Origin of the sequence: Pseudoalteromonas sp. 20-MNA-CIBAN-0454, assembly GCF_040308685.1 — a bacterium.
GTDB classification, from domain to species: domain Bacteria; phylum Pseudomonadota; class Gammaproteobacteria; order Enterobacterales; family Alteromonadaceae; genus Pseudoalteromonas; species Pseudoalteromonas nigrifaciens.
In genome coordinates this window covers 1-57,671 of the sequence record NZ_JBEOOB010000022.1, presented here as the reverse complement: position 1 = coordinate 57,671, position 57,671 = coordinate 1, and the positions used below count along the sequence as shown (strand labels likewise).

General features: G+C 40.0%; 54 protein-coding genes and 1 tRNA gene (1 of these 55 running past the window's edge). 43 read left to right on the top strand and 12 right to left on the bottom strand.

The window, feature by feature from the left end:
- The 9 genes from AAEZ22_RS11910 to pdxJ all read left to right on the top strand — a co-directional run.
- On the top strand, nt 1-561 hold the 3' portion of the coding sequence (locus AAEZ22_RS11910) for a sigma-E factor negative regulatory protein (protein WP_011327423.1). It extends 57 nt beyond the left edge of the window; 561 of the gene's 618 nt are visible here — the last part of the coding sequence; its start codon lies off the left edge, out of view; the stop codon is at nt 559-561.
- A gap of 4 nt (nt 562-565) precedes the next feature.
- Nucleotides 566-1,519, top strand: coding sequence for a MucB/RseB C-terminal domain-containing protein (locus AAEZ22_RS11905; protein ID WP_197182188.1), 954 nt, complete (start codon nt 566-568; stop codon nt 1,517-1,519).
- 20 nt (nt 1,520-1,539) lie between these two features.
- On the top strand, nt 1,540-1,989 hold the full coding sequence (locus AAEZ22_RS11900) for a SoxR reducing system RseC family protein (RefSeq protein WP_011327425.1): 450 nt from the start codon (nt 1,540-1,542) through the stop codon (nt 1,987-1,989).
- Between the two features lie 122 nt (nt 1,990-2,111).
- On the top strand, nt 2,112-3,902 hold the full coding sequence (gene lepA / locus AAEZ22_RS11895) for a translation elongation factor 4 (protein ID WP_011327426.1): 1,791 nt from the start codon (nt 2,112-2,114) through the stop codon (nt 3,900-3,902).
- Nucleotides 3,903-3,918: 16 nt separating this feature from the next.
- The gene (lepB, locus tag AAEZ22_RS11890) at nt 3,919-4,854 is read left to right on the top strand and encodes a signal peptidase I (RefSeq protein ID WP_352297333.1); all 936 of its coding nucleotides are present in this window, start codon (nt 3,919-3,921) and stop codon (nt 4,852-4,854) included.
- A gap of 2 nt (nt 4,855-4,856) precedes the next feature.
- The gene (gene rnc / locus AAEZ22_RS11885; protein ID WP_041454353.1) at nt 4,857-5,534 is read left to right on the top strand and encodes a ribonuclease III; all 678 of its coding nucleotides are present in this window, start codon (nt 4,857-4,859) and stop codon (nt 5,532-5,534) included.
- Nucleotides 5,524-6,456 (top strand): GTPase Era, encoded by a 933-nt coding sequence (gene era / locus AAEZ22_RS11880; protein WP_011327429.1) that lies wholly within the window; start codon nt 5,524-5,526, stop codon nt 6,454-6,456. Before rnc ends, era begins: the two co-directional genes overlap by 11 nt.
- A gap of 22 nt (nt 6,457-6,478) precedes the next feature.
- On the top strand, nt 6,479-7,171 hold the full coding sequence (gene recO / locus AAEZ22_RS11875) for a DNA repair protein RecO (protein ID WP_011327430.1): 693 nt from the start codon (nt 6,479-6,481) through the stop codon (nt 7,169-7,171).
- Between the two features lie 22 nt (nt 7,172-7,193).
- Nucleotides 7,194-7,925, top strand: a complete 732-nt coding sequence (gene pdxJ / locus AAEZ22_RS11870) for a pyridoxine 5'-phosphate synthase (protein WP_011327431.1) — start codon at nt 7,194-7,196, stop codon at nt 7,923-7,925.
- 135 nt (nt 7,926-8,060) lie between these two features.
- Here pdxJ and AAEZ22_RS11865 read toward each other — a convergent pair whose 3' ends face one another.
- Nucleotides 8,061-8,429, bottom strand: a complete 369-nt coding sequence (locus AAEZ22_RS11865; RefSeq protein ID WP_086995046.1) for a VOC family protein — start codon at nt 8,427-8,429, stop codon at nt 8,061-8,063.
- A gap of 62 nt (nt 8,430-8,491) precedes the next feature.
- Nucleotides 8,492-11,248, bottom strand: coding sequence for a two-component sensor histidine kinase BarA (gene barA, locus AAEZ22_RS11860; protein ID WP_352297330.1), 2,757 nt, complete (start codon nt 11,246-11,248; stop codon nt 8,492-8,494).
- Nucleotides 11,249-11,350: 102 nt separating this feature from the next.
- Here barA and rlmD point away from each other — a divergent pair, with 102 nt between their 5' ends.
- The 5 genes from rlmD (at nt 11,351) to eno (ending at nt 18,844) form a co-directional block, all read left to right on the top strand.
- Nucleotides 11,351-12,676, top strand: a complete 1,326-nt coding sequence (rlmD, locus tag AAEZ22_RS11855) for a 23S rRNA (uracil(1939)-C(5))-methyltransferase RlmD (RefSeq protein ID WP_352297326.1) — start codon at nt 11,351-11,353, stop codon at nt 12,674-12,676.
- A gap of 8 nt (nt 12,677-12,684) precedes the next feature.
- A complete protein-coding gene (gene relA, locus AAEZ22_RS11850) occupies nt 12,685-14,841 on the top strand; it encodes a GTP diphosphokinase (RefSeq protein ID WP_179807079.1) in 2,157 nt (718 codons plus the stop codon).
- 2 nt (nt 14,842-14,843) lie between these two features.
- Nucleotides 14,844-15,641, top strand: a complete 798-nt coding sequence (gene mazG, locus AAEZ22_RS11845; RefSeq protein ID WP_352297323.1) for a nucleoside triphosphate pyrophosphohydrolase — start codon at nt 14,844-14,846, stop codon at nt 15,639-15,641.
- A gap of 160 nt (nt 15,642-15,801) precedes the next feature.
- On the top strand, nt 15,802-17,436 hold the full coding sequence (pyrG, locus tag AAEZ22_RS11840) for a CTP synthase (RefSeq protein WP_179807081.1): 1,635 nt from the start codon (nt 15,802-15,804) through the stop codon (nt 17,434-17,436).
- A 109-nt stretch (nt 17,437-17,545) separates the two neighbouring features.
- Complete coding sequence (eno, locus tag AAEZ22_RS11835) at nt 17,546-18,844, top strand: phosphopyruvate hydratase (RefSeq protein WP_011327438.1); 1,299 nt, start codon at nt 17,546-17,548, stop codon at nt 18,842-18,844.
- A 284-nt stretch (nt 18,845-19,128) separates the two neighbouring features.
- On the opposite strand, the gene mutH is transcribed toward eno, so the two are convergent.
- Nucleotides 19,129-19,800, bottom strand: coding sequence for a DNA mismatch repair endonuclease MutH (gene mutH / locus AAEZ22_RS11830; RefSeq protein WP_011327439.1), 672 nt, complete (start codon nt 19,798-19,800; stop codon nt 19,129-19,131).
- A 426-nt stretch (nt 19,801-20,226) separates the two neighbouring features.
- Between mutH and rppH the strand changes: the two genes are divergently transcribed.
- The 13 genes from rppH (at nt 20,227) to AAEZ22_RS11765 (ending at nt 31,218) form a co-directional block, all read left to right on the top strand.
- Nucleotides 20,227-20,745 (top strand): RNA pyrophosphohydrolase, encoded by a 519-nt coding sequence (gene rppH, locus AAEZ22_RS11825; RefSeq protein WP_008111786.1) that lies wholly within the window; start codon nt 20,227-20,229, stop codon nt 20,743-20,745.
- 28 nt (nt 20,746-20,773) lie between these two features.
- On the top strand, nt 20,774-23,038 hold the full coding sequence (gene ptsP / locus AAEZ22_RS11820; protein WP_352297318.1) for a phosphoenolpyruvate--protein phosphotransferase: 2,265 nt from the start codon (nt 20,774-20,776) through the stop codon (nt 23,036-23,038).
- 67 nt (nt 23,039-23,105) lie between these two features.
- A complete protein-coding gene (locus AAEZ22_RS11815; protein WP_089367853.1) occupies nt 23,106-23,915 on the top strand; it encodes a sulfite exporter TauE/SafE family protein in 810 nt (269 codons plus the stop codon).
- Nucleotides 23,916-23,927: 12 nt separating this feature from the next.
- Complete coding sequence (gene lgt / locus AAEZ22_RS11810; protein WP_089367854.1) at nt 23,928-24,731, top strand: prolipoprotein diacylglyceryl transferase; 804 nt, start codon at nt 23,928-23,930, stop codon at nt 24,729-24,731.
- Between the two features lie 10 nt (nt 24,732-24,741).
- Nucleotides 24,742-25,593, top strand: a complete 852-nt coding sequence (locus AAEZ22_RS11805; RefSeq protein ID WP_011327444.1) for a thymidylate synthase — start codon at nt 24,742-24,744, stop codon at nt 25,591-25,593.
- Nucleotides 25,594-25,616: 23 nt separating this feature from the next.
- Nucleotides 25,617-26,495, top strand: coding sequence for a UTP--glucose-1-phosphate uridylyltransferase GalU (gene galU, locus AAEZ22_RS11800; RefSeq protein WP_350627821.1), 879 nt, complete (start codon nt 25,617-25,619; stop codon nt 26,493-26,495).
- Nucleotides 26,496-26,814: 319 nt separating this feature from the next.
- A complete protein-coding gene (locus AAEZ22_RS11795; protein WP_089367856.1) occupies nt 26,815-27,492 on the top strand; it encodes an SPOR domain-containing protein in 678 nt (225 codons plus the stop codon).
- A 126-nt stretch (nt 27,493-27,618) separates the two neighbouring features.
- Nucleotides 27,619-28,230, top strand: coding sequence for an SPOR domain-containing protein (locus tag AAEZ22_RS11790; RefSeq protein ID WP_339684300.1), 612 nt, complete (start codon nt 27,619-27,621; stop codon nt 28,228-28,230).
- Between the two features lie 179 nt (nt 28,231-28,409).
- A complete protein-coding gene (locus AAEZ22_RS11785; RefSeq protein ID WP_182684476.1) occupies nt 28,410-29,063 on the top strand; it encodes an SPOR domain-containing protein in 654 nt (217 codons plus the stop codon).
- Nucleotides 29,064-29,114: 51 nt separating this feature from the next.
- Nucleotides 29,115-29,708 (top strand): FlgO family outer membrane protein, encoded by a 594-nt coding sequence (locus AAEZ22_RS11780; RefSeq protein ID WP_089367860.1) that lies wholly within the window; start codon nt 29,115-29,117, stop codon nt 29,706-29,708.
- Between the two features lie 13 nt (nt 29,709-29,721).
- Nucleotides 29,722-30,414 (top strand): FlgO family outer membrane protein, encoded by a 693-nt coding sequence (locus tag AAEZ22_RS11775; protein ID WP_011327450.1) that lies wholly within the window; start codon nt 29,722-29,724, stop codon nt 30,412-30,414.
- Between the two features lie 11 nt (nt 30,415-30,425).
- Nucleotides 30,426-31,085, top strand: a complete 660-nt coding sequence (locus AAEZ22_RS11770; RefSeq protein ID WP_193038488.1) for a FlgO family outer membrane protein — start codon at nt 30,426-30,428, stop codon at nt 31,083-31,085.
- A 58-nt stretch (nt 31,086-31,143) separates the two neighbouring features.
- Nucleotides 31,144-31,218, top strand: a tRNA-Arg gene (locus AAEZ22_RS11765).
- Nucleotides 31,219-31,296: 78 nt separating this feature from the next.
- Here AAEZ22_RS11765 and ptuB read toward each other — a convergent pair.
- The 5 genes from ptuB to AAEZ22_RS11740 all read right to left on the bottom strand — a co-directional run bounded on the left by ptuB (nt 31,297) and on the right by AAEZ22_RS11740 (nt 37,698).
- A complete protein-coding gene (ptuB, locus tag AAEZ22_RS11760) occupies nt 31,297-31,944 on the bottom strand; it encodes a retron Ec78 anti-phage system effector HNH endonuclease PtuB (protein WP_350627823.1) in 648 nt (215 codons plus the stop codon).
- 3 nt (nt 31,945-31,947) lie between these two features.
- Nucleotides 31,948-33,624, bottom strand: a complete 1,677-nt coding sequence (gene ptuA / locus AAEZ22_RS11755; protein ID WP_350627825.1) for a retron Ec78 anti-phage system effector ATPase PtuA — start codon at nt 33,622-33,624, stop codon at nt 31,948-31,950.
- Nucleotides 33,621-34,559 (bottom strand): retron St85 family RNA-directed DNA polymerase, encoded by a 939-nt coding sequence (locus AAEZ22_RS11750; protein WP_350627827.1) that lies wholly within the window; start codon nt 34,557-34,559, stop codon nt 33,621-33,623. Before AAEZ22_RS11750 ends, ptuA begins: the two co-directional genes overlap by 4 nt.
- 891 nt (nt 34,560-35,450) lie before the next feature.
- Entirely contained in the window at nt 35,451-36,899 is a 1,449-nt protein-coding gene (locus tag AAEZ22_RS11745) for a dihydrolipoyl dehydrogenase (protein WP_350627829.1), read from the bottom strand.
- Between the two features lie 70 nt (nt 36,900-36,969).
- Nucleotides 36,970-37,698, bottom strand: coding sequence for a glutathione peroxidase (locus AAEZ22_RS11740; protein WP_011327453.1), 729 nt, complete (start codon nt 37,696-37,698; stop codon nt 36,970-36,972).
- A 113-nt stretch (nt 37,699-37,811) separates the two neighbouring features.
- On the opposite strand from AAEZ22_RS11740, the gene AAEZ22_RS11735 reads away from it, so the two are divergent.
- Complete coding sequence (locus tag AAEZ22_RS11735; RefSeq protein ID WP_041454354.1) at nt 37,812-38,714, top strand: LysR substrate-binding domain-containing protein; 903 nt, start codon at nt 37,812-37,814, stop codon at nt 38,712-38,714.
- Here AAEZ22_RS11735 and AAEZ22_RS11730 read toward each other — a convergent pair.
- Nucleotides 38,711-39,904, bottom strand: a complete 1,194-nt coding sequence (locus AAEZ22_RS11730) for a flagellar assembly protein FlgT (RefSeq protein ID WP_011327455.1) — start codon at nt 39,902-39,904, stop codon at nt 38,711-38,713. The two genes, AAEZ22_RS11735 and AAEZ22_RS11730, sit on opposite strands and share 4 nt — an antisense overlap.
- 155 nt (nt 39,905-40,059) lie before the next feature.
- Here AAEZ22_RS11730 and AAEZ22_RS11725 point away from each other — a divergent pair, with 155 nt between their 5' ends.
- The gene (locus tag AAEZ22_RS11725; RefSeq protein WP_011327456.1) at nt 40,060-40,518 is read left to right on the top strand and encodes an LPP20 family lipoprotein; all 459 of its coding nucleotides are present in this window, start codon (nt 40,060-40,062) and stop codon (nt 40,516-40,518) included.
- Between the two features lie 104 nt (nt 40,519-40,622).
- Here AAEZ22_RS11725 and flgN read toward each other — a convergent pair whose 3' ends face one another.
- From flgN to flgA, 3 genes are all read right to left on the bottom strand, one after another.
- Nucleotides 40,623-41,054: a flagellar export chaperone FlgN gene (gene flgN, locus AAEZ22_RS11720; RefSeq protein ID WP_011327457.1), complete on the bottom strand. Its 432-nt coding sequence runs from the start codon at nt 41,052-41,054 to the stop codon at nt 40,623-40,625.
- A complete protein-coding gene (gene flgM, locus AAEZ22_RS11715; protein ID WP_352297310.1) occupies nt 41,047-41,367 on the bottom strand; it encodes a flagellar biosynthesis anti-sigma factor FlgM in 321 nt (106 codons plus the stop codon). The genes flgN and flgM overlap by 8 nt, the downstream gene beginning before the upstream one ends.
- Nucleotides 41,368-41,443: 76 nt before the next feature.
- The gene (gene flgA, locus AAEZ22_RS11710) at nt 41,444-42,151 is read right to left on the bottom strand and encodes a flagellar basal body P-ring formation chaperone FlgA (RefSeq protein ID WP_011327459.1); all 708 of its coding nucleotides are present in this window, start codon (nt 42,149-42,151) and stop codon (nt 41,444-41,446) included.
- 138 nt (nt 42,152-42,289) lie between these two features.
- Between flgA and AAEZ22_RS11705 the strand changes: the two genes are divergently transcribed.
- From AAEZ22_RS11705 to AAEZ22_RS11640, 14 genes are all read left to right on the top strand, one after another.
- Nucleotides 42,290-43,225: a chemotaxis protein CheV gene (locus AAEZ22_RS11705; protein WP_011327460.1), complete on the top strand. Its 936-nt coding sequence runs from the start codon at nt 42,290-42,292 to the stop codon at nt 43,223-43,225.
- A 20-nt stretch (nt 43,226-43,245) separates the two neighbouring features.
- Nucleotides 43,246-44,076 (top strand): CheR family methyltransferase, encoded by an 831-nt coding sequence (locus AAEZ22_RS11700; protein ID WP_011327461.1) that lies wholly within the window; start codon nt 43,246-43,248, stop codon nt 44,074-44,076.
- Between the two features lie 629 nt (nt 44,077-44,705).
- Nucleotides 44,706-45,113, top strand: a complete 408-nt coding sequence (gene flgB, locus AAEZ22_RS11695) for a flagellar basal body rod protein FlgB (protein WP_041454356.1) — start codon at nt 44,706-44,708, stop codon at nt 45,111-45,113.
- A gap of 5 nt (nt 45,114-45,118) precedes the next feature.
- Entirely contained in the window at nt 45,119-45,550 is a 432-nt protein-coding gene (gene flgC, locus AAEZ22_RS11690) for a flagellar basal body rod protein FlgC (protein WP_011327464.1), read from the top strand.
- A gap of 13 nt (nt 45,551-45,563) precedes the next feature.
- The gene (locus AAEZ22_RS11685) at nt 45,564-46,241 is read left to right on the top strand and encodes a flagellar hook assembly protein FlgD (protein WP_011327465.1); all 678 of its coding nucleotides are present in this window, start codon (nt 45,564-45,566) and stop codon (nt 46,239-46,241) included.
- A 49-nt stretch (nt 46,242-46,290) separates the two neighbouring features.
- A complete protein-coding gene (gene flgE, locus AAEZ22_RS11680) occupies nt 46,291-47,655 on the top strand; it encodes a flagellar hook protein FlgE (protein WP_338411062.1) in 1,365 nt (454 codons plus the stop codon).
- Between the two features lie 333 nt (nt 47,656-47,988).
- On the top strand, nt 47,989-48,732 hold the full coding sequence (locus AAEZ22_RS11675) for a flagellar basal body rod protein FlgF (RefSeq protein WP_011327467.1): 744 nt from the start codon (nt 47,989-47,991) through the stop codon (nt 48,730-48,732).
- A 21-nt stretch (nt 48,733-48,753) separates the two neighbouring features.
- The gene (flgG, locus tag AAEZ22_RS11670; protein WP_011327468.1) at nt 48,754-49,542 is read left to right on the top strand and encodes a flagellar basal-body rod protein FlgG; all 789 of its coding nucleotides are present in this window, start codon (nt 48,754-48,756) and stop codon (nt 49,540-49,542) included.
- Between the two features lie 16 nt (nt 49,543-49,558).
- A complete protein-coding gene (gene flgH / locus AAEZ22_RS11665; RefSeq protein WP_011327469.1) occupies nt 49,559-50,242 on the top strand; it encodes a flagellar basal body L-ring protein FlgH in 684 nt (227 codons plus the stop codon).
- Between the two features lie 12 nt (nt 50,243-50,254).
- On the top strand, nt 50,255-51,349 hold the full coding sequence (locus AAEZ22_RS11660) for a flagellar basal body P-ring protein FlgI (protein WP_309216912.1): 1,095 nt from the start codon (nt 50,255-50,257) through the stop codon (nt 51,347-51,349).
- Between the two features lie 127 nt (nt 51,350-51,476).
- The gene (flgJ, locus tag AAEZ22_RS11655) at nt 51,477-52,472 is read left to right on the top strand and encodes a flagellar assembly peptidoglycan hydrolase FlgJ (protein WP_179807094.1); all 996 of its coding nucleotides are present in this window, start codon (nt 51,477-51,479) and stop codon (nt 52,470-52,472) included.
- 1 nt (nt 52,473) lies between these two features.
- A complete protein-coding gene (gene flgK, locus AAEZ22_RS11650) occupies nt 52,474-54,486 on the top strand; it encodes a flagellar hook-associated protein FlgK (protein WP_352297306.1) in 2,013 nt (670 codons plus the stop codon).
- Nucleotides 54,487-54,488: 2 nt separating this feature from the next.
- Nucleotides 54,489-55,748 carry a flagellar hook-associated protein FlgL gene (flgL, locus tag AAEZ22_RS11645; protein WP_352297303.1) on the top strand — a complete coding sequence of 420 codons (1,260 nt, stop codon included), beginning with the start codon at nt 54,489-54,491 and terminating at the stop codon, nt 55,746-55,748.
- A 1,056-nt stretch (nt 55,749-56,804) separates the two neighbouring features.
- Nucleotides 56,805-57,671 (top strand): flagellin N-terminal helical domain-containing protein (locus AAEZ22_RS11640; RefSeq protein ID WP_502935264.1); only part of this gene is annotated, 867 nt, incomplete at its 3' end.

Sequence of the window (57,671 nt, the reverse complement as noted above, 5' to 3'; positions counted from 1 at the left end):
GGCGAGCAACAACTAGCAGATGCAAAAATTGCAGAGCAAGACGTTGCTACCTTTGGCCGTTATGCGTTAATTGGTGATGCAATGCGAGCTCAAAAAGATCACAGCGATATTCATATTGATATTAGCAAGCGTGTTGCGTTAGCACTCGAAAGCGAACCAGTATATGCAGATTTCAGTCAGTCTAAAGCGCAATCTGCGCCGCAAAGTGATACTATAAACGACAATAAAGTTGTGGCATTTAATTGGCGCAAGCCAGTGGCACAACTTGCGATTGCAGCAAGTGTTGCTATGTTTGCTATTGTAGGCGTAAATATGTTGCCACAGGGCGATGGCGCGCAACAAAGCGAAATTCCATTGCTGCAAACAACACCTTTTACAGGTACTGCATCACCAGTGAGTTATTCATCGGAGCCCGCGCTTAAAAACGCAGAAAATGGTTTGCGTGAATTGCAGCAGCAACGTATTGGCGCACTTGTTTTAGAGCATCAACGCCAAGCTCGTGTTGCACATTCATTAGAGGCTGCGCAAACGGATGCAAAAAAACCAGAGGAAAACAACTAATTAAATGAAAGTAATTACTTTTATTCTGTCGCTGGCAATCAGCTTTAATACCTTTGCCAGCGACACCAATCCTGCCAAAGATTTACTGCTTAAAATGGCTAATGCCGTTCATACCCGTAACTTTGACGCCTCGTTTGTGGTTGTTAAAGGTAAAACCATGGAACCCTACCGTTGGTTACATGCAAAACAAGATGACATTGAGATAGAACACTTAAGTTTACTCAATGGCGCGGGCCTAGAAATGGTACGCGTTGACAACCAAGTTACTTATTTTGAGCCGCAATCAGAGCCTTATTCACTTACAACTGATTCAATTGCAGGGCCAATTCCTGAAGTACTGTTTAAAAACGTTGAGCGTTTAAGTGGCCATTATGACTTTGTACTTGGTGGAAAAGGGCGTATATCAGGACGAGCAGCTCAGTTAGTACGTATAGAATCTAAAGATGAAGACAAATATAACTACTGGATTTGGCTTGATATGGAATCCTCTTTATTACTAAAAGCAGCCTATGTTAATCATCAAGGCGAAGCTTTAGAGCAACTGCAACTTACCCACATAAGTGTTACAGAGCAGCCTGCTAGTATGTTGCTGGAAATACTTAATCGCAACTTTCCAACCCCGTTACCAAATAACTCACTCGAAACATTGGGCAGTAATACGGCAAAAACGTGGAAAATAGACTGGTTGCCAGCAGGCTTTGAATTATTAAAATCAGACCGCCATAAATTAGATTTAAATAATGAATTAACCGACTACTATTTATTTTCAGATGGCTTTGTAGAAGTGTCGGTATTTATACAAAGACCTTTGCCGGGTAAGCGCTTAAGTGGCTCACTCACCTCTGGGGCAACCACAGTTTATGTGCACAACGGCGGTAATTTTGATGTTTCGGTGGTGGGTAATATTCCTAGTTTAACGGCCAAAAAAATTGCAGAGTCGGTGACCCGCGCATTATAAACGATTTATAAAGAGTTGTTATGATAGAACAAACCTTAAAAGTTGTGGCCCTTAGTGGCCACATTGCACATTTAGAGGCACAACAAAAACAAGCATGCGAAGGCTGTAATGGTCGTTGTGGATCGCAGGTGTTTAGTAAGTTATTTGGCAGTGCTAAAAAAACCTTTCCCTATAAATTTGACACGCCCGTAGTGGTGGGACAAAAAATCACCTTGTCGCTCGATGACAGCCACGTTGTAAAACACGCATTTACTGTATATATGTTGCCGCTATTTTTAAGCCTAGGCTTTGCGCTAGTTGCCGCTGAATTACTGTTAGTTACCGAAGGATGGCAAATTTTAGCTGCTGCTTTGGGTGGCGGTATTGGCTTTTTAATGGCTAAAATGTGGGTTAAATCATTCAGGCATGATATCAAAGTGATAAAAATTCATCCAATTAGCCTTCCTTTAACTCAAATAGATGGTGATTGATGCCAATTAAATGTAAAATTGCCCGCTTACGCCACAGCAACTTGAAAATATAAAAACAAATATTTTCAAGTTGTTTAGGTATATCTACTTAGTCCATTAAAATAGAGTTTAGAATCCATTTTATGAAGCATATCCGTAATTTTTCGATCATCGCCCACATTGACCATGGTAAATCGACCCTTTCAGATCGTTTGATCCAAGTTTGTGGTGGTTTAACCGACCGTGAAATGCAAAAACAGGTTTTGGATTCAATGGATATTGAGCGCGAACGTGGTATTACCATTAAAGCGCAAAGTGTAACCTTGAATTATAAAGCCAATGACGGCGAGATCTACCAGCTTAACTTTATCGACACCCCAGGGCATGTTGATTTTACTTATGAAGTATCACGCTCATTAGCAGCATGTGAAGGTGCGTTACTCGTTGTAGATGCTGGTCAAGGTGTTGAAGCACAAACACTGGCAAATTGTTACACTGCCATTGAAATGAACTTAGAAGTTATTCCTGTACTTAATAAAATAGATTTACCACAAGCCGATCCGCTTCGTGTGGCTGAAGAAATCGAAGATATTATTGGTATTGATGCCCTAGATGCAGTGCAATGTAGCGCTAAAACTGGCGTTGGTATTGCCGAAGTACTTGAAATGATAGTTAAAGATGTACCGCCACCGGTTGGCGATAAAGATGCTCCTCTTCAAGCACTTATAATTGACTCATGGTTTGACCCATACCAAGGTGTTGTATCATTAGTGCGCATTAAGCACGGTGAACTGCGCGCGGGCGACAAAATTAAAATCATGTCGAACGATCACGTACACACAGCCGATCAGGTAGGTGTATTTACACCAAAGCAAACTAACACAGGTATTTTAAGAACCGGTGAAGTAGGCTTTGTAATTGCTGGTATTAAAGAAATACATGGTGCACCTGTTGGCGATACTATTACTCATCAAAAAAATGCGGCACCATTGCGTTTACCTGGTTTTCAAAAAATAAAACCACAAGTGTATGCAGGTATGTTCCCAATTGCTTCTGATGAATATGAATCGTTTCGTGATGCGCTTAATAAATTAAGCTTAAACGATGCGTCGTTATTTTTCGAACCAGAGAACTCAACAGCACTTGGTTTTGGTTTTCGTTGTGGCTTTTTAGGCATGCTACACATGGAAATTATTCAAGAGCGTTTAGAACGTGAATACGATATTGATTTAATTACCACAGCACCAACCGTAATTTATGAAGTAGTGACTAAAAAAGACGGGACTTTCCAAATTGATAACCCATCTGATTTACCTGCGGTAAACGATATTTTAGAAATTCGTGAACCGATTGTAGAAGCCAATATTTTAGTGCCGCAAGAATACTTAGGCAGTGTTATTACCTTGTGTGTTGATAAGCGTGGCATGCAAACTAAAATGTCATATCATGGTAAGCAAGTTGCGGTAACTTACGAACTGCCTATGGCAGAAGTAGTTATGGACTTTTTTGATAAGTTAAAATCAACCAGTCGTGGCTTTGCGTCGCTTGATTACAACTTTAAGCATTTCCAAACATCAGATATGGTACGTGTTGATATTTTAATCAACTCAGAGCGCGTCGACGCGCTGGCGATCATTGCTCACCGCGATAGTGCGCAATCACGTGGTCGCCAATTAGCCGATGCACTAAAAGAGCTAATTCCACGTCAAATGTTTGATATTGCGATTCAAGCAGCTATTGGCGGACATGTTATTGCCCGTACTACGATAAAACAGATGCGTAAAAACGTAATTGCTAAGTGTTACGGCGGTGACGTGAGTCGTAAGAAAAAGCTACTTAAAAAGCAAAAAGATGGTAAAAAACGCATGAAGCAAGTAGGTAACGTTGAAGTGCCTCAAGAAGCGTTTTTAGCTATTTTAAAAGTTGGTAAATAAAAACAAAGGATTATAAATGGCTGGCTATTTTTCAGTTTTATTGGTGCTATTAACCTTAGGCTCAGGTCTAATATGGTTAATAGACCACTTAATGTTTGCGCCGAAACGAAATGCGCATTTGGCTATGGCAGAGGCTTCTGCTGGTGGTAAATTAGATGAAGAAACTGCCGCATTAATTGCACCAGAGCCTGTGCTTACTGAAACAGCAAAGTCGATTTTTCCGATGATTGCTGCTATCACTATATTTAGATCGTTTATGTTTGAACCGTTTCAAATACCTTCAGGTTCAATGATGCCTACTTTATTAGTAGGAGATTTTATTTTAGTGCAAAAGTATTCGTACGGAATTAAAGACCCAGTATGGCGCAGCCAATTAGTTGATGTAGGTGAGCCTGAGCGTGGTGATATTATTGTTTTTAAATACCCGCTAGACGAAAAGGTCGATTTTATTAAACGCACAATAGGCTTGCCTGGCGATAAAATTGTTTATCGTGATAAGCGTTTATATATTCAACCTAATTGTAAAGCTGGTGAAACCCAGCAGGGTGAGCTGCTTTGTAATGAATTTAATAAAATTGATTTTAAATTAATTAATGATGACGAATTTAAGCAAGGCTCAATGGCATTAGCGCGTTTAAATGAAAACTTAACTACGTTAAGCCATGATATTTTAATTAACCCTCAGGCGCCTGAACGTAAAGGGCGTTATTATCAGCAACCAGGTACACCTACCGATGAATGGGTTGTTCCTGCTGATCATTATTTTATGATGGGTGATAATCGCGATAACAGCCAAGATAGTCGCTTTTGGGGTTTTGTGCCAAAAGAAAACTTGGTGGGTAAAGCTGTCTTTATATGGATGAGTTTTGAATTTGATAATGGCCCAGATGACATTTTACCAGGATGGGTTCCAACTGGTGTTCGTTTTGAACGCCTAGGTAATATTCAATAGCAATGAAAAAAAATGTAACAGAACTATACAAAACAATAGACTACATATTTGCAGATCAAGGCTTGCTTGAGCAAGCAATGACGCATCGTAGTCATAAAGGTCAGCATAACGAGCGACTAGAATTTTTAGGCGATTCAATTTTAAGCTTTGTGATTGCAAATGCGCTGTATGCTAAATTTCCTAAAGCGCGTGAAGGCGATTTAAGCCGTATGCGCTCTACCTTAGTGCGTGGTCAAACATTGGCTGAATTTGGCTTAGAGTTTGGCTTAGGGGATTATTTACGCTTAGGTCCAGGCGAGCTAAAAAGTGGCGGCTTTCGTCGCGAGTCAACACTTGCCGATGCCGTAGAGGCGATTATTGGCGCTGTGTTTTTAGATTCGGATATTGAACGCTGTGGCGAATTAATTTTATCTTGGTATGAAGAGCGTTTAAATGCTATTTCACCAGGGCTTAATCAAAAAGATCCTAAGACCCTGCTGCAAGAGCATTTGCAAGCTCGTAAACTATCGTTACCGGGCTATACAGTTGTTGATACAAAAGGCCAGGCACACAATCAAACATTCACGGTTGAATGTATTGTTGATGGCATGGATAGCATTATTTCTGTTGGTAGCTCGCGTCGTAAAGCCGAACAAAAAGCTGCTGAAAAAGCATTGAAGATACTTAAAAATGAACCTTGATACCTTAATACAACCACACGATGGCGATATAGATACGTTTTGCGGCATGATCGCAATAGTAGGGCGCCCTAACGTAGGTAAATCTACTTTACTTAATAAAATTATTGAGCAAAAGGTTAGTATTACCTCACGTAAGCCACAAACCACACGCCACCGTATTATGGGTATTCATACCGAAGGTAAGCATCAAGCTGTTTACGTTGATACACCTGGCCTACACGTTGAAGAAAAACGTGCTATTAACCGCTTAATGAACCGCGCAGCATCTAGTTCAATTGGTGATGTAGAGCTTATTATATTTGTAGTTGAAGGCACCCACTGGAATGCCGATGACGACATGGTACTTAATAAAGTATCGCAAAGTGGTAAGCCGGTATTATTGGTGATCAATAAAATAGATTTAGTAAAAGATCGCGACCTAGTACTGCCTCATATGAAGTGGTTAGGCGACAAGTTTGACTTTATTGGTATTATGCCAGTGTCGGCTGAGCAAGGTAAAAATATCGACTTGATCAAAGCTGAAGTAACTAAACGCCTACAGCCAAGTGAATTTTATTTTCCAGAAGACTACGTAACCGACCGTTCAATGCGCTTTATGGCAGCAGAAACCATTCGTGAAAAGCTAATGCGTTTTATGGGCGAGGAGCTACCGTATTCTGTTACTGTTGAAATAGAGCAGTTTAAATGGCAAGAAAACGGTATTTGGCATATCAATGGTTTAATACTCGTTGAGCGCGAAACACAAAAGCGTATGGTGATTGGTAATAAAGGCGAAAAGCTAAAAACCATTGGTCGCGAAGCACGTAAAGATCTTGAAGAAATGCTCGATAATAAAGTGTTTTTAGAGCTTTGGGTTAAAGTTAAATCGGGTTGGGCTGATGACGAGCGCGCATTAAGAAGCCTAGGTTATGGTGAAGACTAATAATCTGCTAGCAGTTTAAATTATGGATAGCGACTTCTACAGAGCGTATTTATTACATCGGCGTCCTTATAGTGACTCCCAAGTAATGCTTGATATGCTAGTAGAAGGCGTTGGCCAACTTAGAATGCTAGCCCGTATTAGTGGCCGCCAGGCCACTAAACATAAAGCGCAATTACAACCTTTCCAAGCCTTGTTGGTACATTACAACGGCAAGTACGATTTAAAATACATCAACAAATTTGAACTGCACGGAACGCCACTTTTTTTAAAAGGTGATGAGCTTTATTGCGGCTTTTATTTAAATGAATTAACTAATCGAATTGTGCCAATTAATGAACCGATTGATCAGGTTTTTCAGCTTTATAATACGCACTTAAAAAACCTTAATAGCGGTGCTAATTTACAAGCAGTACTGCGTTCTTACGAATTTCAACTATTAGAACTATTAGGTTATGGCGTCGATTTTAGTTTTGACGCCAGCGGTGAACCCATAGATGAAAAGCGAACGTATAGCTATTTTGCAGAAGTTGGCTTTTTAGTACAAGACGATCCGCGCTCTGGATTTAGCGGTTTGCAACTTAATGCCATAGCTAATCATGACTTTAGCCAAGCAGATGTGTTATATATGGCAAAGCAATTAAGCCGCTACTTATTAAAGCCACTACTTGGTAATAAACCATTAAAAAGTCGTGAGTTATTTGCGGCCTCTCAATAAACGTAATTTTACAGGTAAAATAATGAAAGATATTCTTTTGGGTGTAAACGTTGATCATATTGCAACACTTCGCCAAGCACGTGGCACTAGCTACCCTGATCCAGCACATGCAGCAAGTGTAGCTGAGCATGCAGGAGCCGACGGTATCACTATTCATTTACGTGAAGATCGCCGTCATATTCAAGACCGTGACGTGTATGTAATGGCTAAAACCATACAAACACGCATGAACCTTGAAACAGCCGTAACCGATGAAATGATCAATATTGCACTTGAGGTAAAACCTGAGTACGTATGCCTAGTGCCAGAAAAACGCGAAGAGCTAACCACCGAAGGCGGACTTGATGTGGCGGGTAATCTTGAAAAAATTACCGCAGCAACAAAAACCTTGAGCGACGCAGGTATTAAAGTTTCGTTATTTATTGATGCCGATAAAGCGCAGCTAGATGCAGCTAAAGCAACAGGCGCTCCGTATGTTGAAATTCATACCGGTGCTTATGCAGATGCTACAACCGATGAGGCAATAAGCAAAGAGCTTGAACATATTCGCCAAGGCGTTAAATACGCAGCCAGTATTGGCTTAATTGTCAATGCGGGCCATGGTTTGCATTACCATAATGTAAAACCAATTGCCGCAATGGAAGAAATTTATGAGCTTAATATTGGTCACGCCATTATTGCTCGCGCCGCCATTGATGGGCTAGATAAAGCCGTACGCGATATGAAACGCTTAATGCTTGAAGCGCGTGCCTAAAGCCTCGCTTTAAATAAGCTACTTGAAGCTTCTTGCTACTTAGTTATATTAGGTGCATGGAGCTTCTAATTTTGAGCCCGGCTGTTATGCAAGTTAGCAACTAGCTTGGGTGAGTACAATTAAAGCCACTAAAAGTTAAGAATACACTGCCAAAATAGCGCCACTTGGATCGCGAATAATAAAATAGCTTTCGCCACCATATTCAGTCGGCCCTTTAATAATTTCACCTCCTAACTCCAGCGTTTTTTGTGCGCTAAGCTGAGCATTTTCTACGCGAACATACATTAACCACTGTGCTGGTAAATCGGCGTTATCGCCCTTAGCATGGCAAATGCCTGCTATTGTCCCTTGTGCGTTATTCATATTAAAATCATTGTAACTGCCCATATCTACAGGCTCTTTTTGCCAACCAACAACGTGTGCATAAAAGTCGCTGATTTGCTGTGCATCAGCCACAGTAAGATCGCGCCATTCAATACTACCAATTACTTTATTATTGCTCATAAAGTCTCTTCCTGTTTATTGTACTGATGGCGCAATAGCTATCGTATTATAGTTTCGAGCCTTTAATTTTTAGCATCAAGTAGTAAGTTCTCTAGCTCGTCTTGTAGTTCAAATAACTCAGGTTCAATGCTGGCTAATACGCAGTTACTTTTTAACGCGGTTTCGATTGTTTCGGCCAGCGACTTTAATTTAGGAACGCCAGTGTAGCAACACGCACCATGTAACTTATGAATAATGCTAAGTACCTGTTTGCAGTCTTCATCGGCAATAGCTTGTGCTAATAGGCTAAGTGTTTCGGGCACGCTGAGTAATAACATATTGAGCATTTCTAATGCCAGCTCACTTTTACCGCCAGCATGTTGCAGTGCTATGCCCCAATCAAGGCGCACACTCTTAAAAGGGGGCGGGCTTTGTGGCATGTTTTTTAGTTTATCGCGGCTAACCGGTAGTTGTGGGCTGTGATCGCAAATAATTTGATTGAGCATGTCCTCATCAATCGGTTTAGTTAAATAGCCTTCAAAACCGTCTTTTAATAACTGCTCTTTTTCGCTATGCAGTGCATGTGCGGTCACTGCAATTATTGGAGTATCTTCGTTTAATGATGATTCTTTAATTAACTTACAGGCAGTAATACCATCCATAATTGGCATTTGTATGTCCATAAATATTACGTCGTACTTGTGGCTTTTACTCAAACTGTAAGCTTGCGAGCCATTGTGCGCAGTGTCTATTAGCTCAACCTGCTCATTAAGTAAGGTATAAATTAATTTTAAGTTAGCGTCATTATCGTCAACTACTAATACTTTTAACGGCAAGAGTGTTTGCTCATTTTGCTCAATGTTGTGCACCGGGTGATCTAATCGATACGGCGCGGCAAGTAGTTCACACAATTTACGATGGTTAAGCGGTTTACTTAAGCAGGCATCAGCGCCGCTGCCAATAAAGGCTTCACGCATACTATGCGATACCGTGTTGAGCATTAAATATAAATAGTCGGTTGATTCACGCACCGCTTTTACATGAGCCTTTAAACGCTGCATATCGTTAACCGAGGCCATATCACCAATGATACAAATATCATATTGCTGCTCTTTATTGTCGATTGCTGCTAAAAATTCTGCATCGCTAAAGCAGCCGGTCACACTTATTTGCCATTCGTTAAGCAAAGATAAAACAGCATGATGGGTGTGCTCGTGTGGCTCTAAATATAAAACATGCTTACCGAGCAAAGATTTAGTTGGTAAGTCATTGGCAAACACATGATTAGGCAGTCTAAATACGCCATTAAAGGTAAAGCAGGTGCCATTACCAGGGGCTGAGTTAAGTGTAATTTTACCACTCATGGCCTCTACAATATGCTTGGTGATAATTAGCCCCAAGCCAGTGCCACCAAATTTACGGGTAATACTTGAATCGGCTTGGCCAAAGGCGGTAAATAATGCATCTTGCTTATCAACAGGAATACCTACGCCGGTATCGGCCACTGAGACTAAAATAGAGGTGCGCTCATCATCGAGTAGTCTATGGCTAATGTCGACTTTTATAGCGCCTTTTTCGGTAAACTTAATTGCGTTACTTAATAAATTAATTAAAACTTGTTTTAATCGCGTAGGATCACCGGTTAGGTGATCGGGCACTTGCGGGCTAATATAAATAGACAGCTCAAGCTGCTTATCATGGGCGCTTGGGGCTAACAGCGTCATTACTTCGTTAACGGTATCGCGCAACTGAAACTGAATAGACTCAAGTTCCATAGCGCCTGCTTCTAATTTTGAAAAGTCTAATATATCGCTAATAATGGTCATTAAACTATTAGCCGACAGTTCAATGGTATCTAAGTAATCTTTTTGGTTTTTATTTAATGGCGTTTTATGCAGCTGACGCGTAAAACCAATCACGCCATTTAAAGGGGTGCGTAGCTCATGACTCATTTTTGCCAAAAAGTCTGATTTAACCCGGTTGGCATCTTGGGCTTCTTTTTTGGCCATAGTGAGCTGAATATTTTGCGTTTCGTACTGCTCTAGTGTTTCGCGGTAATCACTGGTGGCTTGATCAATGTTTTTTTGCATTTCATCTTTTTGCATCACCATAGAGTAAGAAATAGTATTTAACCCTTCGCGGAGCAACTCAAACTCACCAACCATAGATTCGTTTAAACCAGTTTCTCTTTTACCTTCCACGAGCCTATCGGTTGCCAGTACTAATTTATTAAGAGGGCTCATAAACATATGGCTAAGTTTAAGTGCTAAAATAGCGGCCAAGACCAAGGCTAGTATAATAACAATACCACTGACCAGTAAGGCCCTTTGCTGACCGATAACTGCTTGATCTCTATTTAACTGTAATACTACAGTTCCTAGTGAGGTTTGAAATATCGATTTATCCCATTTTGTATCAGGACTTGTGTGATTAATAATGGGTGTAAAAAAGGTAATTAAATCATCTGTTTTATGAACTTGAGTGGCATTAAGATTATTTAGTTGCTCGTTGTTGAGCAAGTCATCAAACGAGCGATGATAGTTACTGGTTATTATTAGCTTATTATTGTCGTCAAATAATGCAATCGCTTTTACTACTGGGGAGTGCTTATTGTGGGTATAGCTAATGACACGATTTAGTAGTTGTTTGTTTTTTTCAAGTAATGGCTGCTCAAGTGCAATAGCAAGGGGCTCTGAAATAGTAGTCCCTTGTTGATATAAAATTTCATCAAGCTCAATGTAACGATTTATTGTAAAATAACCACCGAGTAACAATCCAATGATCACCGTGGGGATCAGAGTGAGTGTTAAAACAGAATCGCGTAAGCCTAATTTAGTCATATTGGGAGCGTTATTATTGTTATCAGCATGCTCAGAGTATATACGGATAATGAGGTATTCTGCAATTGGAGTCGATTCATCAAATGTTTAAGGTAATGCCTAATGGCGCAAATATTTAAAGCAACAAAAAAACCGCTAAAACAACAGTCTTTAGTGCTCGATATCACCGCCATGGATCACCATGGTCGCGGCATAGCGAAACACAATAATAAAGTGTGCTTTGTAAGTAATGCTTTGCCAAACGAGCAAGTAAAAGCCACCATTGTTGCCGACAAAGCGCGTTACAGCGAAGCGCAAACACATAAAGTATTACAGGCGAGTGAATATCGCGTAGCACCATTTTGTGAGCATTATAATCAATGTGGTGGGTGTCAGTTGCAGCATTTAGATAGCGGCCAACAGGTAGTCGAAAAGCAAATAGCGGTGAGCAAATTATTTGAAAAGTTTGCCAAGCTTGATGAATTAAACTGGCAAGCCCCCTTATTAAGTAAAGCCACTCATTACAGACGAAGTGCTCGTTTAGCGGTAATGTATGATAAAAAAGCAAAAAAAATGCATGTAGGCTATAGAGCAAGTGGCTCTAAAAGTATTATTAGTATTAATGAGTGCCCAGTACTAAGTGAAGTATTTGCAAATGTATTTACTGTATTTGATAACTTAATTAATCAACACAAGGCATTGCACAGTGTATCTCACTTGCAATTGTGCCAAGGCGATGAGCAAAACTTTGTTATTATTCGCCACACAAAACCTATTTCAGAGAGTATAAAAGCACTGGTAGCACAAAGTGCCGCTGAGCAACAATGGCAATTAGTGTGGCAAAGCGAAAGTGAAGTGATTGAACACTCACATTTAGCCATGCCATTTTATGCACTTGAAGAGTTAGGGTTAAAGTTTGAATTTGGCTTAAATAACTTTATCCAAGTTAATGCTAGCGTTAATCAAGCAATGCTTAAACAAGCACAAAATTGGCTGGCACTAAAAGGCGACGAAAACGTATTAGATTTATTTTGTGGTATTGGTAACTTTTCACTAGTGCTGGCAAAACAAGCAAAAACAGTAATTGGTATAGAAGGGGTTGCTTCAGCGGTTGCAATGGCAACGCAAAATGCGCACACTAACTTAATCACTAATACTCAATTTAATTGCTTTGATTTAACAAATAAAATTGAAACGGCTTCGTGGTTTAATAAAAATTTAGATGTACTGGTGTTAGACCCCTCACGTACTGGGGCAATAACGGTATTAGAACAACTTCCTTTAAAGCAGTTTAAAACTATTTTATACGTCTCATGCGACCCTGTTACTTTAGCCCGTGACAGCGCTATTATTTCGCATGCAGGCTTTGAACTGCATAAAATTGGGCTAATGAATATGTTTCCACACACCGGGCATATTGAAACTATGGCGTTATTTCAACGGAGGTAAAGCGCATTATGGTAGCTACACGTCAATCACATCAACAGGATGAAACCGGGGACTTTGCTAGTCGCTTAAAGTTACTTGCTCTGTCGGCAGAAAAAGTAGAGTTGCTTAATAAAGCACAGGCACTTTGTTTAGCGTGCGACAATACCACCCGACAAAGCACAGCTATTGAAATGGTCGAAATTTTAGCCGAGCTTAATCTTGATGCAGACTCATTAGCTACTGCTTATTTAACGCCGTATTTTATAAATAACTTAGTCACCCTTGAAACTGTTGAAGAGCAGCTAGGTAGCAGTATTGCGGTATTGCTAAACGGGGTCGCACAAATGGCTACTATTAGCACTTTGGCGCACCAAGGCAAAGGCACGGTACAGGTTGATAATATTCGCCGTATGTTACTTGCTATGGTAGAGGATGTGCGCGCGGTTGTTATTAAGTTAGCAGAGCAAGTATGTCATTTACGCAATGTTAAAAATGCCGCAGAAGAAGACCGTGTTATTGCCGCCAAAGAAACCGCCGACATTTTTGCTCCACTGGCAAACCGCTTAGGTATAGGGCAATTAAAGTGGGAGCTTGAAGACTTATCGTTTAGGTATTTGCACCCCAATATTTATAAAAACATTGCCAAACAGCTTGATGACAAACGCCTAGCGCGTGAAGCCTACATGGAAGACATGGTAGCGCAAGTTAAAAGCCGCTTAAGCGAGGCGGGCATAGAAGCAGAGGTTTACGGGCGGCCAAAGCATATTTACAGCATTTATAAAAAAATGGCGCAAAAAAACTACGAGTTTGATCAACTGTTTGATATTCGCGCAATGCGTATTGTGGTGCAGCGCCTGCAAGATTGTTACGGCGCGCTGGGCATAGTGCACACTAACTGGCGTCATTTGCATAAAGAGTTTGACGACTACGTTGCCACACCTAAGCAAAATGGCTATCAGTCTATTCATACCGTGGTATTTGGCCCCGAAGGCAAAACGGTAGAGATTCAAATTCGCACCAGCGATATGCACCAAGATGCCGAGCTGGGTGTTGCTGCGCATTGGATGTATAAAGAAGGCGCATTGCCAGGGCGAGGCTCAGGTTATGAGCAAAAAATTAGCTGGCTGCGTAAACTATTACAATGGCAAGAAGAAGTGGTTGATGGCAGCGACCTAGCACAAGAGCTTAAAAATCAAGTGGTAGAAGACCGCGTATACGTATTTACCCCACGAGGCGATATTTTTGATTTACCACTGGGGGCAACACCATTAGATTTTGCTTATTATATTCACTCTAATGTGGGGCATCGTTGTATTGGCGCTAAAGTATTTGGCAAAATTGTGCCATTTACCCATCAGTTAAGCACCGGCGATCAGGTAGAAATTCTTACCCAAAAACAGCCAAACCCCAGCCGCGATTGGTTAAACCCATCATTAGGCTATATAAAGTCATCGCGTGCTAGAGCCAAAATACACCATTGGTTTAAACAGCTCGATCGCGACAAAAATCTTAGTGCCGGTAAAGAAATACTCGATAACGAACTGCAAAAACTCGATTTAAATTATAGAGACTTAGCACCCGCTATTAAGCGTTTTAACTTTAAAGAGCTCGACGATTTAATGGTCGCCATTGGCGCAGGTGATATTCGCCTTAATCAAATGCTTAACTTTGTTACCGATCGCCCCGAAGACGAGCCGGTAATACGTTTTAAAAACCCAACAAAAGTAACCGGCGATAATAACGGTATTGTGGTTGATGGCGTAGGTAGCTTAATGAGTCATGTTGCTAAATGTTGTCGTCCGGTTCCGGGGGATGAAATTATTGGCTATATAACGCAAGGGCGTGGTATTGGTGTACATCGTGATGATTGCGACTCGTTTAATAATTTAAAAACTCAGCACCCAGAGCGGGTTATTTCTGTAAGCTGGTCAGACGATATTCATAACTCCTATGCGCTAAGTATTAGAATAGAGGCCAGCGACCGCTCAGGTTTAATTCGCGACATAAGTGTAGTGTTAGCCAACGAAAAAGTGAATGTGCTAAATATGAATGTAAATACCGTTGATGATAATCAAATTGCTATATTTACCATGCAAATAGAGGTACACGATCTGTCGGGTACTAATAGAGTGCTTTCTAAGTTACACCAAATTGAAGGTGTACACAGTGCAAAGCGAGGGCAATAAATATGACAGATAACGCCGCGCTTGCGCAACTACTAAATATAATGAAAACGCTAAGAGATCCTGAGCTTGGTTGCCCCTGGGATCGTAAGCAAACTTTTAGCTCAATAGTGCCACACACTATTGAGGAAGCATTTGAAGTGGCCGATTGCATTGAATCGGGCAATTTAGGTGAGCTTAAAAATGAACTTGGCGATTTACTCTTTCAAATTGTGTTTTATGCTCAACTTGCTAATGAGCAAAAGTTATTTGATTTTAACGATATAGTGACACAATTAAACGCTAAACTTACGCGCCGCCATCCTCATGTGTTCGACCAGCAAACAGCGCTAAGCGATGATGAGCTTGCTGCGCAGTGGCAAGCAATTAAGGCACAAGAGCGCAGCGCCAAAAGCGCAGATGCTACGCCTTCGCTGTGGCAAGATATTCCCGTTAATATGCCAAGCTTAAGTAAAGCTAAAAAAATTCAGCAGCGCGTGGCTGCTCTTGGTTTTGATTGGCCAAGTTACCATGGTGCATTGGATAAAGTGAGCGAAGAAGTAGACGAAGTAAAAGAAGCACTCGCTCACAATCCGTATTCAGATCACAGTGCAGAAGAGCTGGGCGATTTACTGTTTGCTACAGTAAACGTTGCGCGCCATGTAAAGCGCGACCCAGAGCAATTACTACGTAGCGCCAGCGACAAGTTTTCAACTCGCTTTGAAAAAGTACAAGCTTATTTAAATGCCCAAGGAAAATGTTTAGAGTCGGCCACGCTTGATGAGATGGATGCAGCATGGGATGAGATCAAAAAAGTCAAATAGTGTGTAGTAAAATTATGGCTGTTTTTTGTGCTTACAATTTCTAATTTTAGCTGGATTGATTGGCTATGCTTTGGTACAATTTCTCCCCGTCCTGTTTATATTCCAAAATCACTTGTTTGGGTATTATATTCCTTTTAATTCCTGATATTCTAGGGTTCGCATGAGTACAAAATTTATCTTCGTTACCGGCGGGGTTGTTTCTTCGTTGGGTAAAGGTATTGCAGCAGCATCATTGGCAGCTATTTTAGAGGCCCGTGGTATTAATGTTACTATCTTAAAGCTGGATCCTTACATCAACGTTGATCCAGGCACAATGAGCCCAATTCAACATGGTGAAGTATACGTTACTGAAGACGGCGCAGAGACCGATCTAGACTTAGGTCACTATGAGCGTTTTATTCGCACCAAAATGACGAGTCGTAATAACTTCACACAAGGGCGTGTATACGAAGATGTATTACGTCGTGAGCGACGTGGCGAGTACCTTGGAGCAACAATTCAGGTAATTCCACACATTACTAACGATATTAAGCAACGTGTTTATTCTGGCGCTGAAGGCCATGATATAGCAATCGTTGAAATTGGCGGCACAGTGGGTGACATAGAGTCACAACCATTTTTAGAAGCAATTCGTCAAATGGGTACTGAAATTGGCCGTGAGCGCGCGCTATTTATTCACTTAACGCTAGTGCCATTTTTAGGCCCTGCAGGCGAAGTGAAAACTAAACCAACGCAACATTCGGTTAAAGAACTGCGCTCAATTGGTATTCAGCCAGACATTCTTATTTGTCGTTCAGACCGCAAACTACCAAATAACGAACGTGCAAAAATTGCATTGTTTACTAACGTAGAAGAAAAAGCGGTTATATCACTACCAGACGTAGACAGTATTTATAAAATTCCTGCGTTATTAAAGTCGCAAGATTTAGATTACTTTGTATGTCGTCGTTTTCATTTAGAAGCTCCTGAAGCTGATTTAGTTGAATGGGAACAAGTACTTTATCAAGAGTCTAACCCTACAGGTGAAGTAACTATTGGTATGGTAGGCAAATATACTGAATTACCAGATGCTTATAAATCTGTAAACGAAGCATTAAAACATGCCGGTCTGAAAAATCGTTTAACGGTAAATATTCAGTACATCGACTCACAAGACTTAGAAACCAAAGGCGTTGATTCACTAACGCGCTTAGATGCTATTTTAGTACCTGGTGGTTTTGGTAGTCGTGGCGTTGAAGGTAAAATATTAGCGGCTAAATACGCGCGTGAAAACAAAGTGCCTTACTTAGGTATTTGTTTAGGTATGCAAGTAGCGCTAATTGAATACGCTCGTAACGTAGCCGGCCTTACTGATGCAAACTCAACTGAGTTTAACGCGCAATCTGCAAGCCCTGTGGTTGGCTTAATTACCGAATGGCTAGATGCTGAAGGTAAAGTAGAGCAGCGTGATGAAAAATCAGACTTAGGTGGCACTATGCGTTTAGGCGCACAAAAATGTCATTTAACACCGGGTTCTAAAGTGCATGCAGTATACGGTAGCGATGAAATAGTAGAACGTCATCGTCATCGTTACGAAGTTAATAATAACTTTGTAGAGCAGCTAGAAAAAGCTGGTTTAAGCTTTACTGGTTTATCGGAAGATAAAAAGCTAGTAGAAATTATTGAAAATAAAGATCACCCTTGGTTTATTGCAGCGCAATTCCACCCGGAATTCACTTCAACACCACGCGATGGTCACCCGCTGTTTGAAGGGTTTGTAGCTGCGGCTCACATCCACCAAAAAGCGTCTTCGTAATATTAATAGGCCGTGCATATTGCACGGCTTATTTGTTTTAAATGCCAACCAAATTAGTTTAAATTAAGTTGGCAGTAATTCACCATTTTGGGAATATAGAGGAATCAAGATGTCAGTAATCGTAAAAGTAATTGGTCGCGAAATTATGGATTCGCGTGGTAACCCAACTGTTGAAGCTGATGTACATTTAGCTGATGGTTCATGGGGCCGTGCTGCGGCGCCGTCTGGCGCATCTACAGGGACTCGCGAAGCATTAGAATTACGCGATGGTGATAAATCTCGTTATTTAGGTAAAGGCGTATTAAAAGCAGTTGGTTTTATTAATAATGAAATCGCAACCGCTTTAGCAGGCCAAAATGCACTTGAGCAAAGCACTGTTGATCAAGTAATGCTAGATTTAGATGGTACCGAAAATAAAGAAAAATTAGGTGCTAACGCAATTTTAGCAGTATCGCTAGCAACGGCTAAAGCTGCTGCACAATCTAAAAAAGTTGAGCTTTATGAGCATATTGCTGACTTAAACGGTACACCGGGTGTTTACTCTATGCCATTACCAATGATGAACATTATCAATGGTGGCGAACATGCAGATAACTCTGTAGATATTCAAGAGTTTATGATCCAACCAATTGGCGCTAAAAACTTCCGTGAAGCTCTACGCATGGGCGCAGAAATATTTCACAGCCTAGCTAAAGTACTTAAAGCAGACGGTCACTCAACAGCGGTAGGTGACGAAGGTGGTTTTGCACCAAACCTTGCATCTAACGAAGCGGCACTAGCTGCAATTAAAGTAGCTGTTGCAAATGCAGGCTACGAGCTAGGTAAAGACATTACATTAGCGCTTGATTGTGCAGCCTCTGAGTTTTACGACAAAGAAGCAAATATTTACAATCTTAAAGGTGAAGGCAAAAAGTTCACTTCTGAAGAGTTTAACTTCTTCTTACAAGATTTAACTCAGCAGTACCCAATCGTGTCTATCGAAGATGGCCTTGATGAGTCTGACTGGGATGGCTTTGCACACCAAACTAAACTAATGGGTGATAAAATCCAATTAGTGGGTGACGATTTGTTTGTAACCAATACTAAGATTTTAAAGCGTGGTATCGACAACGGTATTGCTAACTCAATCTTAATAAAGTTTAACCAAATTGGTTCTTTAACTGAGACATTAGCTGCAATTAAAATGGCTAAAGATGCTGGTTTTACAGTTGTTATTTCTCATCGCTCAGGCGAAACAGAAGATTCAACCATTGCAGATTTAGCAGTAGGTACAGCCGCAGGTCAAATTAAAACAGGTTCATTAAGCCGCTCTGATCGTGTTGCTAAGTACAACCAATTGCTTCGTATTGAAGAGCAATTAGGCGATAAAGCACCGTACAACGGTTTAAAAGAAGTTAAAGGTCAGTAATTCTTTAATTAGAATATGATGTTTAAGCTTATAAATCCTCACTTTGGTGGGGATTTTTTTTGCCTAGGTAAAAAAAGTAAAACAGTAACCAGAAAATCAGAAGTGAGATAACTGTCAGTAACAGTTTAAATACGATTTTTAGGTGGGGTTTTCTATCTCTCTTTTTAGTTTAAATATGTTAAAAGTAGTGTGAAAAGACTTTAAGTGAATATCGGAGTTTTTCAAGTTAGTTGTCGCCTCAAGTTTAATTTTATGCCGCCCTAATTTACTTCTATTTGTACAAATTAAAGTTGAAACTGCTGTTTTAAAATTTCGCCGGTAAAGCTGGTTTTTAAATAAAAACCACGGGGCAGGGTTTTAATAATTTTACCATTAGGGCCAATAGCATCGGTTACTATTTTACTGTGCGCGGCTTTAGGGCGAATTTGAATTGCGTCACCTAAATGCCCCGATATTTCATCAATACGCCCTAGCGCAATAAGCTCCATTTGTTCTTCCCAATCGCGTTGCAATAAAGCGTCTTGCTCAGGTGTGGGTTGCCATAAAAAGCCGCTGCCTATGGTTCTATCAAACGGGGCTATGTCGCGCTCACTTAGTATAGGCAACCAAAGTACATGGTTTAGTTTTTTACGCACGCTGCTTGCGTGCCAGGTCATGCCAGTAACGTTAATGAGTGGGGTTACCGATACAAAGGTGGTTTCTAGCGGCTTGCCTTTATAAGAAATTGGCAATGTTTTTAGCTCTATGCCTAAATCTTCAAAATCGGGCAGTGGTTTTGAGCCAGCAGTTGCGCCTAATACATATTCAATTAATTGCCCCGTCCAGCCTTTTTCACGGAGTAAATCGTCAGGCGTTTTAAAGTTATACTCATTGGCTAATTGGCCAAGGGTAAGCCCAGCAATATTATTAACACGCTGCATTAAGTCATTAATTGAATGTGGTTTTATAGGTCGCATACTGTTTATTTAAGTTGAATAAATACCATCGCCATGATAGCAAATCAGTCCAGCCGTGGATATCTTTGCCTTTGAGTGTTTTTTGTGCACCTTGGGTTTGGTGCAATTTTACACACTTTAATAAACAGTTAAATAAATATAAGCCCATGAATTATAATAAAATTTAAAAATAAACTGTTCAGTTTTCATTAAGTGACACTAAGGTTGTTTGAATGAGTACACATATATAAACATGTTTATCCACAGAATCTGTGGAGAAATCCAGTTTTGCGATCTTATATTGTGGATTTGTTTGCTAAATGAGCGTGTTTTATAAAAGTTATGCACAAGCTGTGAGTAACCACAGTAAATATTCCAATATTGTTTGCCGTAAAGCAGGTAATGTGGAACAATCATTAAAAATCGACTTACAAATGAGGCACTAAGGTGATTGATGCCGAAGGTTTTCGTGCCAATGTCGGAATTGTAATTTGCAATAACCAAGGACAAGTGTTTTGGGCTAGACGTTATGGTCAACATTCTTGGCAATTTCCCCAAGGCGGTGTTGACGATGGTGAAACGCCAGAACAAACCATGTACCGCGAATTACACGAAGAAGTAGGCTTGCGACCAGAAGATGTAGAGATAGTCGCAAGTTCTAAACATTGGTTACGCTATAAGTTACCCAAACGATTAATACGCCGAGACTCAAGTCCGGTATGTATTGGGCAAAAACAAAAATGGTTTTTACTAAAACTACGCTGTAAAGATGAGGACGTAAATTTACTTAAAACCCATCATCCTGAATTTGATGATTGGCGCTGGGTAAGTTATTGGTATCCGGTAAGGCAGGTGGTGTCGTTTAAACGCGATGTTTATCGGCGTGTAATGAAAGAGTTTGCTCCTTTTGCTATGCCTTTTAATAAACGCGAACAGCAAAAAGATCATTGGCGAAATAAAAGGTAGTTAGTTTAGTAAATTAAAGGAGCAGGACATGCTGGCAACACTTAGGTCTATTGCAGAGTCGGTTTCGCAACAAGCGAATTTAGACAGTGCTTTAGCGTGCTTTGTGACAATGGTTAAAGAAGCCATGCAAACCCAGTGCTGCTCTATTTATTTTGCTGACTACAGCCAAGATAACTTTGTACTTATGGCCACCGAAGGGTTAAACCCCGATGCGGTGGGTAAGTTTAGAATTGGCTTTACTGAAGGCCTAGTAGGGCTGGTGGCACAGCGCGAGGAGGCAATTAATATTGCCTTTGCCAAATCTCATCCCCGCTTTAAGCTCTCCCCAGAAGTTAACGAAGAAGGCTATAATGCATTTTTGTCTGTGCCTGTGGTGCATCAAAAAAAAGTACTGGGCGTTATTGTAGTACAACAAAAAATGGCACGTGTATTTAGCCAAGATGAAGAATCGTTTTTAATTACTTTGTCGGCGCAACTTGCCTCACAATTAGCGCATGCTGAAATAAAAGAAGTATTGCGTCAAGATGAGTCTTCTCATCAAACCTCGGTATTAAAAGGGGTGTCGAGTGCTCCGGGTATTAGTATTGGCCATGCATTTGTAGTTATTCCTAAAGTTAACTTTAAATCAATTGAGCTTGAAAAAGAAGGCGATGTAAATGAGCAACGACGCTTATTTACCCAAGCCGTAGCGGCAACCCGAAAAGAATTTAATACACTATCAATGACACTAAGTGATTCTATTCCCCATGAGGCTTTGGCTGTTTTTGATGTTTATCAGCAATTACTCGATGCTAAAAGCTTAGGTCATAACGTTGAGATGGAGTTGCAACAAGGTTGGTGTGCAAAAAGCGCCTTAAAAATAGTAATTGAGCGTTTAATCGCTCAGTTTAATGCCATGCAAGACCCATACATAAAAGAGCGCGCGGTTGATGTTAAAGACATTGGCCTGCGAGTGTTGCACCACCTTGTTAATACCGAATTCGCAATAAAAGATTATCCACCCAATACCATACTTATAGCGCATACACTTACTCCAGCCATGCTGGCTGAGGTGCCTAACGATCGCTTAGTGGGGGTGGTGAGCATAAATGGCTCGGCAAACAGTCATGCGTCAATATTAACCCGTGCTATGGGCGTGCCTGCTATTTGGGGCATCGAAGATATTCCATTACTGCAATTAAATAGTAAACCAATGATTTTGGATGCGTTTTCGGGGCGGTTATATATTTCCCCATCGCAAATGCTAATTGATGAATACACAGAATTACAACACCAAGACAACTTACTTAATAATCGTTTTTTAGCCGAGCAAAACTTTACAGCGGTCACCCTTGATGGTGAACACATAAGTTTACTACTCAATGCGGGGCTGGAGTTAAACACGCAGCAAAACAGTGCCCATATTTGTGACGGCGTTGGCTTGTACCGCACCGAAGCCTGGTTTATGCAAAAAGGGCAGTTTCCATCGCAATCAGAGCAAGAAACCTGGTACCGAGAAGTACTTAATAGTTATTACCCTAATCCGGTAGTAATGCGAACGTTAGATATTGGTGGCGATAAAGTTCTCGATTATTTTAATATTACCGAAGAAAATCCCTTTTTAGGTTGGCGCGGTATTCGTATTAGTTTAGATCACCCTGAGCTATTTTTAGATCAGCTCAAAGCCATGCTTAAAGCAAATATAGGCTTAGGTAATTTAAAAATAATGCTGCCGATGATAAGTGGTACAGAAGAAGTAGACGAATCATTAGCTCTTTTTGAGCAAGCGTATTTTGAGCTTAACGAGCAATACCCAGAGCAAACAATTGAACGACCCGATATAGGTATTATGCTTGAAGTACCGTCGAGTGTATTTATGCTGGCAGACTGGTCTAAAAAAGTCGATTTTTGCTCAGTGGGCAGTAACGATTTAACGCAATACCTGCTCGCTGTAGACAGATCAAACGCGCGGGTTGCAGAACTGTTTAACCCGTATCACCCTGCAGTGCTCAGAGTATTAAATAAAGTGGCTCGTGAGTGCCAGCAATACGAGCTACCGTTTAGTTTATGCGGCGAGCTTGGCGGCGATCCTGAAGGCGCAATATTACTTATTGCCATGGGATATCGTCGTTTAAGTATGAACTTATCATCATTAAATAAAGTTAAATGGGTGCTTAGGCGCTTACATGTCAGCGAAATGGAAGCATTACTTAAAGAGTGCTTAGCGCAATCGTCGGCTAAGCAAGTATTGCGTTTAACTCGCAGCTTTATGATAGAGCATGAGTTAGGCAACTTATTTTACACCCCAAAATAAATTCTCGTGTTAACTGTAATCAGAATCCATTAAGATACGCGCATAATAAAAGGTATATGGGATAACTATGTATGATCTAGGATTATTGGTTGCAAGTTGCGCGCTACTAGGCTGTGTTGTCGGATTTTTAGCCGGATTACTCGGAATTGGTGGTGGCTTAATTATTGTTCCCGTATTAAGTGCCTTATTACTCGCTTTTAATGTAACTGCTGTTGAAAACGTATTAGTTATTGCCATTGCAACATCGCTTGCTTCTATTTTGTTTACCTCTACATCTTCAGCGCTGGCTCATCATAAAAATGATAACGTGCCTTGGGTTATTGCACCTTGGGTTATGTCGGGCGTAGCTGTTGGCGCGCTAATTAGTGGCTTTGCTGCAAGCTTAATACCCGAGCAAATATTACGCACAGTATTTGCTGTAAGCGTGGTATTTATTGCTTTAAGAATGGTGTTATCAGCTCGCAATAAACCTTTGTCAGAAAAACCTTTACCGTCGGGTCCTATTCTAGGCAGCTTATGCGCCATTATGGGGGCACTATCTGGATTAATAGGTATAGGTGGTGGCGCACTAATAGTGCCTTTACTGCATTATTTTTCGGTTGATATTAAAAAGGCCATAGGCTGCGCTGCAGCATGCGGAATTGTTATCGCCTTTTTTGGCTCTATTGGTTATATCAGTGCCGGATGGCAGGTTACCGATTTAGAACACGGTTTTGCAGGGTTTGTATACTTACCCGCATTATTTGGGATTGTAATTACCTCGTGGTTTATAGCGCCTATTGGCGCTAAAGCAACCCACTATTTACCGGTTAATACAATAAAGAAAGTTTTCGCGGTGTTACTTGTTATCATCGCAATTAAAATGGTTTTTAGCTAAAGGTTTATTTTTATGGCACTGGAATTTCCTGTAATCGATCCGATCATATTTTCTGTCGGGCCACTGAGCGTACGTTGGTACGGATTAATGTATTTAATAGGTTTTGCATTTGCAATGTGGTTTGCAAATCGCCAAGCGGCAAAACCAAATTCAGGTTGGACTAAAGACCAAGTAGGCGACTTCCTATTTTACGGCATGCTAGGGGTAATTCTTGGTGGGCGTATTGGTTATGTATTATTTTATCAATTTAGCTATTTTATAGAAAACCCCCTATATTTGTTCAGGATAGATCAAGGTGGAATGTCGTTTCATGGTGGCACCTTAGGAGTGATAACCGCGGTTGTTATTTTTGCTTGGACACGTAAAAAGTCAATACTGCAAGTAGGCGACTTTGTTGCACCGCTTGTACCGGTAGGTTTATTAGCTGGACGTATAGGTAACTTTATAAATGGTGAGCTTTGGGGTCGAGTAAGCGATGTACCATGGGCTATGGTATTTCCAACCGGCGGGCCGTTAGCACGCCATCCATCGCAGCTATACGAAGCATTTTTTGAAGGCTTAGTATTATTTTTAATTTTACAGTGGTTTATTAAAAAGCCTCGCCCTGCTGGTAGTGTAGCGGGTGTATTTTTACTAGGTTACGGCACATTTAGATTTTGTATTGAGTACTTTCGCCAACCAGATGCACAGCTGGGTTTATTTGCCGACTTTATCTCGATGGGGCAAATACTCTCGCTGCCTATGATAGTAGGCGGGTTAGGCTTATTAATTTGGGCTTATAAGCAAGCACCACAAAAAACAGCGGTAAAGGGTTAGAATAAATACCATGAAACAATATTTACAATTATGTCAGCGTATTGTTGATGAAGGCCAGTGGGTAGAAAACAAACGTACGGGCACACGCTGTTTAACCGTGATCAACGCCGATTTAGAGTACGATGTGGCGAATAATCAGTTTCCTATGATCACCACACGTAAAAGCTATTACAAAGCAGCTATTGCCGAATTACTCGGTTACTTGCGTGGCTACGATAGCGCGGCACAGTTTCGCGAAATAGGCTGTAAAACCTGGGATGCAAACGCAAACGAAAATAGCGCTTGGCTTAATAATCCGCACCGTAAAGGTGAGGACGACATGGGGCGTGTTTATGGCGTACAAGGGCGTGCTTGGCAGCGCCCAGATGGCTCAACGCTAGACCAACTAGCAAAAGTAATTAATAACTTAAAAAATGGTATAGACGATCGCGGTGAAATAATTAGTTTTTATAACCCAGGCGAATTTGAGCTTGGCTGTTTACGCCCGTGCATGCACACGCACACGTTTTCATTATTAGGTGACACACTTTATTTAACGTCAATTCAGCGTAGCTGCGACGTACCGCTAGGGCTTAATTTTAATCAAATTCAGTGTTTTGTATTACTGGCATTAGTGGCGCAAATTACTGGGCATAAAGCGGGTAAGGCGTATCATAAAATTACCAACGCGCATATTTATGAAAACCAGCTTGAGCTAATGCGCGATGTGCAGTTAAAACGCGAGCCATTTGCATCGCCGCAGTTAAAAATTAATCCAAACATTAAATCACTAAACGATATAGAAACCTGGGTAACACGCGATGACTTTGAAGTGACAGGTTATGAGTGTCACGAAGCTATTCAATACCCATTTTCGGTATAACAAAACAGATTAAGGAAAACACCATGAAAGCAGTGATCCCCGTAGCGGGCCTCGGAACACGCATGTTACCAGCCACCAAAGCAATTCCAAAAGAAATGCTGCCGGTTGTTGACCGTCCACTAATTCAGTACGTAGTTAACGAAGCCGTTGCCGCAGGTATTAAAGAAATAGTACTGGTAACGCATTCAAGTAAAAACTCAATCGAAAACCACTTCGACACCAGTTTTGAGCTTGAAGCCACACTAGAAAAACGAGTAAAACGACAGCTACTTGCCGAAATACAGTCTATTTGTCCTAAAGATGTAACCATTATTCAAGTACGCCAAGGCGAGGCCAAAGGCCTAGGGCATGCAATTAACTGTGCAGCGCCAATTATAGGTAACGAACCATTTGTGGTTATTTTACCCGATGTAATAATTGATGATATGGAAAGCGATCTTAGTAAAGATAACTTGGCCGAAATGATCAGCCGCTTTGAGCAAACTCAACATAGCCAAATAATGGTAGAGCCAGTTCCAATGGCTGAAGTTGATCAATTTGGTGTTGTTGACTTAGGCAGTGTTGAGCTAAAACAAGGCGAAAGTTCGCCAATTCATAACATGGTAGAAAAGCCACCAGTTAACGAAGCACCATCAAATCTTGCAGTAGTAGGGCGCTATGTATTAAGTAAAAATATTTGGCCATTACTCGCTAAAACACCGCAAGGTGCTGGTAACGAAATTCAGCTTACAGACGCTATTGCCATGCTAATGCAACACGAAACTGTTGATGCATATGCAATTAAAGGGCGCAGCCACGATTGTGGTAGTAAAATTGGTTATCTTAAAGCAACTATTGAGTTTGCACTGCGTCGTGAAGAATTTGCTGACGAGTTAAAAGCGTTTATTAAAACATTAATTTAACATACCTACTTTTTATAAAAGTAACTAAAAGACGCCTATATGGCGTCTTTTTTGTTTTATAGTCGTTAATATCGTAGTATTTGGCGATAAAAACATTATAACTGCAGACACGCTGTAAAATATAATGTAACATTTGTGTTAATTGCTGTTTGGTCTGTTGACTACTAAGCTAAAAAGTACATTAATTGCTTCAGTAATCATTTGTATAAAATAAACCCGGTTATATATCCAAGCACAATTAATAAAGTTAAACGCTTACTTATAAGAATGTTTAACTGAAATGTAAGTGTACTTACACTACTTTCAGGGCAGCGAATGCATGTTTAAATATAAAAAAAATAATACTTTAATATTGAGTTTGCTTATACTCTTGTTTAGCACTGCTTGTGCAACTGCGCCCAACAAAACGCTATTAGCAGAGCCAATAAACGACTCGCCTGAATATGTGTCTATTACTGCATTAGAGCTGGCGCAATTAAAAGATGCTGCAATGCAATGGCAGCAAGCCCGCTCTGGGATTGAACGACTTTTAAAGCTAGAAAAAGATATTACCTATTTGGTAAACCATATAGATATTATAAATAGCAAAGCAATTGCGCAGTCTAATCAAAAAAATCACAACCAATATAATCGCCCCACGCGCAAACAACGCTACTCAAGTAAAGCTCAGCAAGCAATTAAACCAGCTTATAATACAAAGCCAACGGTAAAATTAAACACCCCAAAGCACGTTTTTGCATTGCAAGTTGCGTCGCTCGATTCCGAAAAAGACTTAGTTAAAGCATGGCAAGAACTCAATGAGCAAGCTGCGCCGTTATTTAGAGATAAAATTCGCACCAATGTTGAAACAGCAAATGTTAATAATAAAACCTACTATCGATTAAAGTTAGGCGTGTATCAAAACTTTAAAAATGCCCAAGCCGATTGCAACGTATTTAAACTTTATAAACTCGACTGCATAGTAAGTAACTACACAGATAAACCGGTAAAGCTGTAATTATACCAACTAGCTTTAAATATAAAGTTGCTTATGCTTTATTTATCAATAGAATATGCAGCTTACCTAAGCTGCTTTTTTATAAATTAATTATAAAAAAATAAACAAAAAAGGTTAATAACCCTAATGCTTTTAAAATGGAACTTTAAGCGCATTACACTAATACTAGGATTGTCATTAGTTATAAGTGCATGCAATACAACTAAGCAAAATGAAAGCGCAGAACCGCTTGTAAAACAAGGCGCAGTAAATGCGCCGCAAAGTATACTTATTAAAAAAGCAGATTTAGTTTTACTACAAGACTCTGCAAAGCAGTGGAAAAATGCTCAAACTAATGTTGACAAAATAAGCCAGCTAGAACACAAATTAACGCAGCTAACAGCCACTCTTACGCAACAAATAGAGCAGTCAGAACCCCCCTTAAGCGAACCTAAAGAAACAATATTTAATTTAAATACTCGGTTAGATAAATCCCCAGCATTATTTTCTATACAAGTCGGTGCTTTTAAAAATGAGCCCGCACTTCATAGCGCATTAGCGCAATTAAAGTTAAAAGCCCCAAACATAATACATACTAAAACAGTCGTTAATATCGAGCCTGTAGTAGCTAACAAAGTTACTTTGTATCGATTAAAGCTAGGCTCTTATAAAAATAAAGCTGCAGCACAAAGCGATTGTAAAACCTTAATACAGCAGCAAGTAGCTTGTTTTGTGGGCAATTACACCCAAAAAATTTAGCGAAGTATGTTTTAGGTATTTAAAGCTGATTAGTTATAACGTTGAAACTCAATTTACCTGTGTGCTAACACATACCTATAAGTCGAGCTAAAATTAATACAGCAGTTAAAACCCAGCAATGCAGTTTGTAAGTTCAATGCTAATTTAATAGCCAAGTAAAAATTTAAAAGGCAAATAATATGATAAAACAACAGCTAATGAGATTGTTAAGTATTAGCCTAATTGTACTTTGTGGATGCAGTAGTAAAGTTAAAGAGGCTCAACACAATGTTACTACCACAAATAAGGTTAGTAATGAGGTTACTATTTCGGCAGAAGAATTAGCGCAATTAAGAGCATCATCTCAACAATGGCAACAAGCCAAAGCAGGCGTTAGACGTTTGCTTGTTATTGAACACGATTTAAAGTTACTTATTAGCCAATTAAATGAAGTAGCGCAACGAGAGTCGACAACACAAAGTAATCTAAAGCAAGAGGGGAGCAACCTAAATCAAGACACTACAGCGTCAGAAGAGGCTGTTAATGTGCAAGCCAAAGCAACCGTACAACCTAAAGTAATACAGCCATTGTTTGCCCTGCAGGTCGCATCGGTTACCGATTGGATACGATTAACCCAAAGTTATAATGAAGTGAAATCTAAGGCTACAAAACTATTAGCAAGCCCATTTATTGCCAACGTAGAAACCGCAAAGGTTAAAGGGGTTACTTTTTATCGCTTAAAAATTGGCGCTTATAAACTTCAAAAAAATGCAACGGCAGATTGCGATATACTAAAGCAGCATCAAGTGGGTTGTATTGTTAGTAATTATACAGAACAACCATTAAAATTATAAATAGGCATAGTAATTGCTTTGTTATTGTCATGTTTTTTGAGGATGGCAACTATGCGCCTTTTATTACCGTTATTATTAGTAAACTTAGCAGCATGTAGCTTAACACCACAGCCTGAGCCAAGTGTGAGCACGCCTGCGCGTATAGCAACCATGGCACCTTATACGGTTAACGACTACGTAAATAACTTAACTTATCAGCTTAGTCACTTTAAAGGGCCTTTAAGCGGTAACTCTCGCATTGGGGTAAGCAGCTTTTATTACGCAAACGCGCTAGATTCAAAGCTTCCCAGCGGCCAAGCTGAAGGTTTAAGCCAGCAAATTCAAGAAAGCCTGCTAACACAATTCACTCAATTGGGATATAACACCGTTGAGTACCGTTTAAGTAATAATATAAATTTAGCATCTAACGCCGACAGCGCGCTTAGCAGAGATATAACTAAACTGCGCGAACGTCAGAATATTGACTTAATTATTACCGGCACAGTTACGCGCCAGCAACATGCTTACATTGTTAATGCCCGATTGGTTAATATTAATAATAAACACGTTTTATCAGCTGGCAGTACCGAAATCCCGATTAATGTAATGTGGGGCAGTGAAAAAGTTCAGCAACGCGATAATAACTTATATCGCAGCGAATACTAATTAGGAGCACAAAATGAAAAAGCTATTACTTACATTATGTTTGCCATTGGGCTTTGGGTGCTCACAAATGCTAACAGGCATGAACTCAGACACCACACAAAAAAATCAAAACAACTCAGTACAATTGGCTAATGGCGAGCGTGCAGTGGCAGCCCCAATGACCGACAATCAGGTATATCAGTCGGGGTTAGGGCAACATACTAATTATTCAAAATCGAGCACGCCATCACGTAAAAACATTAATCATTATGTGCGTGGCATAATGCAAAGCATGGTAGAAAACCTACAATATGTGAACGAAAAAACTCCACTGGCCGTTTCAAGTTTTGTGTTTTTAGATGATGATTACAACGACGCAAGTTTGTTAGGAAATCAAATTGCCGAAAGTTTCATGCATGAACTACACAGCTTTGGCATACCTGTTATCGACTTTAAAACTACCGATTATATGCGCGTAACCCCAAGCGGCGACTTTGTATTTAGCCGCGACTACCTTGAACTAAACCAAGATCAAAACTTTAACTATGTTTTAGCCGGTACTTTAGTAAGCCATCAAGGTGGTGTGCTTGTAAATGCACGTATTATTGGCTTAGCTAGTAAAGCCGTAGTAGGAACAGCGCAAGGCTTTATTCCTCAGTCAGTGGTTGATGCACTTAATAGTAGCTACAGAACCGATGGCATTATGCTTAAACAAGCCAGTAAATGAGCGAGGCAATAATGGGTTACAAATTAAATAGCGTTACCGCATTATTTATCCTGCTAGGATTAGCAGGGTGCTCTACTGCGGGTAATAATAAGCAGGTTAAAACTAATAATGCAGACACTCATTTTGATGTGAATGCTCGTTATGAGCATGCACAAGGGCTACAAACGCAGAGCGAATACGACTCGTCGCGACAATTTATGCCGTTAAAACATCATAAAACCTTGGTTAATTATGTAGAGCAAATGGCGCTTGATTTAGTCGACACCTTAGAGTCTGGTAGTGAGCTTGATGAGAGCATAAATATAGCGGTGACAAGCATAGTTGATTTAGATGCCACCTTAAATAACAGCAACCAGCTGGGTAACCAAATATCAGAAACACTCATTCATCAACTACAAAAGTTTGGTTATGGGGTGGTTGATTTTAAAACGAGTGATGCAATAAACGTAAATCGCCGTGGCGACTTTGTTTTTTCACGAGACATAAAAAATCTCAGCAAAAAGCATATGGCAAGCCATGTACTCGGTGGTACGTTAATATACCGCGCCAATGGCGTTACAGTGAATACCCGAGTTATAAACGTAAATAATAAACAAGTCGTTGCTAGTAGCCGAAAATTTATACCAATATACGTTTTAAACAAAGAAGATATCTACTTATCAAGTAATTAAACACAGTTTGCACTTGATCCAAAAAAGACAATGCCGTTATAATTTTAGCCTCAGTTTAGGCCTCTTAGTTAAATGGATATAACGGCCCCCTCCTAAGGGGCAGTTGCAAGTTCGATTCTTGCAGGGGCTACCAGTAAAATCAATGAGTTAGGAAGTTCTCTTCTCGCTTTTTAATTTCTGTGTAGCACATATGTAGCAGTGTGCTGTTGTTTTAATACAGACAATTTGAATTCCAAGCGTGCCTCAATGCTGTTTCGAACTCTTCTCCTTGTATATTATTTAATTCTGCATCAAGCATTTCTTGCCATACCTTTTCATCACACTCATCAAAAAGTTCATAAAGAGCATCTACTTCTTCTTGTATTATTTCTAAAGTAACTCTGCGGCTGTTAAATAGCTTTGTATCATCATTTAGATTAAAAACTCGAATAGTCTCAGTTGCTTTCAATAAAGCTTGACCTTCTAAGTCAATTTGAGGTGATATTTTTCCATTAGTTAAGAATAAGAGGTAATCATCGGGAGAATCTATATCGGGCTTTATTAGATTATTTACTTGATAATTGACAGCGCCACTATCTTTAAATATTCCACACCTATTCCAGCCACCCTTTTGAGAGCTATCACCACATGAGCCAAATAAGTTATTCCAATTAAATGTTTCTTGAATATGAAGTTTTCTATTTTTAAAATGTTCAATATGCTTGCGATTTAGTCTACATTCGCAGTATGCGCAAATACCTCGTTGCATTTTTTCTAACTCCTCCCAAACTAGATCTTTTGGGGCATCAGTCCATTTATTTACACCCGGTATAAATTTATCTAAACAAGTTAATGCATTGTGTCTATCTAGTTTTTTCATAGCCTAATCTTTATTCTTTAGTTTTTTTTGAGCTTGAAGTTTCATTGATTGTATACGTATTAAACTTTTGCACTTTTTCATTTCAGAACTTTCTTCTCCAAAGTGAAGCATTATCATTTGAAAGTATTCTTTTGCTTCTTCGTTGTTTTCATATATTTTCTTATTTAAGGCTCTTTCAAAGTCGCTTATTAGATGGGTTTCCCTTATGTTTTGTGGAGTTGCAAATGTTCCCATTATTTGCTCTAAGACATCAGAGTTTATAACTCCTTTTGTTTGAAATTTTGGTTTAACCAAATTAATCGTTTCGTTTAAATTAACGCTATCGAATAATCTTATATTTCTTTTATCGATAGTCGATAAAACAAGCGGGCTATGAGTTGTTATTATTAACTGCAAATTTGGAAAGTACTTTTGTAAATCAGGAACAATATTTTGTTGCCATTTGGGGTGCAGATGTAGCTCAACCTCATCAATTAAAACAATGCCGAGGCCTTCTAGAGGGTTTACTAATTTAGGGTTTAACATTATTAATCGACGAACAATATCTGATACTAAACTTAAGAAAACTCTTTGTCCGTCAGATAATTGTTCGACTTGAACATTGATACCATCATTATTAACCATGGCTATATCTGATCCTGAACTGGTCTCAACCCAGATGTTACTAATGCTAGGAATAATGTTGCATATTGCTTCAACGACAATTTTCATTCGTTGAGAGTCAGTTAAAGTCTTATTTTTCTTTGCATCAGCAAACTTTTGCATTGATTTAACTAGTTTGTCTTGTGTTTCTCTTAATATTGGCTCTAATGACAAAACTCCGTTAGCTATTGAGTGTTCCAATCCATTAACTTGCTCTTGAAGAGTACTTATTTCAGCTGAGCCATCATTTTCAGCTTTTTTATGAAGTGATATAAACCATTCAATAAAATGCTCAAATTTACCAGCACCTACTAGTGATGAGGTATATGCATCAAATCTTTCTTCTCTTAAGCTCGTGTTTTCTTTATTGTTTCTTATTGTTGGGTGTGAACGCTCGACTGAATAAAAGGCAAATAATGGTAAATTTATAGTTTGCTTGTCATTAATAATTCTAAAAATATCAGCGAAGTATTTTAATAGTTTTATATCACTTTCTCTTTTATTTCTCACTCCTAAAGCTGCTCTTGATAAACGAGCTGATATGCGTTTTGCTCCATTACCATAGTTAAAATCCGTTAATATATCTGTGTATTTATTCCTAGAGCTTTTTTTTATGTCATATAAATCGCTTACCCGTTGTCCAGCCCCATCTTCTCTAAGTATATTAGAAGCAACCCAACTTAGGGTTTTTGCAATAGCATTTAAGATTGAGGTTTTTCCTTTACCGTTATCACCAATAATTACAGTCAGATCATTTTCAAAAGAACCTCTTAGATGTGTAAACGCTCGGAAATCAAAAAGCTCAAAACTGTCTAAATAAACTTTATTTGTAGGCTGGAATTCAGGAGAAGCTAAACTATTATTTTTTTCAATATAATGGATACAGTTGTCAAAATACTCTTGAGCTATTGTCGGGTTACTTTCGACTCCATCTTGGCCGTGTAAGTAGTTTTGATATAATTGGAAAGATGAAAAAAGCTCTCCTTTTTTTGATTTATTTTGCAGTTCTTTGATGTTTTTTTTATTTCGGCTATTCATTTTCTTGCCCCGCAAAGACTATCTATAATTTCGTTGGAATATTTTACTTTTAACCTTTCTAAAAAGTTAGGCTCAATATGCTTAGCGAAAGAAAGTAAACCCCTTAAATGATCTTCTTCTGTGCTTTCAAGTTGTTGATATTTATGTTGGTTTATTAAATGTTTAATATAGCGTTTTCTCTCTCTTCCTAGAGATAAATCACCTTCATTATTTATAGTTATACCAGTGACGTGTCTATTATGAGCCTTTGACGAGAATACTGTTTTACTATGGTTCAACTTTATTGCGTTATCAAAGTTATCTATTAGTAGTTTTTGTACAATAGGAATAATATCGTAGAGTATATTTTTAGTATTTGTTGAAAATGTAAGGTCGTCAGCATAGCGAGTGTAGTTTATGTTTTTATTTTTACAGTAATCGAATAAAGCACAGTCAAAAATATATAAACAAAAGTTAGATATTAGAGGTGAGCTTGGGGCTCCAACACTTAAAATTAATTTCCCTTCTCTAGTTTTACTTGGGCACCAAAAAAGTATTTTTTCAACAAGCATTTTTTCGAATGGGTCAGAATGTGGAGCTTTAGCGCCGCTTTTATTTAAACAGTTCCAAAATAGTTCAGGATTAATTGAATTGAAGAAGTTTTCTAAATCTGTTTTTAATAAATATTTATTTTTTGCATGGGCTAATGCATTTTCTTTGATACTTTTCCCAAGCCTATAAGCAGTTGCTGATTTATGTAAAGGGAATTTAAAGAGTTTTACAAAAGCTCTTTGGTAATTTTTGAGCTCACTAGTCGGTTGAGCAATGATGCGGTGACCATGCGAACGTTTTGGTATTTTGTAAACTTTATATCTATTAGGCGCATTGAGAAGAAAAGCGATTACTTCAGGTTCATTTTTTTTTAATTCTAGCGCTAATTTCTTAGATAAGTTCATATATATTCCAAATAAATAAGCCCAAGAGTGAAAATACTCTTGGGCTTAACTCTTTACTAGAGACAGCGAAATATGCGCAGCAATTCGGTGTCTAAAGGAGGAACGAGTTTAGGCGCCGAATTGCTGCGCATATTTCGCAACCCAAAACCGTTCAATAAATTGGAGTCTGGCTAATCACCCGACTAGACTTGTAAGTCCTACGCTAAAGAGCTGTTTAATGTTACAACAAAGTATTCGTTATAACAACGAAACAGTATAGATATAAAGCTCGAAAACAGTTAGATCTCACAATTGGAAGCTATTAAGTTAAGTTTTTGATTTTATAGTTCTAAGTTTTATTTTAATCGTAATTTTATGATTTTTAGTACAGTTATTTACAGAACTCCAAGTAAGATCCTTTTTGCCATTCTGGCAAGTGGATAGCTAAAGATGATTTTTGGCTTTGTCTTGGTGTTTGATATGAGCTAAAGCTTAGTTTAGAGCTTTAGCTAACTCGTTCTGGCTTTAAGTTACACTCCATGAATAATGCCTAGTGCTAATACCTTGTAATAACGGCTTTACCAGCGAACCATAAGCCTTTTACTTTGAGTATGAGTTCACCGGTAATCCCCCCGAAATATAATAGCCTTGTAAGTACTTACTCGCTTTTTAGCCACTAAAAACTTTATTCAGGTTTTGTCGCGCTGGCGAGTCGTGTTAAACGTAACATGGGTGGTTAATTTTTACGTAGGTTGGGTTGATCAAAGCGAAACCCAACGAAAAAGTATGTTATCAATTAATATCGCTGTTTTGCATTATCGATTGGTTGTTACTCACTCGCTTTAAGTTGAGCATAAAAAAGCGAGTAAATAAATTTACTCGCTTTTTTATTTAGCCTTGTAAGCCCTAAGCTTATGCCCCTGGGCCACATTCCATACATGAATTTACAATGTCTGGGCCAAATTTAAGTTTGGCGTTTAAGTCGCGCAGCGCTGTGCGTAGCCCTTCTTCGATCACTGGGTGGTAATAAGGCATTTCTAACATTTGTGGTACGGTCATTTTGTTTTGTACCGCCCATGCTAGTAGGTGAGCTAAATGCTCGGCTTGTGGGCCGATAAACTCTGCCCCTAAAAATAACCCTGTGCCTTGCTCTGCGTAAACACGCATGTGCCCTTTGTTTTTAAGCATGACGCGGCTGCGGCCTTGGTTTTCAAAGCTTACTTCGCCTATTTCAAAACAGTCGCAGCTGCCTAAGCGAGTGGTGATCTCTTTATAACTTTCGCCAACCATGGCTATTTGCGGGTCGCTAAATACGGCGGCAATTTTTGCTCTGCGTAATCCAGGTTGTACATCTGGGAAGCGTCCAGCATTTTGGCCTGCAATTAGGCCTTGATCGGATGCTTCGTGTAATAGTGGCAGCATATTACTGGCGTCGCCTGCGATAAATATATTTGAATCGCCACATTGCATTGTTTTAGCATTAGCAACAGGTACGCCGCGCTCATCAAGTTCAATACCGGTGTTTTCTAAGCCGAGTTTATCTGTGTTTGGTACGCGCCCTGTTGCGGCAAGTACGTAGTCAAATTGTTCGGTGTGTTTAGCACCTTGTTTGTCGGTGTAAGTAAGCTGCGCTTTGTTGTCTACTTGCATCATGTTGGATACGTTTGAGTCGGTATCAACAAAAAATTCTTCGGCAAATACGGTGTTAGTGTAGTCTTTTACTACTGGGTCGGTAAGGGGGCCAATTGCACCACCAACACCAAATAATTTTACTTTAACGCCTAAACGGTGCAGTGCTTGGCCAATTTCAAGGCCTATAACACCTGGGCCAAATACGGCTACTGATTCTGGAAGGTCGTCCCAGTCAAATACGTCGTCGTTTATAATTAATTTGTCGCCAAAATTATTAAATACGCCAGGGTATGAAGGGCGTGAGCCGGTTGCTATAACAAAGCGTTTAGCAGTAATTATGGTGTGATCATCTATTTGTATGCGGTTTGCGTCTAAAAATTTAGCATAGCCACGAATTTTGTCATCGCTTGGAAGCTCATCTACAGCTTCTACTACAAATCCGGCAAAGCGGTCGCGTTCGCTTTTAACGCGTGCCATCACTTCTTTACCATTAATACGTGGTGCAGAGCTGTGTACACCAAATGCAGGTGCCATTGTGATTGAGTGCGCAGCTTCAGCAGCTGCAATTAATAATTTACTCGGCATGCAACCAACTCGTGCGCAGGTAGTGCCGTAAGGGCCTGATTCGATCATAAGTACGTTATTTGTAAATTGTTTAGCATTACGATAAGCACTTAAACCAGCAGTACCCGCACCAATAACAACAACGTCGGTTTGCAATTCTTTCATTATTTTTTCCTTATAAAAGAGGGGCAACCAGTGCCCCTATTTATATTTCCTAATTGAGCAAAATTATTAATTAAGCAAAGTATTTTTCTAAATCGTCTGAGCCACCAATGTGCTTACCGCCAATAAATACTTGTGGAACGGTTTCACGGCCAGATACTGCTTTAAGGCTTGTTAGTGATGCGCCTGAGCCCATAACAATTTCTTCAAATGCAAAGCCTTTTTCTGTAAGAAGCGCTTTAGCTTTTGAACAGAACGGACAACCAGGTTTAGTAAATACAGTTACTGGCTCTGGTTTAGCTTGCTTAGGGTTGATGTAATCAAGCATTGTATCTGCGTCAGATACTTCAAACGGGTCGCCTGGTAAATCTGGTTCGATGAACATTTTGTCGATCACGCCATCTTTTACAAGCATAGAGTATCTCCAGCTGCGCTTACCAAAACCTAGGTCGTTTTTGTCTACTAACATGCCCATGCCGTCAGTAAATTCGCCGTTACCGTCTGGTAGTAAAGTAATGTTTTGCGCTTCTTGATGCTCAGCCCATGCGTTCATTACAAAGGTGTCGTTTACCGATAAACATACAATTTCGTCAACGCCGTTTTGCTTAAGTACGCCAGCTAGTTCGTTGTAACGTGGTAAATGAGTAGACGAACACGTTGGTGTAAATGCACCCGGTAGTGAAAATACAACAACCGTTTTACCTTTAAAAATGTCGTCTGTTGTTACTGATTTCCATTCATCGTTTTGACGAGTTGCAAATGTAACGCTTGGGATTGTTTTACCTTCAATATTGTTTAACATAATTTTTGTTCCTCTTGATTTGTTGATAGCCATTATGGCGGTGATTTAAATATAGTTCCAATCGTTTGTTTGTATTAAACTGATAGGTATAAGCTATCAGCCTGGTAATGAATATGAACTTAAAAGATTTAGAGTATGTAAAAGCCATAGCGCACTTTAAGCACTTTCGTAAAGCGGCCGATGCGTGCTTTGTAAGCCAGCCTACCTTAAGTGGCCAAGTAAAAAAACTTGAACAGGAGCTAGGTGTTACTTTATTTGATCGCTCTACTAAGCAGGTAACATTAACCGCTAAAGGCGAGCGTTTATTAACACAAATTAATGTTATTTTAGAACAAACACAAATACTTAAAGAGCTTGCTGCTACGTCAAACGAGCCGCTCCAGGGTAAGTTAACTATTGGTATTATTCCAACCATTGCGCCTTATTTACTGCCGGTATTACTCACTTCAATGAAAGAGGCGTTTATTAATAGTCGCTTTTCGTTTATTGAAATGCAAACCGCTACAATTTTAGAAGCGCTAGATAACGGTGAGCTCGACTTTGCAATTTTGGCTGATGTACCCGAGCTCAAAAAGTACCATAGCGTTAATTTATACAAAGAAGATTTTTTAGTGGCTGTATCACACGATAATTCATTAGCTCAGCAAAAAAAAGTAGCGCTGCGCGAATTACAAGGATGCAGCCTATTAATGTTAAGTGATGGCCATTGCTTTAAAGATCAAGCCCAACAGTTTTGTTTTTCGGCAGGAGTTAATGTGTCGAGCCAGTATCAGGGTAATAGTTTAGAAACATTACTGGCGCTGGTGGCTATGGATGACGGGGTTACATTTGTGCCTAAATTGGCTTGTACTGAGCGCGTAGGGGTTAATTATTTAGCTATTTATCCTAATCAGCAGCGCAATATAGTATTTGCATGTAGAAAGCATTACCCGCATTTATCGGGGGTTGAGCAATTGGGTGAATGGTTGTCGGCTCACCCTAATTTAAAGGCTAAATTAACTAAATCGTTGAATTAAAGGTTTTGGCTAACTATTTCGACTATATCGTTAATTTGCACGCCCGGAAGTGGTGCATTATTAATGCTTACCGCAATGGCACTTTGTTGATACAACTGCTCAACACGAATGCTATTAAGGGTAATTACTTTATGCGGCATAGTATTGCCTAAAGCGTCTGTTAGGTAATTGTGGTGTGCTATGCTTAGTAGTTGACCCTTTTTAAGACCATGTGCTTTACCTAAGTTAATCACTATGTTGCCCTGATCAAGGTGCATAATTTTTCCTTGAGTAGGCAAGCAGGCCATAGCTGATTGTAAATCGTAACTTAGCGTTTGGTTTATATCGTTTATGCTTTGCCCATAGGGTGATTGCCAAAACATACTACTGTTAACATCAACAATAGCAGTTTTTTCAAATGGCCAAATAGCTTGGTTTTTATAGCTATTTTGCCAAAGCTGTTCATAAGTAGTGCCATCAAAAAGGGTAAACTCTATTTGGTAACTACGTTGATAGCTTTCGTCTTGCCAAAAGGCATAGTCGCTATTGAGCTTATCGCTAGTTGATAGGTTGGTTATTTGGCTTAATAAAACGTACTGCGCGTTACTACGCGAGGAAATATCTTCTAGTTGCGCATTAGAGTAGTCGTGTTGCTGCGAAAAATACTTATCGACCTTTATTGCGTTATTGTAATAAGCGATTGGTACAGCGCTCATTTTTGACTTTTGCAATGCGGTATAAATATTTTTGCTAACCGCTTTATCTATGTCAAATATTTGACCCATGCGGGCTTGTTCACGATGATTAAGCTGGCTTTGGGTAACGGCCACAAACTTTTTAAAACTACTTTGTGGGCATTGCTCTGTTTGCGCAAAAATATCTAAGCGTAGTGTAATAGCTAGCTGATTATTATGACGTTCTTCGCTCACAAGTTCTATTTTTTGAATTTCGCCATGGCTGCTTATTTTAAGCTGATCTTGCATTAGCACGCCGTCTACTAAGGTTTGCACCGAGCTTACCCGCGCACCAGAGAACACTAACGCTTGTGTAATGGCATCTTTAATTGCTGCAGATTTAGCTGCGCCTACATCGCTACTTTTAACTTGTGCATGGCCGGTCGATTCATACCACTGCGCTGCAGTAAAAGGCGAAAACGTTAATAAAGCAGTTGCGCTTAATCCTGCAAATACCGATGATAAAAACGAATTCATACATTTACTCCAGTTAAATTTTAGCTATTAGCATAAGTTACACAGCAAGGAGCGTACCAATATTATTTGTGAGTAAACACCACTTAAGTGTCAATGGCATTAAACCTGCATAAGTATCGTATAATTATTTAATTTGTTTTTTAGGGCTAGGTACTATGCGAGTAATGCCATTACTTATCACGTTAGGATGCATAACCTTAAGCGGTTGTAGCAATATGTTTGATAAGCACGTTGAATACAAATATGTAGAGCCAAACAATTATCCGGTATTAAAAGCCGTGGGTTATGCACCTATTAGCCTGCAGTCGGGTGTTAATAAGTCGCAAAAGCAGTTAATGGCTATTAAAGCTTCTAAACTTGAAGCGTATCGAGAGCTTGCAGAGCAAGTGTATGGGCAACAAATTACCGCAGGTACTACAGTTGCAGGTTCAATAGCACAAGACGATTACCTACAAAGCAAAGTGCAGGGCATTATTAAAGGCGCACAAGTTATAAAAGCCTACGCGGTAGACGACACCTATATAACTGAGCTTGAACTAAATATGAAGCGCGTGCACGACCTGTACATAGGCGAAATTAAACCCCGAGAAGTTAAAAAAGTAACTTATTACTAGCCCCCTAAAAACGTTAGTAACTCTAAAAACAAAAAAAGCCTTAGCTGATCAACAGTTAAGGCTTTTTTATTATGTAGGACGTTATTTTTAATTAAGTTTTTAAATTAAGCTTTTAAATTACGTACCAAGTTATTATCGGTGTTTATTACACTACCGGCTTGGTCGTAGGTCATAGAAGAGGGGGCACCAATTAAAATATCTTTTAATTGTTTAACGCTTAATTGTGCTTGATGCGCTGCGTGGGCATTTACTTCATTTTGCTTTTGGCATTGCTCAAGCTTGCTGCGTATTAGTTTAATTAAATCGGTGATCTCGGTTGTTTGCTCATCGTTATTGGCAATCAACTTGTTGAGCTCTTTATCGAGGTTGCTTAGCGTGGTTAAAAAAGACATTTTTTGTTGGGCAATTTCTTTTAAACCTTCACCACGGCGCGAGGCAATAGATGTTAGCTCGTCATTTAATAAAATATTAAGTGATTCTAAGCAATTGTGTTGCTCATTTAGTTTAATGGTAATTAAACTATTGTGATCAGCCATAAACGTTAAACTCAAATTCAGCTAGGTTTTTTGCAAGTTTTTCGCTGTCTATTTGGTATTTACCCTCAGTGATTGCTTTTTTAAGCTCTGCCACTTTATCGGTATCAAAACCAGGAGACTGCTGCGCTTTATCTTGCAGGGTTTTTAGCTGTTTAGCTTGCGGGGTTAAGCTTACAGAGTCGCTGGCAGCTTTAGGCGCCGAAGACTGTGCAGCTTGCGTATTTGCATTATTTCTTTGTATATCAACTTTTTGCTGCTTAGTGTTAGTTAACACATTTGCTTGTTGATTACCTTTATTAACTTGACCGACCATAATAATAAACCTGTATATTACCCAACTAATGCCAAGTTATCGGCATATACATAAGATACTTTAGTATAAATTTAAATTATATATTAACTTGTACAGACTCTACACCATCTACGCGTGCATTTAAAACTTTACCGGTTTTTTTGTTTTTTACTTTAACTTGCTCGCCAAGGCTACCATCTTCAAGTGCAATACCGGTTGTTTTAACTTTTAAGCCCTTAATATTAGCATTAATATTTACAGCATCGCCTTTGCACACCATGCATATTTGGCTCAATAAAAGTGGCATTCCGCTGCGTATATTTCGTTTACTTCGGCTGCCTATTAATAATGCTGGGTTATCTAAATATTGTACTCTGATAAAGTGAGTTGAGCGCATTTCAATACTTAAATGCGCCGCAGTTATTACTTCGCCGCGAGCTAAATTTACATTAGCAACTACAACAGGAGCCGTTTCGGTTACTCTTACGTGTACATACTGGGCCCAGTTGTTAGTGTCGTTACATTTTATTTGTAATGTTACTTGGCGATTAAAAGGCGGATCGCTGGGGAGTAATAACTCAGGCTCTGATTCGCAACTGCGATCGGGAGTGCGGGGGTCGAGCGGTAACGCACTAAGCTGTATTTTATTTTCATCAAGGTTGTTAATTTGCGCAGCAACATGAGTTATAGCCATTTGTTGTAATATGTCTTTGCTAAATACTTTTGCCTCTAAAGGCAAAGTTAAACAGAGGCTAGTAAGAACATAAAAAACACTGTATCTTCTGATTTTTTTTAACAAACTCATAATGTTTCGGCTATGCTTATAGGTTAAAACAGGGTATAAATATTTAGCGTCAAAAAGTAGACGCTCCCGTTGTATTATGTGACTTTATAGATTCAAAGCAATTATCGTTCCGTATAGTTTGTTTTTTAGGAGATTTGAATGGCAGGTATTTTAGACTCAGTAAACCAACGAACCCAGTTGGTGGGGCAAAACCGCTTAGAGCTACTACTATTTAAACTCAGAGGGCGTCAGCGTTTTGGGATTAATGTGTTTAAAGTGAGAGAAGTACTGCAATGTCCTCCTCTTACCAATATGCCAAAATCAAATGCTTACATTCGTGGTGTTGCCCATATTCGCGGCCAAACTATTTCGGTTATCGACCTTTCTATGGCTGTGGGTGGGCGTCCAATTGAAAATATTAAAGACAGTTTTATAATTATTGCTGAATATAATCGTACCGTTCAAGGCTTTTTAGTTGGCGGTGTAGAGCGTATTGTAAATATGAACTGGGAAAAAATAATGCCGCCACCGCCAGGTGCAGGTCGGTATTCTTACTTAACTGCTGTAACTGAAATAGAAAACGAATTAGTTGAAATTTTAGATGTAGAAAAAATATTAAACGAAATTTGCCCAGTTAATACCGAAGTAAGTGCCGATGTTGCGGCTACACAAGGTGACATTAAAAAAGATTTAGGCGAGCGAATTGTTTTTATTGCCGATGACTCAGCAGTAGCACGAAACCAAGTTAAGCGAGCATTAGAGCCACTTGGCGTTCAAACTGAGCTTGCCAAAAATGGTAAAGAAGCACTTAAACGATTAAAAGAAATAGCTGAACATGACTGCGTAAACGATATTACAGAACGTGTAGGGTTACTTATTTCGGATGTAGAAATGCCTGAAATGGATGGCTATACATTAACCGCCGAAATAAAAGCCGATCCTAAATTGGCACCATTACATGTTATTTTACATACCTCGTTAAGTGGCGTGTTTAATCAGGCCATGGTTGAAAAAGTAGGTGCAGATGACTTTATTGCAAAATTTAATCCCGACGAACTCGCAACAGCAGTAAGAAAATGGGTTCATTGTGATTAATAAATATAGGTGTTATTGATTTGAATAGTAAAGATTTACAGCAAAGTGAATACGATCAATTTCGCTTATTTTTAGAACAACAGTGCGGTATTGTATTAGGCGAAAACAAACAATACTTGGTTAAAAGCCGTTTAGCGCCGTTAATGAAGCGATTTAATGTTGAGTCTTTGTCACAGCTAGTAAATAAAACCTTGGGTTTGCATGAGCGCCAATTACGCGCTGCAGTGGTTGATGCAATGACCACCAATGAAACCCTATGGTTTAGAGATCAATATCCGTTTGAGTTATTAAAAACTAAACTGTTTCCAGAGTTTAAAGGGCTTAACAGGCCATTAAAAATATGGTCTGCGGCAAGCTCTTCTGGTCAAGAACCATATTCAATTGCTATGTCGGTTGCTGAGTTTCAGACAAGTTCTCCTGGGGTTTTACGCATGGGAGCGCAAATAGTGGCTACCGATATATCAAATACTATGCTGGATATGTGTAAACACGCCGAGTATGACGCGTTAGCACTAGCAAGAGGGCTCTCGGCCGAACGCCGCAAAAAGTTTTTTAAAGACAGCGGCAATGGTATGGCTCAGGTTATCGACCCAATAAAAAAGCAGGTTAACTTTAGACACCTTAATTTACTCGACTCATACGCGCTTTTAGGCAAGTTTGATATTATATTTTGCCGCAATGTGTTGATTTACTTTGCACCAGAAGTAAAAGCAAAAATTATTGCTAAATTTTCTCAAGCACTTAATCCTAAAGGTTATTTACTTTTAGGTGCGTCGGAATCAATGAGCGGTTTAAGTAATGATTTTGATATGGTTAGATGTAATCCTGGTATTATTTACCAAAAGAAATAACTGCAAGTGTGGTGAAGTGCGAGCAGTTTGCACATATTAAGTTTTATTTTAAACGACGCATTTAGCGTCGTTTTTCGTTTTAGCGATAAGCAAGTAATTAGCCAAGCTTTGTGTATTACCAAGCACTGTGTATAAGTTATAGCTTCGCACCTCCCTTTATTTTAAGCGCATTGTGCCAATATGTTTAAGCAAATATATCCACAAAAAGGCTATGAAGTGCTGCACTTTAGAGAGGTAAAACCACTAGATTATATGTTTAAGTTACTCCTCATTTACCCTCATTGTTTTCTCTTTGTGCAAAATAATATTTAAATACTTTATTCACAAAGAGGCTAAGAGGGCGCTGCGCTTTAGAGAAGAAAAAATAGATAAATTATCTGTTTAAATCACTGCTCATTTACTCCCATTCGCATCCATTGTGCAAATGTGCTTTAGAGTTTTTAACTGCTGGCATTTTTTATAATAACTGTATTGGCTCATATCAATTTACTTATTGCCTTAAAATCTCCCTAAAACCTGCACTTTAAATAGCTATATTTAATCAGCTTAGTAAATAACATTAATCAAAAGTTAGTTAAATGGCTTATTTCTTGCTTTGTTCAAGTTAAGTCAATTTTTTGGAGATGGTTATGGCTATCAGTTTTGATAAAGCGCTTGGTGTGCACCCGCATGCTATGTTGATCCGTTCGCAAAGAGCCGAAATGCTCGCTACCAATATCGCTAATGCTGATACGCCGGGCTATAAAGCAAAAGATATAGACTTTGCCTCTGCACTAAAAACGGCAAAGTCACACCAACAAGGCGGCAATAGTATGGTTAGAACCAACAGTAAACACATTGCCGGTGGTAGTAAAGAAGTAGGTGGTTCAGAAATGTTTCGTAATGCAAATCAACCAGATACAGGTGATGGCAACTCAGTTGATATACAGGTGGAACGAAACTTGTATGCACAGAATGCTATGGAGTATCAGGCCAGCTTGCAATTTTTAAGCGGCAGATTTAAAGGTCTGAAAAAAGCACTCGGTAGCCAAGGATAATAATTATGAGTTTATATAATGTTTTTGATATTGCTGGTTCTGGTATGAGCGCACAAAATGTGCGTTTAAACACCACCGCAAGTAATATTTCTAATGCGAATACTATTAGTTCTTCTCAGGATAAAACTTACCGAGCGCGACAACCTGTATTTGCTGCTGAGCTTACTAAAGCTTCAGCATCAGCAAGTAATCCACAGGGCTCCGCTGTTGGCGTTAAAGTATTAGGCATTGTTGAGAGCAACAAACCATTACAAATTGAATATAACCCAAACCATCCAAGTGCGGATGAAAATGGCTATATCTATAAACCCAACGTTAATGTTGTTGAGGAGATGGCAAACATGATTTCTGCCTCTCGTTCGTATCAAACAAATGTGCAAGTTGCCGATGCAGCAAAGCAAATGTTAAGTAAAACACTGCTGCTAGGCCAGCGGTAACAGAGGGTAGGTTATGAGTAACGATATTAGTACATCTTCATCCTATTTAGACTCTTTACGGTGGCAAGAAAAACAAGCAGCCAGTAAAGACAAGAGTGATGCGTTAACCCAAGAAGATTTTTTCTCATTACTAACGCAGCAACTGTCGTTTCAAGATCCGAGTAAACCGGCTGATAACGATCAGATGATTGCGCAAATGACTAGCTTTACTATGGCTGAGGGAATTTCAAATTTAAACTCTAACTTTGAAGCTTTAGCTGCATCAATGACATCAAACTCAGCACTGCAAGCATCTACATTAGTAGGTAAGCAGGCGCTTTTAGAGTCTGACACGTTAGATTTAAATGAAGCAGGTGATGCACGAGGCTCAGTTGTTGCCGAAAAGCCAGTTGAAAGCTTAAAGCTTAGAATTGAAGACGAGTCTGGGCAGTTAGTTAGAACTATAGATTTAGGCTCGCAACCAGCAGGTGCAGTGCGTTTTGCATGGGATGGTAAAAATGAAGCAGGTGAGCGCTTACCCCCTGGTGAATATAAAATTAAAGCCGAGGGGAGTACTAATGGTGAGTTTTCGAGCCTGCCAATTGCTACCTTTAAAAATATTGAGAGTGTGAATATTAATGGTGCAAATGGCATCATTATTAACACTAAAGAAGGTGCGGTTAGGCTGACTGATGTTGCAGAAATCGCGTAAAAGATTCATTAGCCAGCGGGCTAAAAATTAAATAGTTTAGAGGTCAATTATGAGCTTCAATATTGCATTATCCGGCCTTGCTGCCGCACAAAAAGATTTAAACGTTACGGCAAATAATATAGCCAACGTAAATACTACGGGTTTTAAAGAGTCGCGCGCAGAATTTGCTGACGTGTATGCATCGTCGGTATTTAGTTCGGGTAAAACAAAAAATGGTGACGGCGTGCAAACGACTATGGTTGCACAACAATTTCATCAAGGATCATTACAGTTTACCAATAACTCGTTAGATTTAGCGATTACCGGTGAAGGTTACTTTGCAACCAGCCAAGACCTAGGCGCGCAAGATTTTACTTACACACGTGCCGGCGCATTTAAGTTAAACAAAGACAACTTTGTAGTAGATGCAAATGGCAGCTTTTTACAAGGCTTTCCGGTTGACCCTTCAACAGGCGATACTACATCAGTGAGTTTAAGCACTTCATCGGCTTTACAAATACCTGACTCGTCAGGATCGCCGCGTGCTACTTCGAGTGTGTATAGCTCGTTTAATTTAGATTCACGATCAATTGCACCTACAATTGCGTTTAACCCTACCGAAAGTGCAACTTATAATTCATCAACCTCAACAACCGTATATGACTCACTCGGTGAGCCACATGTATTGCAGCTGTTTTTTGTAAAAAGCGACCCTGCAGTACTCGGTAATGAAAATCAATGGAACGTGCATTCAACACTTGATGGTAAATCCTTTGGTGCCAATGGGGTTGAGCAAACAGCAGCTCCGTACACTCCTATGACTACTTTTAAGTTTGACTCAAGTGGCTTACCGCAAAGTACAGACGGCACGCCAAACGTAAGTAACACTTTTAATCCATTGTCTATTGCAGCTGGTGGCGGTGGTACAGCGGGGCTTTCTGATTTATTAACCAATGGTGCTACCTTCCCAGCGCCTGTTGAAATTAACTGGCGTGATGAAACCGGTACAGCTAATAAAATACCTACTCAATACGCAAGTCGCTTTGAAGTAAAAGCACTTGAGCAAGACGGTGCAACAGTTGGCCGTTTAGCGGGTATTGATATTGGCGCCGACGGTAAAGTTGTGGCTTCGTACAGTAACGGCGACTCAACATTTTTAGGCCAAGTGGCTATGGTGCGTTTTTCAAACTCGCAAGGTTTACAACAAGTGGGCAGCACAGGTTGGAAAGCGAGTATAGCGTCAGGCGAGCCTATTGCTGGTGAACCAGGCTCTGGCACCTTAGGTAATATCAACTCATCAGCGCTTGAGCAGTCAAACGTAAACTTAACTAACGAACTAGTTGATTTAATTAGCGCACAGCGTAATTTCCAAGCAAACTCGCGAGCGCTGGAAGTTAACTCAACAATTCAGCAAAGTATTCTGCAAATTAGATAAAGCACAATTTATTAATTTGAATATTCAAGGCTGCTTAATTGCAGCCTTTTTTGTTTATAAGATCAGGTTTGAGGCGTCAGGTATCAGGTTTTAGGTAGAAATTTAAAGAGCAGATTTTAGGCGTCAGGTATCAGGTTTTAGGTAGAAATTTAAAGAGCAGGTTTGAGGCGTCAGGTATCAACCTAGAACCTAGCCCCTAGAACCTCATCCCTATAATTTCTGCAGCTACCGGCGGTATACCACATTGCTTGGCGGTGCAGTTTTACTGCTGTATTTAACAATGGCGCATATATTGCATTTGTTCTTACAGAGATTTTTAAGTGAGTCGATGTTATGGATAAAATGGTCTACATTGCCGCGTCTGGCGCTAAGCAAAGCTTAATGGGGCTTGCCCTTAAAGCCAATAATTTGGCGAACGCAAACACTACAGGTTTTAAAGCCGACTTTGCCCAAGCTCGATCTATGCAAGCGTTTGGTGAAGGTTTGCCATCGCGGGTGTTTTCTATGGAAGAGCGCCCAGGTTCAAACATGACATCGGGTGGCATACAGCAAACCGGTCGCGAGCTCGACATTGCCATGAGCGATAACGCCTGGCTGAGTGTACAAGACGCCTCCGGCAACGAAGCTTATACAAAAGTAGGTACGCTTAATATTACCGCCGAAGGCATGTTAGTTACCAGCGGTGGTCGTCAAGTAATTGGCGAAGGCGGCCCTATTATTTTGCCAGTCCCGATTGAAAAAATAGAATTTAGTAAAGACGGTGCCATACAAGTACGCCCACAAGGCGCGCCGGCTAACTTTTTAGAAGAGGTTGATCGTTTAAAAGTGGTTGAGGCAAATAACTCAACACTTGAAAAAGGTAACGATGGTTTATTTAGACCAAAACCAAATCAAACGGTTGAAACCTCAGCTAACGTACAAGTGATAAGCGGCGCATTAGAAATGTCGAACGTTAATCCGGTACACGAAATGGTCGATATGATCAGCCATCAACGCCAATTTGAATTACAAGTAAAGCTAATGAAAACAGCAGAAGAAATAGATCAATCGCAAGATCAGCTGTTGCGCATAGTTTAACTTTAAAATGAGGACACGATTATGAATCCAGCATTGTGGATCAGTAAAACTGGGCTTGACGCCCAACAAACCGACATTTCGGTTATTTCAAATAACTTAGCCAACGCCAGTACGGTTGGTTATAAAAAAAGCCGCGCCGTTTTTGAAGATTTACTTTACCAAAACATTAATCAACCAGGCGGTCGCTCATCACAAGATACCGAAATGCCATCAGGTTTAATGCTAGGTGCTGGTGCCAAAGTGGTAGCTAACCAAAAAAACTTTTCGCAAGGTAATATGCTAACTACTGAAAACTCACTAGATTGGATGATTTCTGGTTCAGGCTTTTTTGAAGTATTACAGCCAGATGGCAATATTGCTTATTCGCGCAACGGACAATTTACCACCGATGGCGACGGGCGAGTTGTAACCTCGGGTGCGGGTTATGTGGTTCAACCAGAAATGAACGTACCCGATGACGCGCAATCAATAACTGTATCGCAAGACGGTGAAGTATCTGTACGAGTTGCAGGGCAGGCCGATAACGTGGTTATTGGGCAAATTACCATTAGTGACTTTATTAATCCGTCGGGCCTTGAGCCTATAGGGCAAAACCTTTACACCGAAACTGCGGTAAGTGGCGCGCCGGTGCAGGGTAACCCTGGAGTTGATGGGCTAGGCACTATTATTCAAGGTTCACTAGAAACGTCAAACGTAAACGTAACCGAAGAGTTGGTAAACCTAATAGAAACCCAGCGTGTTTACGAAATGAACTCAAAAGTAATTTCGGCAGTTGATGAAATGATGAGCTACATCAATCAGCAATTATAATATTTTAGAGGTTATTATGCGCAATATTATATTATTTGCAGCGGGTACTTTATTGTTAAGTGGCTGTGTGTCTACACAAAATAGTGATGTAGTACAAGACGATCCTTACTATGCGCCCATGTACCCAGAACCCAATGTTGAACCGGCAGTTGCTAATGGCTCACTGTTTAATACGTATTTATCGAACGACTTATACGCTGATAAAAAAGCACTGCGTACCGGCGATATAATTACGGTTAAATTGCAAGAATCTACGCAAGCCTCTAAAGCGGCAAAAACAGAAACTGATAAACAGTCAGACGCAAAACTCGACCCCGTTATTGGTTTAGGCGGATTACCGGTAAATATTGGCGGCGACAGCATTCAATTTGGTATCGGCAGCGACGCGTCATTTAAAGGCGACTCAAAATCAAATCAGTCAAATAGTTTAGCCGGTGATATATCGGTAAACGTAATGCGTGTTTTACCTAATGGTAACTTAGTTATTCGCGGCGAAAAATGGCTAACGTTAAACTCAGGCGAAGAATTTATTCGTTTAGAGGGATTAGTAAGGCCAGAAGATGTAACTGCAGACAATACCGTACAGTCAAATAGAATTGCTAATGCACGAATTCAATATTCGGGCAAAGGGCAAACTCAAGAAGCACAAAGTGCCGGTTGGCTAACACGCTTTTTTAGTAGCTCACTTTTTCCTTTTTAGAGGACATTCATTATGAATGTATTTAAAGTTTTTTGTTTAATGGTGTTACTTGGCTGGCAACTTCCTGCCATGGCCGAGCGCATTAAAGATGTGTCTATGGTTGAGGGCGTACGCTCAAACCAATTAGTAGGCTATGGCCTAGTTGTTGGCTTACCTGGTACGGGCGAGCAAAGCCGATTTACCGAGCAAAGCTTTAAAGGCATGTTAAACAGCTTTGGCATTACGTTACCAGCAAGCTTAAAACCAAAAATTAAAAACGTGGCTGCGGTTGCAGTGCATGCAGAGCTACCGCCTTTTAGAAAGCCCGGGCAAACTATAGATATTACCGTATCATCTATTGGTAGTGCAGGTAGTTTACGCGGTGGTACTTTACTACAAACCTTTTTAAAAGGGGTCGACGGCAACGTATACGCTATTGGCCAAGGTAGTTTAATTGTAGGTGGTTTAGGCGCAGAAGGGCTTGATGGCAGTAAAGTCGTTATAAACACGCCAACAGTGGGGCGTATTCCAAATGGCGCAACCGTTGAGCGCGCAGTTAAAAGCCCATTTATGCAAAACGACTATATTACTTTTAACTTAAATCGCCCAGACTTTACTACCGCCAAGCGATTAGAAAAAACCATAAACGATTTAGTAGGCCCAAATAGCGCCCAAGCACTCGATTCAGCGTCTATTAGAGTGATTGCCCCAAGAGACGCCTCGCAGCGCGTGTCTTACTTATCAACGCTCGAAAACCTAGAATTTACCCCAGCAGATACAGCAGCAAAAATTATTGTTAACTCGCGCACTGGTACTATTGTTATTGGTAAAAATGTAAAGTTGCAACCAGCTGCTATTACTCACGGTGGCTTAACAGTAACGATTGCAGAGCAGCTAAACGTATCGCAGCCTAATGCTTTTAGCGATGGCGATACCGTTGTTACCCAGCAAAGTATTATAGATATAAAACAAGACGACTCACGGGCATTTGTATTTAACCCCGGAGTGAGCCTAGATGACCTAGTACGCGCTATAAACGAAGTAGGCGCCGCGCCTGGCGATTTAATGGCAATACTAGAAGCCCTAAAAGAAGCTGGCGCAATAAACGGCCAGCTAGTTGTAATTTAAAACAACGTAATGCTATCGGTGGTCAGTTTTAAAAGCTGGTAACCGATGGCATTTTGCTTAACACCTTCCCCTCTGGCTCAATTTTTGCATTGCTTTATACATTATTCATTATTGTGTCAAAAAGCTGATGGAAACAAATCATCTCGATAAGCAAAACTTTTTTGATTTAGGTAACTTAAACGCTTTGCGTAAAGATGCCCTAAACAGTGGCGACGCGTCTAGTGATGCCTCAAAAGCGGCTCTCAAAAAAGCAGCGGCACAATTTGAAGCCATATTTACGCAAATGCTGCTTAAAAGCATGCGCAAAGCCAGCGAAGCCTTCGAAGACAAAGAAAGCCCATTAAATTCAAGTAGCGTAAAGTTTTTTGAAGAAATGCACGATCAGCAACTTTCATCAGAGCTCTCGTCTAATGGCTCATTAGGGCTTGCCGACTTAATAGTGCAGCAACTTTCTCCTACGGCAAAAAATTACACCCCAGCTTCAGTACTCAGAACCAGTAACGATCTTTTAAGCGATCAGCGTGCTGGCATAGAGTTGCCGCAGCAACAGCGTAAAAAAGCCGTAACCGAGCCTGTAGATAAAAGCGCTATGAATACCGAAAAGCCAGAAGTAGCTAAGCCAAACTTTGAAACGGCCGAAGAATTTGTAAGTTCGGTATGGGAGCATGCTAAAACAGCGGCTAAAAAAATTGGTTTAAACCCAGCCGTTATGGTGGCTCAAGCAGCGCTTGAAACCGGTTGGGGTAAGCATATTATTAATAAAAGTGACGGTAACAGCTCAAATAACTTATTTAATATTAAGTCAGATAAAAGCTGGCAGGGCGAAAAAGCCAACAAAGTAACCTTAGAGTTTGAACAAGGCGCTGCAGTTAAAAAACAAGCCAGTTTTAGAGCTTACGACTCAATAAAAGACAGCGTAAACGACTTTGTTGATTTTTTAACTCAAAACCCACGCTATCAACAAGCATTACAAAATACCGGCAAACCGGCAGCATTTTTAGACTCATTACAACAAGCCGGTTATGCAACAGACCCAAATTATGCGGATAAAATAAAGCGCGTACTTAACAGTAGCGAGCTAAAAAATATTGCAACAAACGTGATCCGCCAAGGAGTAAAGTAACATGTCGTTTAATTTATTAAACATTGCTAATTCAGGAATAAGAGCAAACACTGATCTGTTGCAAACAACCAGTAAAAATATTACTAATGTAAATACCGACGGCTATGTGCGCGAGCGTACAGAGCATGGCACCATGATCGGCAATCAAGTTGGCAAAGGTAATACCTACAGGTTACTTAATGAATTTGCACAAAAACAATTAAACCGAGACACCTCAAATAAAACGTTTTTTGATCAGTTTGTAAGTGAAGCAAACCGGGTCGATACGTTATTTTCGCAAGAAGCGAATAGCTTATCGACCGGTATTAATTCGCTATTTAATAACGTGCAAGAAGCGCTTAATCAGCCATCGTCAACGGTTGCACGTTCGTTAGTAATGACTAACGCCGACAGCTTAATAAGCCAAATGGATAGGTTGTCGGGAATAGTGCTGGATCAAAAAAATGTTGTAAATGAGCAGCTCGAAATATTCTCCGATGAAGCCAACACCTTAATTCAAAAAATAGGATCGTTAAACCAACAAATTGCTGGTGTTAATGGTACTAACAACGCATCAGCTGCAAGCGGCACATATAACGAGCGCGATAAAGCGATTCGCGATTTATCAGAGTTAATCGACATTGAAACGCTTGACGGCCCTAATGGTGAAAAGCTCGTTTTTATGGGCAGCGGTGAAGCGGTTGTAATGCAAAACGGCTCGTTTAACTTGTTTTCGATGCGCGGCGACCCCGATCCAAATTTTAAAGAACTGCGCTTAGATGTAAATGGCGGCAAAGCTGTGCCGCTTGAAGTTGATGCCAGTAAATTAAAAGGAAAAATTGGTGGTTTACTTGCCTTCAGAGACGATATTTTAGTACCTGCACAAAATCAAATAGGCCAAATGGGTTTAGCGTTGGCTGATGCATTTAATCAGCAAAATCACTTGGGAATGGATGCTAACGGTAAATTGGGTGGCGATATATTCAATATACCTACGGCAAAAGGCTTTGCCTATCAAGCTAATACCGGTGGTGCGGGTGTTAGTGCAACAGTAGAGCCCGGCAAAGGCAGTAATTTACCTGCCAGTGATTTTATTGTGACTTATACCGCAAATCCAAACGAAGTGAGTATTCAGCCAGTAGATAATAAAGGCGAGCCATTAGGCGCCGCTACAACAGCAACATTTGTAGGCGGTGAAATTAACTCGGCAAATAACCCTGGTGTTGATTTATTTGGCTTGCAGTTAACTATGGCTGGTGCTGGTAATGAAGGCGATAAATTTCAAATTAAGCTCAATTCAGAAGCCGCAGCAAATATATCGCTAACAACTGGGCGCGGTGAAGACCTAGCGTTAGCATCGCCAATACGCACCGCCGATGACATAAATAATACCGGTAGCGGCGCTATTTCTGCTGGCAGTGTGAGTAGTGTTACCGCTGGTGGTTTTACAACTACGACTCCTCCTGCACTCGCTAATGGAGATATAACCATTGTTAAAGCAGCGGGTACAAATGATTACTTAATTAGCGATGGAAACGGTGCCAATGTGCCAATTACTATTGCACCACCAGGTAAAAATGTTTTGGCTGGCCTTGGTGCTCCTTATGACGGTTATGGCTTTGATTTTGATATTGAAGGCTCGCCAGCAACAGGCGATAGCTTTACGTTAGAGTTTAACAAAGGCGGCTTTGACGATAACCGCAATGGCTTAAAATTAGCCGATTTACAAAATGGTGATTTGGTGCGTCAAAATGTTGTTTCAAGCTCAGATGCCGATAACCATAAAACGTTTAACCAAGCGTATGCCGGATTAGTAACCGACATTGGCGTGGTAACAGGCCAAGCTAAAACAAACGGCGCAGCATTCGACGCACTCGCACAGCAGTCAGAGGCTTGGTACGAGTCGTTATCTGGGGTAAACCTTGACGAAGAAGCGGCCAATTTACTGCGCTTTCAACAATCTTATGCGGCTTCAGCTCAGGTGCTTTCTGCTGCACGTTCTATTTTTGACACTTTACTTAGTGCCACGAGGTAATTATGCGTTTATCAAATAACTTAATGTATCAAAACAGCATTAATAAAATATTACAAAATCAAAATGGCGTAGCAAACGCACAAGAGCGAGTAAATACTAGGCAAAAGTATTTATCTACCTCAGAAGCGCCTGCCGACATATCGCAAGCTATGCTGTATACCAATAAAATACAAAGCAATGAGCAATATACAAAAAATATTAACCAGCTCAATGGCCGACTCAAAACCGAAGAAAGCGTACTGCAAGGTATTAACGAAAGTATTCAAGCGGCTAAAGATATTGCCTTAAAAGCAGGTAATGGCGCATACAGTAAAGACGACTTAAAGTCGTTAGCGTCGGAGCTAACCGAAATACAAAAAACGTTAGCTAATTTAATGAACACCCGCTCGGAAGACGGTAAATACATATTTTCAGGCTACCAAGACAGCACGCAACCGTATCAGTTTGATGCCGCTAGCGGAAAATATAATTACCAAGGCGATCAAGGTCAGCATAAAATTACTATTGCCGAAGGTGTGTCGATTAAATCTAGCGACAACGGCTACGACACCTTTGAAAAAACTAATGCACGCCTCGATGTATCATTTAATGCCGGAGATGATACAAGTACGCTTACGGGTTCTGTTTATGTAGATAAACAAGGTGTTTTCGATCAGTTTCATAAAGAGCAATATAACCCTGATCCAGACCCTTTAGTGTCAGCCACAGCAAATACTTTTAATGTAGTGGTTACTGCTGGTGCTAACCCTGGCGATCCGGATCAGTATGAAATTTTACGTGATGGAGTAGCGCAAATACCACCAGTTAGCGGAAATGTAACCGACGAGCCAATAGAGTTTGCCGGAATGAAAATTCAGTTAACCGGCGCTACACCTGGGCAGCAGCTCGATTTTAGCCTAGAAAAACCCCACAAAGAAAATGCACTAAATACGCTACAGGGCTTAATTACAGGTTTAAATAATGGCACGCTTGCGGGGGATGATTTTCAGCAAGTCCTTAACGATGGCGTAACGCAGTTACAAAATGCCAGCGAACAAGTTGTGTTTACCCAAGCGAGTTTAGGTGGGCGGATGAATGTACTAGAAAGAGTAACCGACTCTAACTCTGCGTTAGACATTCAAAATCAAAGTAATCGTTCAAGCCTGCTTGAAGTAGATATGGCTGCTGCAATTAGCGAACTCACTCAGCAAGAAACCGCACTACAAGCATCGCAAGCCACCTTTGGCCGCTTAGCCAAACTCTCGTTATTTGATTATATTTAAAGGTTAAGAGCAGGTTTTAGGTATCAGGTTTTAGGAAAAAATTAACCAAGCACGGTGTGAAAGAGCAGGTTTTAGGTAGAAATTAGCCAAGCACGGTGTGAAAGAGCAGGTTTTAGGTGTCAGGTATCAGGTTTTAGGCAAAAATTAACCAAGCACGGTGTGAAAGAGCAGGTTTTAGGTGTCAGGTATCAGGTTTTAGGCAAAAACAAGCCAAGCACGGTGTGAAAGAGCAGGTTTTAGGTGTTAGGTATCAGGTTTTAGGCAAAAACAAGCCAAGCTAGGCGTTTTTGTTGATGGAGGCGCGGTTTTATACCGCGCTTTTTGGTTTTCGACTATCTGAAATTTACTGTTCTTTGTGCAAATGGGTTTAGTAAATTTATTCACAAAGAGGTTATGAGGGCGCTACGCTTTAGAGAAGAAAAAACACATAAATTATGTGTTTAAGTTACTGCTCATTTACCCTCATTGTTTGCTCTTTGTGCAAAATAATATTTAAATGCTTTACTCACAAAAAGGCTAAGAGGGCGCTGCGCTTTAGAGAAGAAAAACATATAAATTACCTGTTTAAGTTACTCCTCATTTACTCTCATTGTTTTCTCTTTGTGCGCAATAATATTTAAATGCTTTATTCACAAAAAGGCTAAAAGGGCGCTATGCTTTAGAGAAGAAAAAATATATAAATTACCTGTTTAAGTTACTCCTCATTTACTCTCATTGTGCGCAATAATATTTATATACTTTGCTTACAAAAAGGTTATGAGGCGCTGCGCTTTAGAGAAGAAAAAACACTAAAGTAAAAACATGTTATACCCCGGTAATCGCCCCCGAATATTTCCACTAACCAAGCGGCAAAAAAACGTCACTATTTATTAACCTTCCATTATAAAGCTCACTTTCACTCTAAAACTCAGTTTAATATTTATATTTTTCATTAAAAACAATGCGTTGAGCTTGTTGGGTGAGTTGGCACAAAACCTGCTTTATTAACTACATCTAATAGTGGTTCCTGCAAAAGCATTTTGAACCACATCCTGTTTAACACTCGGAGATGGTAAAATGGCATTAACAGTAAATACTAATGTGTCGTCACTAAACGCACAACGTAACTTATCTAAATCAGGTCAGGGCTTAGCCACTTCAATGGAACGCTTAGCTTCAGGTATGCGTATCAATAGCGCAAAGGATGATGCAGCCGGCCTACAAATTTCAAACAGATTAACATCGCAAATAAATGGCTTAGCGGTAGCGCAGCGAAATGCTAATGATGGTATTTCAATGGCGCAAACTGCAGAAGGCGCTATGCAAGAATCGACTAATATACTACAACGTATGCGAGAGCTTGCCCTGCAATCTGCTAATGGTTCAAATTCAAGTGAAGACCGTGATGCATTGCAAAAAGAAGTGTCTGCCTTACAAGAAGAATTAACACGAATCTCCGACACTACATCGTTCGGTGGTCAGCAATTATTAGACGGGTCATACGGGACCAGAAGTTTCCAGGTTGGTGCAAATGCAAATGAAACTATTTCAATTAGCTTGAGTAATACAGCTGCAGAAAAAATAGGGAAGTATCAAACTAATGTTGGAATAGACACTGTTATTGGTGGCAATATTACCTTTACTACAGGTGATATTAACACAGATGTAGCTATTGAGCCTGGTGCAACCGCAACAGAAAAGGCAGAGGCAATAAATGCACTCAGTAATGAGCATGGAATTACTGCATCATTGGTAGAAGTAGAAGAGTATCCTACGACTCAAACTACAGCTATATTAGGACCTCCTAATGCAGATGGGGACATATCTTTTAGCTTAAACGGTACACCGATTACAGCACTGGGCGTAGCTACTACTGATCAGTCTGCTCTTGAGACTGCTATAAATGCTCAAAGTAGTACTACAGGAATCACAGCAACTCACGAT

Excerpts from the sequence above, each read along its gene's own strand:
- flgG (WP_011327468.1), top strand. The coding sequence starts at position 48,754 with ATGAATCCAGCATTGTGGATCAGTAAAACTGGGCTTGACGCCCAACAA.
- flgJ (WP_179807094.1), top strand. The coding sequence starts at position 51,477 with ATGGAAACAAATCATCTCGATAAGCAAAACTTTTTTGATTTAGGTAAC.
- lepA (WP_011327426.1), top strand. The coding sequence starts at position 2,112 with ATGAAGCATATCCGTAATTTTTCGATCATCGCCCACATTGACCATGGT.
- flgM (WP_352297310.1), bottom strand. The coding sequence starts at position 41,367 with ATGGTCGGTCAAGTTAATAAAGGTAATCAACAAGCAAATGTGTTAACT.
- AAEZ22_RS11745 (WP_350627829.1), bottom strand. The coding sequence starts at position 36,899 with ATGAAAGAATTGCAAACCGACGTTGTTGTTATTGGTGCGGGTACTGCT.
- AAEZ22_RS11795 (WP_089367856.1), top strand. The coding sequence starts at position 26,815 with ATGTTTAAATATAAAAAAAATAATACTTTAATATTGAGTTTGCTTATA.
- AAEZ22_RS11905 (WP_197182188.1), top strand. The coding sequence starts at position 566 with ATGAAAGTAATTACTTTTATTCTGTCGCTGGCAATCAGCTTTAATACC.
- era (WP_011327429.1), top strand. The coding sequence starts at position 5,524 with ATGAACCTTGATACCTTAATACAACCACACGATGGCGATATAGATACG.
- pyrG (WP_179807081.1), top strand. The coding sequence starts at position 15,802 with ATGAGTACAAAATTTATCTTCGTTACCGGCGGGGTTGTTTCTTCGTTG.
- AAEZ22_RS11805 (WP_011327444.1), top strand. The coding sequence starts at position 24,742 with ATGAAACAATATTTACAATTATGTCAGCGTATTGTTGATGAAGGCCAG.
- flgC (WP_011327464.1), top strand. The coding sequence starts at position 45,119 with ATGAGTTTATATAATGTTTTTGATATTGCTGGTTCTGGTATGAGCGCA.
- ptuA (WP_350627825.1), bottom strand. The coding sequence starts at position 33,624 with ATGAATAGCCGAAATAAAAAAAACATCAAAGAACTGCAAAATAAATCA.
- AAEZ22_RS11685 (WP_011327465.1), top strand. The coding sequence starts at position 45,564 with ATGAGTAACGATATTAGTACATCTTCATCCTATTTAGACTCTTTACGG.
- flgK (WP_352297306.1), top strand. The coding sequence starts at position 52,474 with ATGTCGTTTAATTTATTAAACATTGCTAATTCAGGAATAAGAGCAAAC.
- AAEZ22_RS11780 (WP_089367860.1), top strand. The coding sequence starts at position 29,115 with ATGCGCCTTTTATTACCGTTATTATTAGTAAACTTAGCAGCATGTAGC.
- AAEZ22_RS11785 (WP_182684476.1), top strand. The coding sequence starts at position 28,410 with ATGATAAAACAACAGCTAATGAGATTGTTAAGTATTAGCCTAATTGTA.
- recO (WP_011327430.1), top strand. The coding sequence starts at position 6,479 with ATGGATAGCGACTTCTACAGAGCGTATTTATTACATCGGCGTCCTTAT.
- pdxJ (WP_011327431.1), top strand. The coding sequence starts at position 7,194 with ATGAAAGATATTCTTTTGGGTGTAAACGTTGATCATATTGCAACACTT.
- AAEZ22_RS11705 (WP_011327460.1), top strand. The coding sequence starts at position 42,290 with ATGGCAGGTATTTTAGACTCAGTAAACCAACGAACCCAGTTGGTGGGG.
- AAEZ22_RS11900 (WP_011327425.1), top strand. The coding sequence starts at position 1,540 with ATGATAGAACAAACCTTAAAAGTTGTGGCCCTTAGTGGCCACATTGCA.
- AAEZ22_RS11815 (WP_089367853.1), top strand. The coding sequence starts at position 23,106 with ATGTATGATCTAGGATTATTGGTTGCAAGTTGCGCGCTACTAGGCTGT.
- lgt (WP_089367854.1), top strand. The coding sequence starts at position 23,928 with ATGGCACTGGAATTTCCTGTAATCGATCCGATCATATTTTCTGTCGGG.
- mazG (WP_352297323.1), top strand. The coding sequence starts at position 14,844 with ATGACAGATAACGCCGCGCTTGCGCAACTACTAAATATAATGAAAACG.
- flgB (WP_041454356.1), top strand. The coding sequence starts at position 44,706 with ATGGCTATCAGTTTTGATAAAGCGCTTGGTGTGCACCCGCATGCTATG.
- barA (WP_352297330.1), bottom strand. The coding sequence starts at position 11,248 with ATGACTAAATTAGGCTTACGCGATTCTGTTTTAACACTCACTCTGATC.
- AAEZ22_RS11790 (WP_339684300.1), top strand. The coding sequence starts at position 27,619 with ATGCTTTTAAAATGGAACTTTAAGCGCATTACACTAATACTAGGATTG.
- mutH (WP_011327439.1), bottom strand. The coding sequence starts at position 19,800 with ATGCGACCTATAAAACCACATTCAATTAATGACTTAATGCAGCGTGTT.
- flgN (WP_011327457.1), bottom strand. The coding sequence starts at position 41,054 with ATGGCTGATCACAATAGTTTAATTACCATTAAACTAAATGAGCAACAC.
- relA (WP_179807079.1), top strand. The coding sequence starts at position 12,685 with ATGGTAGCTACACGTCAATCACATCAACAGGATGAAACCGGGGACTTT.
- AAEZ22_RS11675 (WP_011327467.1), top strand. The coding sequence starts at position 47,989 with ATGGATAAAATGGTCTACATTGCCGCGTCTGGCGCTAAGCAAAGCTTA.
- galU (WP_350627821.1), top strand. The coding sequence starts at position 25,617 with ATGAAAGCAGTGATCCCCGTAGCGGGCCTCGGAACACGCATGTTACCA.
- ptsP (WP_352297318.1), top strand. The coding sequence starts at position 20,774 with ATGCTGGCAACACTTAGGTCTATTGCAGAGTCGGTTTCGCAACAAGCG.
- AAEZ22_RS11750 (WP_350627827.1), bottom strand. The coding sequence starts at position 34,559 with ATGAACTTATCTAAGAAATTAGCGCTAGAATTAAAAAAAAATGAACCT.
- flgH (WP_011327469.1), top strand. The coding sequence starts at position 49,559 with ATGCGCAATATTATATTATTTGCAGCGGGTACTTTATTGTTAAGTGGC.
- flgL (WP_352297303.1), top strand. The coding sequence starts at position 54,489 with ATGCGTTTATCAAATAACTTAATGTATCAAAACAGCATTAATAAAATA.
- AAEZ22_RS11660 (WP_309216912.1), top strand. The coding sequence starts at position 50,255 with ATGAATGTATTTAAAGTTTTTTGTTTAATGGTGTTACTTGGCTGGCAA.
- eno (WP_011327438.1), top strand. The coding sequence starts at position 17,546 with ATGTCAGTAATCGTAAAAGTAATTGGTCGCGAAATTATGGATTCGCGT.
- ptuB (WP_350627823.1), bottom strand. The coding sequence starts at position 31,944 with ATGAAAAAACTAGATAGACACAATGCATTAACTTGTTTAGATAAATTT.
- AAEZ22_RS11730 (WP_011327455.1), bottom strand. The coding sequence starts at position 39,904 with ATGAATTCGTTTTTATCATCGGTATTTGCAGGATTAAGCGCAACTGCT.
- rlmD (WP_352297326.1), top strand. The coding sequence starts at position 11,351 with ATGGCGCAAATATTTAAAGCAACAAAAAAACCGCTAAAACAACAGTCT.
- flgE (WP_338411062.1), top strand. The coding sequence starts at position 46,291 with ATGAGCTTCAATATTGCATTATCCGGCCTTGCTGCCGCACAAAAAGAT.
- AAEZ22_RS11740 (WP_011327453.1), bottom strand. The coding sequence starts at position 37,698 with ATGTTAAACAATATTGAAGGTAAAACAATCCCAAGCGTTACATTTGCA.
- AAEZ22_RS11725 (WP_011327456.1), top strand. The coding sequence starts at position 40,060 with ATGCGAGTAATGCCATTACTTATCACGTTAGGATGCATAACCTTAAGC.
- rnc (WP_041454353.1), top strand. The coding sequence starts at position 4,857 with ATGAAAAAAAATGTAACAGAACTATACAAAACAATAGACTACATATTT.
- flgA (WP_011327459.1), bottom strand. The coding sequence starts at position 42,151 with ATGAGTTTGTTAAAAAAAATCAGAAGATACAGTGTTTTTTATGTTCTT.
- AAEZ22_RS11775 (WP_011327450.1), top strand. The coding sequence starts at position 29,722 with ATGAAAAAGCTATTACTTACATTATGTTTGCCATTGGGCTTTGGGTGC.
- AAEZ22_RS11735 (WP_041454354.1), top strand. The coding sequence starts at position 37,812 with ATGAACTTAAAAGATTTAGAGTATGTAAAAGCCATAGCGCACTTTAAG.
- lepB (WP_352297333.1), top strand. The coding sequence starts at position 3,919 with ATGGCTGGCTATTTTTCAGTTTTATTGGTGCTATTAACCTTAGGCTCA.
- AAEZ22_RS11865 (WP_086995046.1), bottom strand. The coding sequence starts at position 8,429 with ATGAGCAATAATAAAGTAATTGGTAGTATTGAATGGCGCGATCTTACT.
- AAEZ22_RS11770 (WP_193038488.1), top strand. The coding sequence starts at position 30,426 with ATGGGTTACAAATTAAATAGCGTTACCGCATTATTTATCCTGCTAGGA.